Source organism: Pseudomonas sp. ACN8, assembly GCF_002303925.1.
Taxonomy (GTDB): domain Bacteria; phylum Pseudomonadota; class Gammaproteobacteria; order Pseudomonadales; family Pseudomonadaceae; genus Aquipseudomonas.
Genome location: NZ_MRCS01000019.1, coordinates 57,160 through 110,100, shown reverse-complemented (window position 1 = coordinate 110,100; position 52,941 = coordinate 57,160). Strand labels below are relative to the sequence as shown.

Below are 52,941 nucleotides of genomic sequence, written 5' to 3'. Positions count from 1 at the left end.
GGTCGTTAACGATAACGCGGGTTACCGGTTAAACGTGGCGTCTTCGAATCCATCGCGAGCAAGCTCGCTCCTACAGTGGAACAGAGCTTAGTTGCCTGACTCAGTACAAAAAATGCGATGCTTGAACATAGTTTGTTTCTGAAAGCGGGCAAATCATGGATCGTCTTCAAGCAATGCGTGTGTTCGTCACGGTGGTCGACCTCGGCAGTCAGTCGGCCGCCGCCGATCATCTGGAGCTGTCGCGGCCGGTGGTGTCGCGGTATCTGGCGGAACTGGAAGACTGGGTCGGCGCGCGCCTGATGCATCGCACCACGCGCAAGTTGAGCCTGACCGCCGCCGGCAACGAGATCCTGCCCCGCTGTCGGCAGATGCTCGATTTGTCCACCGACATGCAAGCCGCCGTCAGCGAACCGGATGACGCACCGCGCGGTTTGCTGCGGATCAGCGTCAGCACTTCGTTCGGTCAGGCACAACTGGCCGATGCCATGGCCGCCTACGTCAAGCGTTACCCCGGTGTCAGCATCGATATGCAGATGCTCGACCGCACCGTGAACCTGGTGGATGAGCGCATCGACCTGGCGATCCGCACCAGCAACGACCTGGACCCGAACCTGATCGCCCGCCGCCTGACGGTTTGCCGCTCGGTGATCTGCGCCTCCCCCGCTTACCTGCGTGAGCACCCTGCGCCGCTACGGGTCGAGGACCTGAGCCTGCACAATTGCCTGACCCATTCCTACTTCGGCAAAAGCCTGTGGCACTTCGAGCAGGACGGCGAGCAGGTTTCTGTACCGGTGCAGGGCAACATCAGCGCCAACGAGGCCAGTACGCTGCTGCGCGCAACGATCGCCGGTGCCGGGGTGGCGATGCTGCCCACGTATCAGGCTGGCGTGCATATCCACAGCGGCGAGTTGATTCGCCTGCTGCCGACGGCCGAACCCCGACAAATGAACGTGTATGCGGTGTATGCCTCGCGCAAGCACATGCCGGCGGCGCTGCGCAGCTTGCTGGATTTTCTGGTGGTGAGGTTTCCGGAGGAACCGGCGTGGGATGTGGGCCTGTAACCCGATTAAAACTGTAGGAGCGAGCCTGCTCGCGATAGCGTTGGATCAGTCAACATCTTCGTCAATGAACGATTGCTATCGCGAGCAGGCTCGCTCCTACATGGGTTCATCAGCGTTTTGAATACCGCGTCAATTGCCGTACCCGCTTTGCTGGTAACTCACCCGCGCTGACCTATGCTCAAAGTAATACCGAAAGGTATTCGTTCAGAGGTCAACGCCATGAACATCAGAACAAGAAGATACCTCGCGATTTTCATCACCTGTGCGGTCACGCTCGGGCTTTATGGCGCTGCGGCCTGGCGCGTCGAGCAACTGCGCAACCTGCCCCGCGAAGCCGCGAGCTGCAACTTCGAACGCTGCATCCCCCATAACGCCACCCTCAACGCCCTCCGGTAACGAAGGGGGTCAGGCTTCATTGCCCTGATCGGCCTTCAGGCGGTCGCGGAACGCCTTGGGCGAAATTCCCACACGACGCCGGAACAGGCGCGTGAAGTTGGTCGGATCGGAAAACCCCAAAACGTCGGACATTTCATAAATGGTCATGCTGGTGTAGGTCAGCAAACGCTTGGCCTCCAGCAATTGCCGTTCGTGCATGATCTGCAACGCCGGTTGCCCCGCCAGCTCACGGCAGGTGCCGTTGAGGTGGGACACGGAAATCCCCAGCCGGTGCGCCAGATCCTCGACCTTGACGTGCTGGCGATAGGTCTCTTCCACCAACTGAATAAACCCGTTGAGGTATTCCCGGGCCCGCTGCGGTCGCGCCATGGCGGTGCGACGCTGGATCACCTGGCGGCTGACCCACACCACGATCACACTGACCAGCGAATGCATGAGCATTTCCCGCGCCGGTTGGTGGCTGGTGTATTCGTTCTGCAAGGCGCTGAACAAGCTGTTGAGGTACTCGGCGTCCTTGCCTGCCGGGTAGCTTTCGGACTGAGCCAAGGCATTGACCGATTGCCCCAACTGCATCTGCAGGTGGGCGATCAGCGGCGCGGCCAGGGTCACGACAAACCCTTCCACGTCCTCGGAAAAGCGAAAGCCGTGCACCGACAGCGGTGGCAGGATCTGGATGGCCGGTTCCACCAGTTGCGTTCGCTTGCCTTCGATTTCAAGCTCGGCCTGACCTTTGAATACGAAGAGCAACTGGCACAAATCAGCGTGGCGGTGGGGTTTGATTTCCCAATGATGTTCGCGACTGCGTTTGGAAATGGTTTCACAGTGCAGCAAGTCCGGGGTCGGCCAATCCAGGCTTTCACCGTAGAGCTTGAACACTGGAATCGAAGGCAGGTCAGGCTTGTTCATCACTTCAATCCAGGCCTCGGAGTAGATGACGGGCGATAATCGCACCGATTGGCAGAATGTACAGCTATCGGCTCAGTTTTCACCTTCAATTGACAGACCCGCAAGGGAAAAATGCAAGCACTCGATCCATAAAAATCATTCACCGGCCCTGGCCACGTGAAGCTTGCGAGTCATAAAAACAATGAAAACGCTGAAAACTCAAGTTGCCATTATCGGTGCTGGCCCTTCTGGCTTGTTGCTTGGCCAATTGCTGCACAACGCCGGCATCGACACCCTCATTCTCGAACGTCAGACCCCGGACTATGTACTCGGCCGAATCCGCGCCGGCGTGCTTGAGCAAGGCATGGTAGAGCTGTTGCGTCAGGCTGGCGTGAGTCAGCGCATGGACGCAGAAGGCCTGGTCCACGACGGCTTCGAACTGGCCCTCGACGGACGCCAGGTACACATCGATCTGCAAGCGTTAACCGGCGGCAAGACGGTGATGATCTATGGCCAGACCGAGGTCACCCGTGACCTGATGGCCGCTCGTCGGGAGGCCGGCGCGCAGACGATTTATCAAGCCGACAACGTCGTTCCCCACGGCATGAAAACCGACGAAGCGTTTGTCACTTTTGAGAAAGACGGCGAACGGTATCGTCTCGATTGCGACTACATCGCCGGTTGCGACGGCTTCCATGGAGTGGCGCGACAATCGATTCCCGCCGACAGCCTGAAAGTCTTCGAACGGATCTATCCCTTCGGCTGGCTCGGGATCCTGGCCGATACCCCGCCGGTCCACGAAGAGCTGGTCTACGCCCGCCACGAGCGCGGTTTTGCCCTGTGCAGCATGCGCTCACCGACACGCACTCGTTACTACCTGCAAGTGCCCACCAGCGATCATGTGGATAACTGGTCGGATCAACGCTTCTGGGACGAGCTCAAATCGCGACTGCCACAACAGTTGGCGGACAAACTGGTAACGGGTCCGTCCATCGAAAAAAGCATCGCGCCGCTGCGCAGCTTCGTCGTCGAACCCATGCAGTACGGGCGGATGTTCCTGGTCGGTGATGCCGCACACATTGTCCCCCCCACCGGCGCCAAGGGCCTGAACCTGGCGGCCAGTGACGTCAGTACGCTGTTCAACATCCTGCTCAAGGTTTACCGCGAAGATCGCCTTGATCTGCTGGAGAAATACTCGGAAATCTGCCTGCGCCGCGTGTGGAAGGCCGAACGGTTTTCCTGGTGGATGACCTCGATGCTGCACCGTTTCGACGACCACGATGCCTTTAGCCAGCGCATTGCCGAGTCGGAGCTGGAGTATTTTGTCGGCTCCGAAGCGGGTCGCAAAACCATTGCAGAAAACTACGTCGGGCTTCCCTACGAGGCTATCGAATAGCTTGCTATCGACTTACACTGGCGAGCATCCCCGCTCGCCTTGCAACTTGCGGGTCAATCACTGCCCGCAGGTTTTCCCGTGACCAATCTCCACCAGCCTGAAACGCCCAAACCGGCCATTCGCAGCGTGCTGATCGCCCTGATGCTGGCGATCTTTCTCGGAGCGCTGGACCAGACCATCGTCGCCGTTTCGATGCCGGCCATTTCCGCGCAATTCAAGGACGTCAGCCTTCTGGCCTGGGTGATTTCCGGCTACATGGTGGCCATGACCGTGGCGGTGCCGATCTACGGAAAACTGGGCGATTTGTACGGGCGGCGCAAGCTGATGCTGTTCGGCATGGGCCTGTTCACCCTGGCGTCGGTGTTCTGCGGCATGGCCCAGAGCATGGAGCAACTGGTGCTGGCGCGGATCCTCCAGGGCATCGGGGCCGGCGGGATGATTTCGGTGAGCCAGGCGATCATCGGTGACATCATACCGCCACGGGAGCGCGGTCGTTATCAGGGCTATTTCAGCAGCATGTACGCCGTGGCCAGCGTAGCCGGCCCGGTGCTTGGCGGCTACATGACCGAATACCTGTCCTGGCGCTGGGTGTTCCTGATCAATCTGCCACTAGGCCTGGGTGCCTGGCTGGTGGCCCATCGCACGCTGGTGGGGCTGCCGATTCCGCAACGCAAACCGATCATCGATTACCTGGGCACCGTGCTGATGATCATCGGGCTGACCGCATTGTTGCTGGGCATCACCCAGGTCGGCCAGGGCCATTCGTGGCGCAGCGCCGAAGTGTTGGCGCTGCTGGCTTGTGCGGTGCTGGTACTGGGGCTGCTCGTCGTGCATGAGCGGCGGGCGCGGGAGCCGTTGTTGCCCATGCATCTGTTCGCCAACCGCAACGCGATCCTGTGCTGGTGCACGATTTTCTTCACCAGTTTCCAGGCCATCTCGCTGATCGTATTGATGCCGCTGCGTTTCCAGAGCGTCACCGGCGCCGGTGCCGACAGCGCCGCCCTGCACCTGCTGCCCCTGGCCATGGGCTTGCCGATCGGCGCGTATTTCGCCGGCCGTCGCACCTCGGTGACCGGGCGCTACAAACCGATGATCCTTGCCGGTGCGGCGCTGATGCCTGTCTCGATTATCGGCATGGCGTTCAGCCCGCCGCAGGCGTTTCTCGTGAGCAGTCTGTTCATGCTGCTCTGCGGGATTGCCTCCGGCATGCAGTTCCCGACGTCATTGGTCGGCACGCAGAACTCGGTAGAACAGCGGGACATCGGCGTCGCCACCAGCACCACCAATCTGTTCCGTTCGCTGGGTGGAGCTGTCGGCGTGGCATTGATGTCGGCGCTGTTGTTGGCGTTGTTGCAGGATTCGAGTTTCGCGCACCTGGCCGGTTCGTCGCTGATTGCCGAAGGCAGTTCGGGGAATGTGCTGCTGGACGGTTTGAATGCCGCGCCAGGTAATACGCAGAACGCCTTGCGTGCCGAGTTGTTGTTGACGTTCCGGCACTTGCTGACGGTCAGCGCTGCCGTTTCATTGCTGGGGCTGGTGGCGGCGATCGCCATGCCGAACATGCTGTTGCGTGGGCGTGAGGACAAGGTTCGGTAGCCAGACCGAGTCGCCCGCCTTCGCGAGCAGGCTCGCTCCCACAGATGACCGCGTACTTATGGACAACCCGGTCTAATGTGGGAGCGAGCCTGCTCGCGAAGGCGGTCTAACAGTCACTACCATTCAAGGGCTGTAATACCCGACCGCCACCAGAAAATGCCCGACCTTCTTCAGGTAGGCATGTTTGTTCTCGACCTTGCCGGTCACCGGGTTTTTCCAGCGGTATTCATATTCGCCGTTATCCTGCTGGGCCATCAATGCCAGAATCGGCTCGCCCACCGGTTTGCCTTCCGGGTCCACGATCTTGCTGAAGTCGGTATTGATCAACCGCAGGTTGGTGCCGTGGGCCACGTAACGCCGGGTGTCCAGGTCGACGACAAACACATACAGGTCATCCTGCAGGTAGCCGCCCTTGAGGGAATTGATCGCCGTCAGGGTACCCTTTTCGTCCTTGGCCAGATCGGTCGCGGCTTTGTTCAGCAAGGCCATGGCCTGTTCGGCGGAAGCCCGTGGCAAGTAATAACCGACCGCCAGAATCCGCTGGCCGATGCGCTGGTAGTAGACGTGCTTGCGCTCGACCTTGCCGTCGTTCCAGTTCTGCCAGCGATATTCCGCCTGCTGAATGCCATTGCCTTCCGGTACCTTCAGGGCGTCCTTGAAGGTTTTCTGCAAATCCGGCCCGAGCACTTGCGATACGTCCCGGCCAATCAGCGCCGACGACGGCCCGCCACTGGCAAGCATCAAGCCCTTGGTATCGAGCACGAAGACATAACGGTCCTTGTCGACAAACTCACCCTGGCGACTGAACGCCGCCAGGGCCTGGTCGCCATTCTGGTGGTAGTAGGCCAGGGCTTTTTCCAGCAGGGCAATGGCCGCCTTGCTGTCGTCCTTTTCCGTCCCGGAGGCTTGCGCCTGGCCCAGGCACAACAAAAACATGCCGCACAGCAAGGTGAACCTGTACACAAACCCCATTGCGCATCCCTCGTTCCTGATGGTGTTTCAGGAGCGTAGACGGCAATGGGGGGATGTATGGATCCTTTTGATGTTCCTGTAGCGGTCAATTACTGCCGGGCGCGAAGTTGCTGCTGAAGGTTCTGGATCTGCGCCTGGAGGGTATTGATGTTACGGGTGACCTGGCTGCGGAAGGCATCGAACTCGGCGGTGTTGGCCGAACCCTGCGCGACTGCCGGACGGTTGTCCTGCACGCTCTTGAGCACGATCATGTCTTGCTCGAGACGTTCGATCGCTGCGCTCGGGTTGCCTTGTTTCTTCAGTGCGACAATATCGGCACCCAGGCTTTTCAACTGTGCATCGAGTTTTTCCGAGTCCGACGGGGCGCTTTTCAGGGCGGCCAATTCAGCGCTCAAGGCTTTGACCTGGGCCTGCAACTGCGTATTGGCCGCCTGATGTTCGGTGTCCTGGGCAGTCAATTGCGCCAGGCGTTTGTCCAGTTCGGTGGTTTGCGCGGTCATTTGCGCCAGTCGCTTGTCCAGGTCCGAGGCCTGGCCGGCAACACCCTGCTGCCGGGCATTCTGGTCCTGGAGCTTGCCTTCCAGCTGGCGGATCTGCAGCTTCAAGGCCTCGCTGTCGGTGTTGACACTGGTCTGGCCGGCGACAACCTTGCCGGAAATATCCTGCAGGCGCCCTGCCGCTTCCTCACTGATTCGCGCGAAGCTTTCCTGGGTCGCCACCAGTTGCTGTTCCATCAGGGATATCTGCTGAAAGCTCCACCAGGCCAGGCCCGCGAAGGCAAAGAACAACGCCCCGACCAGCGCCCACAAGGCACCGGTGCTCACCGCCTTGACCTTCACCACCGGCGCCGTGCGCGAGTGCACGACCGTGCGGGCGGTGGGCGCAAAGTCGTCATCGAGAACGTCTGCACGCAAGCTCGGCACATCATCAAAGTCGTCGTTGGCATCGTTTCGCATGGACATTGAATCAACCTTAGTGAATCACATAATGGCTTTATGCCGCGCAGTATAAACCCCACAGCCGCAACCATTGACCCCCAAGGCCGAATCCGGTTCAGTCAGGGGACGTTGTTCCAGCGTCAGCGAACAGCCTGGGCTTTCCACCAGCCACAGAATTCATCGAGCGCCGTCCAGAGGCTGACCTTGGGATCGTAATCCAGATAATGCCGCGCGCGGCTGATGTCCAGGGTGAAATTTTTGTTCATGACCTGCATGCCCAGGCGTGACAACGTCGGTTCGGGACGCCCCGGCCACACCTTACACACGCCTTCATTGAGCGCCGCCACGCTATAGGCCAAGCCGTAGGAACGGTAGCGGGTGACCTGTGGGACTTCCATGTTACGCATGACGTAATTGACCACGTCCCACAGGGGTATCGGCGTGCCATTGCTGATGTTGTAGGCCTTGCCCAACGCAGAACCGCTGGCCAGCAAGCTACTGAGCAATGCCTCGTTGAGGTTTTGCACGCTGGTGAAGTCAACTTTGTTCAGACCGTTGCCGATGATTGCCAGGCGTCCCTTGCGTTGCATGTTCAACAGGCGCGGGAAGATGCTCATGTCGCCGGCTCCGGTGACGAAACGCGGGCGCAAGGCCAGGGTTTCGAGACCGAACTCCTGGGCACCGAAGACTTTTTGCTCGGCCAGGTACTTGGTGGCGGCGTAAGGATGTTTGAAGCGCTTGGGCACCTGTTCTTCGGTCAGGCCCAAGTGATCGCGACCATCGAAGTAGATCGACGGCGACGACAAATGCACCAGCCGCCGAACCCGTTGCTTCAAGCAGGCTTCGACCACGTTTTCGGTGACCTGGACGTTACCCTGATGGAAGTCCTGATAACGCCCCCACAAACCGACAGCACCGGCGCAATGCACCACGGACTCGACGTCCGAGCACAGCTCGCGCGCCAGTTCCGGATCGCTCAAGTCACCCTGGATGAACTCCGCACCGCGGCGTACCAGATGCTCCACACTCTCGGCCCGGCGACCGTTGACCCGCACGTCCAGGCCCTGCTCCAGGGCAAAACGCGCAAAGCGCCCGCCGATGAAGCCGCTTGCGCCGGTAACCAGAATCTTCATGAATTGCTCCGAATATTTCGTTTTGCGTATTACGTGAGGTCTTGACGCTGCGCGTCAGTCCAAGGGCACCAGCCATTGCTTCGATGCGCTGACCAATTGATCGGTGAGCAGCCCCAGCAACTGACCGCCATTACGCCAATGATGCCAGTACAGCGGCACATCGATCGGCTTATCTGGCAGCAGCTCCTGCAATACGCCCCTTTCCAGTTGCTCGCGCACCTGCAGCTCCGGGACCAGACCCCAGCCCAGCCCGGCTTCCGTCAGACGAATGAACCCTTCGGAGGACGGGCATAAATGGTGTTCGAATCCACCCTCGACGCCGAGGGATGCAAGGTAGCGATGCTGCAGGAAGTCGTCCGGACCAAACACCAGCGCCGGGGTCCGGGCCAACTGATCGGCGCGTACGCCCTGCGGAAAATGCCGGGCAATAAAAGCGGGGCTGGCCAGCGCACGGTAACGCATGGCCCCCAGCAACACGCTGCGCGCGCCAGCCACAGGGCGCTCGCTGGCACAGACACAGGCCGCCACCTCACCGGCGCGCATGCGCTTGAGGCCGACGGTCTGGTCTTCGACCACCAGATCCATCAACAGATGTTGCTCGGCGCAAAACTCGCCCACCGCCTGCGCCCACCATGTGGCCAGGCTGTCGGCGTTCAGGGCGATCCGCAGGCGTTCCGGCAGGCCCTCTTCATCCAGCGCCGGCACCAGGCTTTGCAGATCCCGTTCAAGCAAACGCACCTGCTGCACGTGGTTGAGCAACCGCCGGCCGATTTCCGTCGGCGTTGGCGGTGTGGCCCGCACCAGCACCGGCTGGCCAACCCGCGCCTCCAGCAGCTTGATGCGTTGGGAAATCGCCGATTGCGACAAGCCCAGCACTTGGGCCGCCCGCTCAAAACCGGCCTGTTCGACCACAGCGGCCAAGGCAGAAAGCAATTTATAGTCGAACATCAGTTTTCCTAATGAGCGATCAGAAAGATTGGTTTTTCTTATACAGCTTTCACAAGGACAATGACCAGCAAGAACTCTTGAACAAGGATCACCCATATGGCTGGCGAAACTTCATTGGCAACGCTGCTGCGCAGCATGAGCCCGCAACTCAACGCCGGCGAATACGTGTTCTGCACCCTGCGAGACGGCAAGTTGCCCAGGGATCTGGAGATTGTCGGCAGCTTCCGTGAACAGGAAGGCCTGACCGTGATCCTCGAACGTTCCCACGCCGAAAAAGCCGGATTCAGCTTCGACTACATCGCCGCCTGGATCACCCTGAACGTACATTCGGCCCTCGAAGCGGTCGGCCTGACCGCCGCGTTCGCCACGGCACTGGGCAAGGCCGGAATCAGCTGCAACGTGATTGCCGGCTACTACCACGACCATTTGTTCGTCGGCCAGGCCGACGCCGACCGAGCCCTGCAAGTGCTGCGGGATCTGGCAGCCAACGCGGAGTAAAAAATCATGTGGCAAAGTTATGTGAACGGCCTGCTTGTGGCCTTCGGCCTGATCATGGCGATCGGCACTCAGAATGCGTTTGTCCTGGCGCAAAGCCTGCGGCGTGAACATCACCTGCCGGTGGCGGCGCTCTGCGTGGCCTGCGATGCCCTGTTGGTGGCCGCCGGGGTGTTTGGCCTGGCGACCGTGCTGGCGCAGAACCCGACGCTGCTGGCCATCGCCCGCTGGGGCGGCGCAGCGTTCCTGTTGTGGTACGGCAGCCAGGCGCTGCGCCGGGCTTTTTCCAGGCAGAGCCTTGAGCAGGGCGAAGGCCAGACCGTACGCTCGCTACGGGCGGTCATGCTCAGCGCGCTGGCGGTGACCTTGCTCAACCCGCACGTCTATCTGGACACCGTTTTGCTGATCGGCTCTCTGGGCGCCCAACAAACCGAGCCCGGCGCCTATGTCGTAGGTGCGGCCAGCGCCTCGCTGCTGTGGTTTTTCACCCTGGCACTCGGCGCAGCATGGCTGGCACCTTGGCTCGCTCGCCCCAGCACCTGGCGAATTCTCGATCTGTTGGTGGCGGTGATGATGTTTGCCGTAGCGCTGCAATTGATCGCGGCCATCTGATTGGCGGAACCTCTATTCCACACAGTTGTTGCGTGGTTATGCCGCCCCCCCGGTGCTATGATCCGACTCCCTGCGCCGCAAAGAGTACAAACTCCCCGGCGCTTGTCTGGCCGCCCGTGATCGGCCTTGCGCTCACCGCAACTGACCTGATTAGGAGAATCATCATGGCTTTCGAATTGCCGCCACTGCCGTACGCACACGATGCCCTGCAGCCGCACATCTCCAAGGAAACCCTGGAGTTCCACCACGACAAGCACCACAACACCTACGTCGTGAACCTGAACAACCTGGTGCCAGGCACCGAGTTCGAAGGCAAGACCCTGGAAGAAATCGTCAAGACTTCCTCGGGCGGTATCTTCAACAACGCCGCTCAGGTCTGGAACCACACTTTCTACTGGAACTGCCTGGCGCCAAACGCTGGCGGTCAACCAACCGGCGCTCTGGCTGAAGCCATCAACGCAGCTTTCGGTTCGTTCGACAAGTTCAAGGAAGAGTTCAGCAAGACTTCCATCGGCACCTTCGGTTCCGGTTGGGGCTGGCTGGTGAAGAAGGCTGACGGTTCCCTGGCCCTGGCCAGCACCATCGGCGCCGGCAACCCGCTGACCAACGGCGACACCCCGCTGCTGACCTGCGACGTCTGGGAACACGCTTACTACATCGACTACCGCAACCTGCGTCCGAAGTACGTCGAAGCGTTCTGGAACCTGGTCAACTGGAAATTCGTGGCTGAGCAGTTCGAAGGCAAAACCTTCACCGCTTAAGCTCGATGCCAGACAAAAAACCCGGCTTTTTAGCCGGGTTTTTTATTGCCCGGGATTTTCAGCGTTCGGCAGAGCCCCATCGCGAGCAGGCTCGCTCCCACATTGGATCGGTCTACACCGGACTACTGTGGGAGCGAGCTTGCTCGCGATGAACGATGACGCGGTCAGCCTGCCAGCTACCGTGGATCGACGTTATCCAACGCGCGATTCACCGCCAACTCCGCCAACATGACAATCTGCGAAATGGCCAGCGCCGTGTTGCGCTGGGGGCCAGTCAGGCAGGTGGCGAAATCACTCGCCATGACATTGGCTGAAGCCAGTGATTCACAGGCATGGGCAAGCAGGCTTTCAGTGTCCATGTCGGGGACGATCATGAACATGGTGCGAGGGCTGTAGGGTTTGGTGGTGGTGTAGGGCGGATCAGGGATTAACTTATCCAAAACATGCTCCTTATCGATTGGAGCCATCTCTCGCCGTTTCTCACGCGAGCGAAGAGGTGGCAGCTATGTGCGGAGTGAGAAACCGGCAAGAGAGCAATCCGGCCAGACCGAGGTCTGCCCGCACACAGCCGCCATAAAGCATTGCTGGCAGCGGATAAGCTGGCGGCAATTATGGTGGTACTGGCGCTGGATTAACACTCTCTTGCGGGTTCTCACACCCGATCGCTGAAGCATTTCAGCGATCACCAAAGGTTATTCAGCCCGCTTCCGACGGACAACCTGAAAACTGCGTGGGAAACTTCTGGCGCTTTCCTACACCGCGCCATCCCATGTGGGAGCGAGCCTGCTCGCGAAAAACGCCAGGACAACGCGGGCATTCAGGCAGCACGCGTTATCGTTGACGTCCATCGCGAGCAGGCTCGCTCCTACAGGGCCGGGCGCTTGTTAAAAGGGACTCGCCGTAAGGGCGAAACCATAAGCCGCCACCCCCTTGCCCCACCGCCACAGACGGCTAACATCAAACAGAAGGAAAATATCTCCACCCCGCCCCTCAAGTTGAAGGACTCGACAACCGACACAGTACGAATAGGCTAACTCGCCAGGACACCTGCAAATCGGCCAAGCTGCAGGCAAAATCCCACAAGGATGATTGTCCCTTTGACTGCCATCACGGGATTGCCAATACTCATGGCAACTTGATGCTACCCGCACGGAACAAGGAATAACCCTTTGAAGCTGGAACTCAAGAACAGCTTGTCGGTGAAGTTGCTCCGGGTCGTGCTCCTGTCGGCATTGATCGTCGGCGTGGTCTTGAGCTGCGCGCAGATTGTGTTCGATGCCTATAAAACACGCCAGGCCGTCGCCAGCGATGCCGAACGGATCCTCGACATGTTTCGCGACCCCTCGACCCAGGCCGTCTATAGCCTGGACCGGGAAATGGGCATGCAAGTGATCGAAGGCCTGTTTCAGGACGCCGCCGTGCGCAAGGCGTCCATCGGCCATCCCAACGAAGCCATGCTCGCGCAAAAAAAACGCGAATTGCAGCACTCCCACAGCCGCTGGCTGACCGACCCGATTCTTGGCAAGGAACGCACCTTCACCACCCAACTGGTCGGTCGCGGCCCTTATAGCGAGTATTACGGCGACCTGAGCATCACCCTCGATACCGCCACCTACGGCCAAGGGTTCATTGTCAGTTCGGTGATCATCTTCATCTCGGGCGTCCTGCGCGCACTCGCCATGGGGCTGGTGTTGTACCTGGTCTACCACTGGCTGCTGACCAAGCCGCTGTCGCGGATCATCGAGCACCTCACGGAAATCAATCCGGATCGTCCCAGCGAACACAAGATTCCGCTGCTCAAGGGGCACGAGAAAAACGAACTGGGTATATGGATCAACACCGCCAACCAGTTGCTCGAATCCATCGAACGCAATACCCATCTGCGTCACGAAGCGGAAAACAGCCTGTTGCGCATGTCCCAGTACGACTTCCTGACGGGACTGCCGAACCGGCAGCAATTGCAGCAGCAACTGGACAGGATTCTCATCGACGCCGGCAAATTGCAGCGCCGGGTCGCGGTGCTGTGTGTCGGCCTCGATGACTTCAAGGGCATCAACGAGCAGTTCAGCTACCAGACCGGCGACCAGTTGTTGCTGGCCCTGGCCGATCGCCTGCGCGGTCACAGCGGTCGCCTGGGCGCCCTCGCCCGCCTCGGTGGCGACCAGTTCGCCCTGGTCCAGGCCGATATCGAGCAGCCCTACGAAGCCGCCGAGCTCGCGCAAAGCATTCTCGATGACCTGGAAGCGGCGTTTGCCCTCGACCATCAGGAGATCCGCCTGCGCGCCACTATCGGCATCACCCTGTTCCCCGAGGACGGCGACAGCACCGAGAAGTTGCTGCAAAAGGCCGAGCAGACCATGACGCTGGCCAAGACCCGCTCGCGCAACCGCTATCAGTTCTACATCGCCAGCGTCGACACCGAAATGCGCCGCCGCCGCGAACTGGAAAAAGACCTGCGCGATGCGTTGATACGCAATCAGTTCTACCTCGTCTACCAGCCGCAGATCAGCTACCGCGACAACCGCGTGGTGGGCGTCGAAGCCCTGATTCGCTGGCAACACCCCGAGCACGGCATGGTGCCGCCGGACCTGTTCATCCCGCTGGCCGAGCAGAACGGCACCATTATTGCCATCGGCGAATGGGTGCTGGACCAGGCCTGCAAACAACTCCGCGAGTGGCATGACCAGGGCTTCTCCGACCTGCGCATGGCGGTGAACCTGTCTACGGTTCAATTGCACCACGCCGAACTGCCACGGGTGGTCAACAACCTGCTGCAGATGTACCGCCTGCCACCGCGCAGCCTGGAACTGGAAGTCACCGAAACCGGCCTGATGGAAGACATCAGCACCGCGGCCCAGCACTTGCTCAGCCTGCGCCGCTCCGGCGCGCTGATCGCCATCGACGATTTCGGAACCGGCTATTCGTCCTTGAGCTATCTCAAGAGCCTGCCCCTGGACAAGATCAAGATCGACAAGAGCTTCGTCCAGGACCTGCTCGATGACGACGACGATGCGACCATCGTTCGCGCCATCATCCAGCTGGGCAAGAGCCTGGGCATGCAGGTGATTGCCGAAGGCGTGGAAACCGCCGAGCAAGAGGCCTACATCATCTCCGAAGGCTGCCACGAAGGTCAGGGCTATCACTACAGCAAGCCGTTGCCGGCACGGGAACTGGCCGTTTACCTCAAGCAGGCCCAACGCAGCAACGCCGCTATTTTGTAATCCCCTGTAGGAGCGAGCCTGCTCGCGATGAACCTGAGAGCAATACGCTCATTCAGAATGAACGCGTCATCGTTCACGTCCATCGCGAGCAGGCTCGCTCCCACAGTGAATAAGAAATATTTACAGGTACAACCCTTTACACATAATGCGAAAGATTTGCATTATGTCGCAGTTTTACGTGTGCATAGCACGACTCCACCCCTATCGAAGCAGGATGTTCGCCATGATTCGTATGCCTCTGGCTACCGCCAGTCTGTTGGCCATCGCTATTTCCCTCGCCGGTTGCGGCGAAGGCAAAGACCAAGAAAAAGCTGCCGCGCCAGCTGCCAGCACTGCGGCTGCCCCGGCTGCTCCAGCCGCTGCGCCTGCTGCCGTCGGTAAAGTCGACGAAGCCGCCGCCAAAGCCGTTGTCGCCCATTACGCCGACATCGTGTTCGCCGTTTATAGCGATGCCGAATCCACCGCGAAGACCCTGCAAACCGCCGTAGACGCCTTCCTCGCCAAGCCGAACGCCGACACCCTGAAAGCCGCCAAGGCTGCCTGGGTTGCTGCTCGCGTACCTTACCTGCAGAGCGAAGTGTTCCGCTTCGGCAACACCATCGTTGACGACTGGGAAGGTCAGTTGAACTCCTGGCCGCTGGACGAAGGCCTGATCGACTACGTCGACAAGTCCTACGAACACGCCCTGGGCAACCCGGGTGCCACTGCCAACATCATCGCCAACACTCAAGTGCAGATCGGCGAAGACAAGGTCGATGTCAAAGACATCACCCCGGCAAAACTCGCCAGCCTGAACGAGCTGGGCGGTTCCGAGGCCAACGTCGCCACCGGCTACCACGCCATCGAATTCCTGCTCTGGGGCCAGGACCTGAACGGCACCGGCCCTGGCGCCGGCAACCGTCCGGCTTCGGACTACCTGGAAGGCAAAGGCGCTACCGGCGGTCACAACGATCGTCGTCGTGCCTACCTGAAGTCCGTGACTCAGCTGCTGGTCAGCGACCTGGAAGAAATGGTCGGTAACTGGAAGCCGAACGTGGCCGACAACTACCGCGCCACCCTGGAAGCAGAACCGGCCGAAACCGGCCTGCGCAAAATGCTGTTCGGCATGGGCAGCCTGTCCCTGGGTGAACTGGCGGGCGAGCGCATGAAGGTTTCCCTGGAAGCCAACTCCCCGGAAGACGAACAGGATTGCTTCAGCGACAACACCCACAACTCGCACTTCTACGATGCCAAAGGCATTCGTAACGTGTACCTGGGCGAATACACTCGCGTCGACGGCACCAAAATGACCGGCGCCAGCCTGTCGTCCCTGGTGGCCAAAGCCGATCCGGCTGCCGACACCGCGCTGAAAGACGACCTGGCCGCCACCGAAGCCAAGCTTCAGATCATGGTCGACCACGCCAACAAGGGTGAGCACTACGACCAGTTGATCGCAGCCGGCAACACCGCTGGCAACCAGATCGTCCGTGACGCCATCGCTTCCCTGGTCAAGCAGACCGGTTCGATCGAAGCCGCCGCTGGCAAACTGGGCATCAACGACCTGAACCCGGACAACGCTGATCACGAATTCTGATCAACGCTGGCTGAGTGAGTAATAAGGCGACCTTCGGGTCGCCTTTTTTGTCGGCCATAACACAAACAACTGTAGGAGCGAGCCTGCTCGCGATAGGGCCATGTCAGTCGACATCAGTTTTGGATGACACATTGCAATCGCGAGCAGGCTCGCTCCTACAGGGGGTTATGGGCAAGCCAAATTACCTGTCCCACATCAAGCAAACGATAATTCCTCTTATTCAAATTCCCATCCCCTGTTAGACTTTGCGCCCTTGTTTTGCTCGTCTTGCAGGATGTCTGATGCCCTCGCTGCCTCTTCGCTTGTCCGCACTGTTTCTGGCTCTGGGCCTGAGTGCCTGCGATGACGCCCCGAAATTCACCCGGGCCGAACCCGGTGAAGCCCGCTCCGGCGGCAGTGCGACGGTGCGCAAGACCGATCAGAACGCGTTTTCCATGCCCTCGGCGAACCTGCCGCCGTCACGGCGCGTGGATTTCAGCGTCGGCAACAGCTTCTTCCGCAGCCCCTGGGTGATCGCTCCATCGACGACGACCGCTCGCGATGGCCTCGGCCCACTGTTCAACACCAATGCCTGCCAGGGCTGCCACATCAAGGACGGCCGCGGCCATCCGCCGACTCCCGACGATGTGAACGCCGTGTCGATGCTGGTACGCCTGTCGATTCCCGACGCCCCGGCATATGCCAAGGTCATCGAACAGTTGGGAGTGGTGCCGGAGCCCGTCTACGGCGGCCAGTTCCAGGACATGGCTGTCCCCGGTGTGGCCCCCGAAGGCAAAGTACGGGTCGATTACACCGCCGTGCCGGTTCGCTTCAAGGACGGCACCGAAGTCGAGTTGCGCAAACCGAACCTGAACATCACCCAGTTGGGCTACGGCCCGATGCACCCCGACACCCGCTTCTCGGCCCGCGTGGCGCCGCCGATGATTGGCCTGGGCCTGCTCGAAGCGATCCCCGAGGAAGCAATCCTGGCCAACGCCGAGGCACAGGCCAAGGCGAACAAGGGCGTCAGCGGACAACCGAACCGGGTCTGGGATGACGCCCAGCAAAAGACCGTTCTGGGGCGATTTGGCTGGAAAGCCGGACAACCGAACCTCAACCAGCAGAATGTCCACGCGTTTTCGGGTGATATGGGGCTCACGACCAGCCTCAGACCCATTGATGACTGCACGGACGCGCAAACGGCCTGCAAACAGGCACCCAGTGGCAACGGCCCCAATGGCGAGCCGGAAGTCAGCGACAACATCCTGCGCCTGGTGCTGTTCTACAGCCGTAACCTCGCCGTGCCGGCCCGCCGTAATGTCAACGCGCCAGAAGTGCTGGCCGGCAAGACCCTGTTTTATCAGGCTGGTTGCCAAACCTGTCACACACCGAAATACACCACCGCCGCCAATGCCGCCGAACCTGAACTGGCCAATCAAGAGATTCGTCCGTACAGCGATCTGCTGCTGCATGACATGGGCGATGGCCTGGCCGACAACCGTAGCGAATTCCAGGCCAGCGGTCGCCAATGGCGTACCCCGCCGTTGTGGGGCATCGGCCTGACACAGGCGGTCAGCGGCCACACCCAGTTCCTGCACGACGGCCGTGCCCGCAACCTGCTCGAAGCCGTGCTCTGGCATGGTGGCGAGGCACAAGCGGCGCAGCAACAGGTTTTGTCTTTCAATGCCGAGCAACGCGCTGCGTTGCTGGCGTTCCTGAATTCCCTTTAACACGCATTCCACTCGCGGGAGCCCGACATGTTCCGTCCCAAACTGTTGTTCACCAGCCTTGCCGCCCTCGCTCTGGGCGCCTGCTCGCCCCAGGACCCGCAAGCGGTCACGTCGGCGGCCATCGCCAAGTCGGTGATCCTGCCGACCTACACCCGTTGGGTTGAAGCCGACCGTCAATTGGCGGTCAGCGCCCTCGCCTACTGCGAAGGCAAGGAAACCCTGGAAACCGCCCGTGCCGACTTCCTGCATGCGCAAAAAGCCTGGGCCGAATTGCAACCGCTGCTGATCGGGCCATTGGCCGAAGGCAACCGTTCGTGGCAAGTGCAGTTCTGGCCGGACAAGAAAAACCTGGTCGGCCGTCAGGTCGAGCAACTGGTCACCGCCCAGCCGCAAATCGATGCCGCCGCCCTGGCCAAGTCCAGCGTTGTGGTACAGGGGCTCTCGGCCTACGAATACATTCTGTTCGACAGCAAGCCTGACGTGGCCAACGCTGAGCAGAAGAGCAAATATTGCCCGCTGCTGATCGCCATCGGCGAACGCCAGAAGCAATTGGCTGAAGATATTCTGCAAACCTGGAACAACACCGACGGCATGCTCGCGCAAATGAGCAAATTCCCGAACCAGCGTTATGCGGACTCCCACGAAGCGATCGCCGATCTGCTGCGCGTACAAGTCACGGCCATCGACACCCTGAAGAAAAAACTCGGCACGCCGATGGGCCGCCAGAGCAAGGGCGTGCCGCAACCATTCCAGGCCGATGCATGGCGCAGCCAGGCATCCCTGACCAGCCTCGAAGCCAGCCTCGCGGCCGCCAAAACGGTCTGGGAAGGCGTGGACAACAAAGGCCTGCGCGGCCTGTTGCCGAGCGAGCAGAAGCCGTTGGCCGACAAGATCGATGCGGCCTATGCCGCCTCGTTGAAACTGTTTGCCGGCAACCAGCGTTCGCTGACCGACATGCTCAATGACGAAGCCGGCCGCCAGCAACTCAACGAGCTGTATGACAGCCTCAACGTTGTCCATCGCCTGCACGAGGCCGATCTGGCCAAGGCACTGGGCATCCAACTGGGCTTCAACGCCAACGACGGTGACTGATGAGGGCCGGTTCCATGCTGCGACGCCAGGTTCTGACATTAGGTAGTTTGCTGCTGGGTGCAGTGACGCTGGGCGGCTGGAAGCTGTTCAGGCAAAAAGACAAGAGTCCGTTGTTGCTTTCGGCACGGGACGACACCGACGGCCAGCATTACGCCGTCGGTTATCGTCTGGATGGTACCCAGGTGTTCGCCACCCGGGTCGGCCAGCGTTGTCACGACATCGTCAACCACCCGACACTGCCGATTGCGCTGTTCGTCGCTCGCCGTCCGGGCACCGAGAGCTACCTGATCGATCTGCGCGACGGCACGCTCCTGCAAACCGTGGCGTCGCAGCCGAACCGGCACTTCTACGGGCACGCGGTCATTCACCACAGCGGCGACTGGCTGTACGCCACCGAAAACGACACCACCGATCCGGGTCGCGGCCTGCTCGGCGTGTACAGATTCGAAGGCGAACGGCTGGTGCACAGCGGCGAGATTTCCACCCACGGCCTCGGTCCGCACCAGGTGTCGTGGATGCCCGATGGCGAAACCCTGGTGGTGGCCAACGGCGGAATTCGCACCGAGGCCGAAAGCCGGGTGGAGATGAACCTCAACGCCATGGAACCGAGCCTGGTCCTGATGCACCGCGACGGCACCCTGCTGAGCAAGGAAACCCTCGCCCAGCAGATGAACAGCGTGCGCCATCTGGCCATCGCCAGCGACGGTACCATCGTCGCCAGCCAGCAGTTCATGGGCGCGGCCCACGAGTCGTCGGAGCTGTTGGCGATCAAGCGGCCCGGCCAGCCCTTCGTCGCGTTCCCGGTACCCGAGCATCAGTTGCAGGCCATGGGACACTACACCGCCAGCGTCGCGGTACACAGCGACTTGCGCCTGGTGGCATTGACTGCGCCGCGGGGCAACCGCTTTTTCATCTGGGACCTGGACAGCGGCGAGGTACGCCTGGACGCGCCACTGCCCGATTGCGCCGGGGTCGGCGCCGTGGCCGATGGTTTTGTCGTGACCTCGGGCCAGGGGCGCTGCCGCTACTACGACTGCCGCCAGACAAACCTGGTCGCAAAACCACTGGAGCTACCCGCAGGGCTCTGGGACAACCATCTGCATCTGATGGCCTGAATCATTAAAAGATCGCCGCCCTCGGCCGCGCCAGTATCGGGATGACATACACCCCGCAGACGCGACCCGAGGCGGCGAATCTTTTCAGGCTTTCACCCCTCTAATACCTCACAACCTGTAAAAACGGCAGTTGGATTACCCTCTACACTCCCGGTAGTGTGCCCCACTGTCTCACCTGATTTTCTCCAAGGAACTGGATATGCTGCGTCGCCGCATGCTGATCATGTTGGGTGTTGTTCTACTGATTGTGCTGGTCCTGGCTGCGTACAAAGCCTTCTCGATCTACACGATGGTTCAAGGCTTCTCTGCGCCCAGGCCGGCCATCAGCGTTGCCGTGGCCACCGCCACCGAACGCCCATGGCAAGTCCGCCTGCCTACTGTTGGTACGCTCAAGGCATTGCAGGGCGTGGACCTGAGCCTGGAGACCGATGGCACCGTCATCGATGTCCAGTTCGAGTCAGGGCAGAAGGTCAAGGCCGGTCAGCCCATCGTCCGGCTCGACAGCGCCGTGGAAAGCGCCTTGCTCGAAACCGCCCTGGCCGACCTCGGGCTGGCCCAGCTGGACTACAACCGTGGCAGCCAGCTGGTGGGCAGCCAGGCGATTTCCAAAGGCGAATTCGACCGACTCTCGGCGGTCCTGAAAAAGAGCAGGGCCACGGTCAATCAGCTCAAGGCCGCGCTCGAGAAAAAACGCATCATCGCGCCGTTCAGCGGCACCATCGGCATTCGTCAGGTGGACGTCGGCGACTATGTGGCCAGCGGCACCATGATCGCCACCCTGCAAGACCTCAGTAGCCTGTATGTCGACTTTTTCGTGCCTGAGCAGTCGGTGCCGAAGATTGCGCTCGGCCAGCCAGTGCAGGTCATTGTCGCGGCGTATCCGACCCAGGAGTACCCCGGCACCATCAGTGCAATCAACCCCAAGGTCGAGAACAGCACCCGTAACGTGCAGGTCCGCGCCACCCTGGCCAACCCCGATGGCAAGTTGATGCCAGGCATGTTCGCCAGCCTCCAGGTGCTCCTGCCCGACCCGCAGCCGCGCATCGTGGTGCCGGAAAGCGCGATTACCTACACGCTCTACGGCAACTCGGTGTATGTGGCCGTACCCAGGAAGGCCGAGGATGGCAGCCTGGTAAAGGACGACAAGGGCCAACCGGTGCTGATCGCCGAACGGCGTTTTGTCGAGACCGGCGAACGCCGCGACGGGCAAGTGATGATCACCAAAGGCGTGCAGAGCGGCGAAAAAGTGGTGACCGCCGGCCAGCTCAAACTGGATAACGGCTCACGCGTTGCCATCAGCGACGACAAGACCCTGGCCGGGCAGAACAGCCCGCCACGCGCGAACTGATCAAGGAATCCCCATGGCTTTTACCGATCCGTTCATCCGTCGCCCGGTTCTTGCAACAGTGGTCAGCCTGCTGATTGTGCTGTTGGGTTTCCAGGCCTGGGGCAAGTTGCCGCTGCGCCAGTACCCGCAAATGGAAAACGCCCTGATCACGGTGACCACCGCCTACCCCGGGGCCAACGCCGAAACCATCCAGGGCTATATCACCCAACCGATGCAGCAAAGCCTGGCCAGCGCCGAGGGCATCGACTACATGACCTCGGTCAGTCGCCAGAACTTCTCGGTGATCTCGATCTACGCGCGCATCGGCGCCAACAGCGACCGTCTGTTTACCGAACTGCTGGCCAAGGCCAACGAGGTCAAGAGCCAGCTGCCCCAGGACGCTGAAGACCCGGTGCTGAGCAAAGAATCTGCCGATGCGTCAGTGCTGATGTACATGAGCTTCTTCAGCAAGGAATTGAGCAACCCGCAGATTACCGATTACCTGTCGCGAGTGATCCAGCCGAAACTGGCGACCTTGCCCGGCATGGCCGAAGCCGAGATCCTCGGCAACCAGGTCTTTGCCATGCGCCTGTGGCTGGACCCGATGAAGCTGGCGGGTTTCGGCCTCAGTGCCAGTGATGTGACCAACGCGGTGCGCCAGTACAACTTCCTCTCGGCTGCCGGCGAGGTGAAAGGCGAATACGTGGTCACCAGCATCAACGCCAATACCGAACTCAAGTCCGCCGAAGCCTTCGGGGCAATTCCGCTCAAGGTCGATGGCGACAGCCGGGTGCTGCTGCGGGATGTGGCGCGCGTGGAAATGGGTGCGGAAAACTACGACACCATCAGCTCGTTCGGTGGCACCCCTTCGGTGTACATCGGCATCAAGGGGACTCCCGGTGCCAACCCGCTGGAAGTGATCAAGGAAGTGCGCAAGATCATGCCGGACCTTGAGGCCCAGCTACCGCCGAACCTGAAAGGTGAAATCGCCTACGACGCCACCCTGTTCATCCAGGCCTCGATCGACGAAGTGGTGAAAACCCTGTTCGAAGCGGTGCTGATCGTGATCGTGGTGGTGTTCCTGTTCCTTGGTGCCCTGCGCTCGGTGGTGATCCCGGTGGTGACCATCCCGCTGTCGATGATCGGCGTGATGTTCTTCATGCAGATGATGGGGTACTCGATCAACCTGCTCACCCTGCTGGCGATGGTATTGGCCATTGGCCTGGTAGTGGACGACGCCATCGTGGTGGTGGAAAACATTCACCGTCACATCGAGGAAGGCAAGACACCGCTCGAAGCCGCCATTGAAGGCGCCCGGGAAATCGCCATGCCGGTGGTCTCGATGACCATCACCCTGGCGGCGGTGTACGCCCCGATCGGTTTCCTGACCGGCCTGACCGGGGCGTTATTCAAGGAGTTCGCCCTGACCCTGGCCGGCGCGGTGGTGATTTCCGGTATCGTCGCCCTGACCCTGTCGCCGATGATGTGTGCGTTTCTGCTGCGTCACGACGAGAACCCCAGTGGCCTGGCCCATCGCCTGGACATGATTTTCGAACGCCTCAAGCGCCGCTACCAGAGCCTGCTTCACGGCACCCTCAACACCCGGCCGGTGGTGCTGGTGTTCGCCGTGATCGTGTTGTGCCTGATTCCGGTCCTTCTCAAATTCACCAAATCGGAACTGGCGCCGGATGAGGACCAGGGCATCATTTTCATGATTGCCAACGCCCCGCAACCGACCAACCTTGACTACCTGAACACCTACACCGACGAGTTCGTCTCGATCTTCAAGGCGTTTCCCGAGTACTACTCGTCGTTCCAGATCAACGGCTTCAACGGCGTGCAATCGGGCATCGGCGGTTTCCTGCTCAAACCATGGGACGATCGCAGTCGCACGCAAATGGCGATCCTGCCCGAGGTGCAGGCCAAACTGGAAAAGATCCCGGGGCTGCAGATTTTCGGCTTCAACCTGCCGTCACTGCCGGGCACCGGCGAAGGCGTGCCGTTCCAGTTCGTCATCAACTCCGCCAATGATTACGAATTGCTGCTGCAAGTGATCGACCGGGTAAAAAAACGTGCAAAGGAATCCGGCAAGTTTGCCTTTGTCCACGTTGACCTGGCCTTCGACAAGCCGGAGGTGGTGGTGGATATCGACCGCGCCAAGGCCGCGCAGATGGGGGTTTCCATGCAGGATCTGGGGGGAACCCTGGCGACCCTGCTGGGTGAAGGCGAGATCAACCGATTCACCATTGAAGGTCGCAGTTACAAGGTCATTGCCCAGGTCGAGCGGCCGTTCCGTGACAATCCGGACTGGCTGAACAATTACTACGTGAAAAACACCAAGGGCGAACTGTTGGCGTTGTCGACCCTGATCACCGTCACCGACCGCGCTCGACCGAGACAGCTGAACCAGTTCCAGCAACTCAATTCGGCCATCCTGTCCGGCGTGCCACTGGTGAGCATGGGGGAAGCCATCGACCTCGTGCGCCAGATCGCCCGGGAAGAGGCACCCCCCGGCTTTGCCTTCGACTACGCCGGCGCATCGAGGCAGTACGTTCAGGAAGGCAGTGCCCTGTGGGTCACCTTTGCCCTGGCACTGGCGATCATTTTCCTTGTGCTGGCGGCCCAGTTCGAAAGCTTCCGCGACCCGCTGGTGATCCTGGTCACCGTGCCCCTGTCTATCTGCGGCGCATTGATTCCGCTGTTCCTGGGCTGGTCGAGCATGAACATCTATACCCAGGTCGGGCTGGTGACCTTGATCGGGCTGATCAGCAAGCACGGCATTCTGATCGTCGAGTTCGCCAACCAGCTACGCAAGGCCAAGGGCCTGACCGCACGGGAAGCGGTGGAAGAAGCGGCGGCGATCCGGCTGCGTCCGGTGTTGATGACCACCGCGGCGATGGTGTTCGGCATGGTGCCATTGATCATCGCCAGCGGTGCTGGTGCGGTCAGCCGGTTCGACATCGGAACGGTCATCGCGACGGGCATGTCAATCGGGACGTTGTTCACCCTGTTTGTGTTGCCTTGCGTCTACACCTTGCTGGCTAAACCCGATAAGCGCTGACGCAGAACAACCTGTAGGAGATGAATCTGTGGGAGCGAGCCTGCTCGCGAAGATGGCTTACCATTCAACAGGGATGTTGACTGATACATCGCTTTCGCGAGCAGGCTCGCTCCCACAAAGGCCCTATGCACTCCGGTAGATTTCCAAAGACAAAAAAAAGGCCTCGCATCAACGAGGCCTTTCATTTTGGCTTCAATCGTTTCAACTCTGCGGCCTCAATCCCTGAGAAAGTCCGAACATGAACAGCAACAAGTCATGATCGGGTCGAGTGGCCACGGATGCCTTGGCAACCCGTGGCAACGGACAATGTTCTTCTGCGTTTATCGAGCTGAGAACCTGGGGGCGTGGTTGCTCCCAGGTTGCCATCGCGATCGATGCAACTGCCAAGGCTCCTACCAGAAACAAACCTCGTGCAATTTCGAGTTTCATCGCTATAAACCCTTGATAGCGCTGCCAAACGCCGTCTCATAAAAGTAGATGAGCTTTTTCCAGTCTGCGTCGTTGAACGACGAGTGGCGGCGCAACTGTTTCAAGTCATGGACAGCTGCGCGATAGGCCGTCAAACGCTTTCGGCACTTCTCCAGATCGATCAGGGCCACTTCGACCTTGGCCGTCTCGCCCTCACCGGTCACACGAACGAAAACATGCTTGTCGTAAAGGCAACCGTGCTGCCAGCGGCCCTTGTGCATGCGAGCCAGGTTTTCAGCCAGGTCATTGAGCACTCGGTCGTTTATGGCTGCACCATGACGCTCGCGACCGCCACCGTCGTACCAGCGATCGATTTCCTCGTAGCCGTCCAGCGACTTGGTGACCAACAAGGCACGCCACTTGTGAACAGGATCGGGCTGTGCGCCACAGAAAACGATTTCCGGAACCCGTACGCCAAGCGCGGTCACGCCTATGAGCGCAGCATGCTCACGCATTACCGTAGGCCGCCCGAAAGGGTGCTGCAAGCTACGATGGATATGCCCGGTCTGGCGCTTGACGTAGAGCAGTTGACCATCACTGCCCATCAGGCGTTGAACGCCGCTTTCCCCGCCGCGACGGACGTTGGGTTCTTCTACCCACTCACCACGCTGACTCCAGAAGTAATCGAAGCGGTCCTGGGGAACGACTTCCGTTTCTGCTGCACACTGCACTGCCATCCTGTTACCTCTTGCGTAATACGTAAACTCGCCACATGGCATAGAGCGGCAAAAAGTCCAGTTGTTCCTGGATGCGGAAACCCGCCTGCTCAAATTCCTTTTCTACGGTAGCGGCCGGTAACACAAACCTGTTTTGGTAACCTTCCTGCCCACGGGTTTTCTCCGAACGCTTGCGTTTCCACGCCTTGAAGTTGCCATCGACCCACAGCGAAAGGATCACGCTATCACGGGTAACCCGCTCGAACTCACGCAAAATAACCATGCGATGCTCGGCTTCACCGATGTGGTGGAGCAAGCGCATGCAAAAAATGCTGTCGACGGCGTTGTCCGGCAAGGCGATGTCGAATGCGGATGTGTGCAAGGGTTGTACCCGTTTCACCACATCGGCAGGTTGCGCCTGGGTTGCGATCTTCAGCATGGACTCCGAATTATCGGCACCGATGATCACGCGGTTGGATTTTTCCGCCAACAAGGGCCAGAAACGCCCTGCACCACAAGGCAAATCGAGGACCAGACCAGGCTCGCCAACCAGAGCCAGCGCCTTACGCGCCAGTTGCTCGTCACGCCAATGGGACAATCGACGGCCGAGACCTTCCTGGTGTTTGCGCAAATAGCGTTTCGCGTGTTGATCGTCGTATTTTTCCGAAAAATCGAGCTTGATCGGGCCGTCCATCATCAGGTCTCCTGAACTTCTGATAGCAGCTACCTTAGATTTTGAAGTGTCGGCGACTGGTCATCCATTTGTGAAAATATCGTTAGGGGAACCCGGAAGTATTACAGGGTTTTTCAGAATTGACAGGGTTTGCTGGACACCTGACTCAATAGATCAAGTTCGGGACAGCTCCACCTGAAAACGGCAGCCACTGGGCTCCATCGTAGTCAGGCTGACGCTCCAGCCCTGGTTTTCACAGATCCGTTGCACCAGTGAAAGCCCCAGGCCCAGACCTTCCCCGCGTTTTTCAGTGCCCCGAACGAAGGGTTCGAACATCGCCTCGCGTTTTTCCTCGGGAATGCCCACACCGCTGTCTTCGACCAGAAATCCCGTGCCCGACAGGCTCAGGCGAATGAAGCCCCGTTCGGTGTAGTGCAAGGCGTTGCGCAGCAAGTTACCCATCACTGCGTGCAGGAGCGTCGCATTGTAGCTATTGGCCTCGGGGTTGCCCGGTTCGAAGATCAGCTTCAGCCCTTTGCTTTCAATGGGCTCGCGCCACAAACCGACCAGGCCCTCGGCTACCTGGCCCAGGGACTGCTGCGGCGACATGCTGGCGTCGTCGCGCTGGGTACGGGCCAGCATCAGGAAGGTTTGCACCAGTTCACGCATTTCTTCACAGGCCCTGGCGATGCGCTCGACCTGGGCGCGACCACGCTGATCCAGACCAGGGTTTTCCAGCAACAACTCGCAGGAACTGGCCAGGATCATCAGGGGCGTGCGCAATTCGTGGCTGACGTCGCTGGTGAACAATCGCTCACGGCTCAGGGCCTGACGCAAACGCCCGAGGGTGGCGTCGAAGGCCACGGCCAGTTCGCCCACTTCGTCGGCGGCATAATCCGGCGCCAAGGGGGGAGCCAAACCCAGCAGTTGATCACGATGGCGTACCTGACGGGCCAGCCGAACCACCGGCGCCATGACCCTGCGTGCCAGGACCCAGCCAAGAAACACCGCCAGTGCCAGGCTCAGTACGAAACCCACCAGCACCACGGCAAACAGCACCCGTTCACGCTCTTCGAAGTCGCTCTGGTCCTGCAACAGCACGTAACGTCGGCCGTCGACGATTTCGACCATGGCGTGGTACGACAGGTTTTCACGGAACACTTCGTGGAAACCCGGCTCCAGGTGCCGCAAGTCCTTGGGCAACCTGAAATCGCCTGGCCCATTGCTGAAGTAGAACAATTGATCCGGTTCGGGGCGGTGGCTCCAGTCCGTGACATTGTCCATCAGCAGCAGGCGCTGCAAATCGCCGCCCAGGCCGGCGGAAATCAGCTTTTCCTCCACCAGGTGCACGGTCGCCACGATGCCCATGGCAAAAGCGCCCGCCACCAGTGCGCTCATCAGCGCAAAGGCAATGATGATGCGTTGAGCAAGGCTCTGCTTAAACTCCATCACGGCCCTCGGCCAGGCGATACCCCACACCGTGCACGGTTTGCAGCAATGGCTTGGCGAACGGCTTGTCGATCACCTGGCGAAGTTGGTGGACATGACTGCGCAGGCTGTCGCTGTCCGGGCAGTCGTCGCCCCAGAGCGCTTCTTCAAGAATTTCACGGCGCAGCACATGAGGGCTTTTCTGCATCAACACCGCCAGCAACTTCAGGCCGACCGGGTTGAGTTTCAGCAAGCGGCCTTCGCGAGTGACTTCCAGGGTGTCGAGGTCGTAGCTCAGGTCGCCGACCTGCAAGGTCCGCCGCCCACCGCCTTGGGTACGGCGCATGACCGCTTCGATACGCGCTGCCAGTTCCGACAGGGCGAACGGTTTGATCAGGTAGTCATCGGCGCCGGACTTGAAGCCTTGCAGACGATCATCCAGCTGATCGCGGGCCGTGAGCATGATCACCGGCGTTTCGCGGCGAGCATCCTCGCGCAGGCGCTTGCACAGGGTGTAGCCATCGATGCCGGGCAACATGATATCGAGCACGATCAAATCGTAGTGCTCGGTGGCCGCCAGATGCAGGCCCGACAAACCATCCTGCGCGCAATCCACGGTATAGCCTTTGAGCCCCAGGTAATCGGCCAGGTTGGCCAGGATATCGCGGTTGTCTTCAACCAATAGAATTCGCATGGGTATCTCTCCGTCCACAGTAACGGCCGTCGTGGCCCGCGCAGCTTAAGGCGAAGTTCAGCGCACGGCTAGGGCTGAGTAAAGTGCAAAAGCGTGGAAATTGACCGATTGCAGCCTTAACAAGTTTTTCACCCGGGATTCACACACAAGCGACAGATTCGGGTCCAGACTCTGCGCGGCTGCGCATTTGAGAACATTTCACTGATCAAGGAACTAGCATGGTTTCGACCCTTGCCCGCCCTGCCCCTCGTCCGCTCAACTTCTGGGTGTGCCTTGGGGTTCCCGCCGTAGCTGCGATCATTCTGGTATTGCTCGAATTGACCAGTCTGGACATGGACCTGGCCAAGCTGTTTTACGACCCGGTCGCCGGGGAATTCATCGGTCGCCACAGTTACTTCCTCGAGGACATCCTGCACGATCGCGCCAAGCAAGTGGTGATCGCCTTCTCGGTGTTTGCCATCCTCGGCTTCATTGCTTCGTTCTTCTCGACCAGGCTCAAACCGCTCAAACGGGAATTGGGTTGCCTGGTGCTGTCCCTCGGGCTGGCAACTTCCTTTGTCACGCCCATGAAAGCGGTGACCGCGGTGCAATGCCCATGGAGCCTCGAGCAATTCGGCGGTCACGAGACCTACAGCGAACTGCTGAGCCCTCGCCCGCCCACCGAAAAACCGGGGCGTTGCTGGCCCGGCGGCCATGCGGCCACCGGTTTCACCCTGTTTGCGCTGTTTTTCGTACTGCGTGACCGTCGCCCGCGCATGGCTCGCGCAGCGTTTGTCTTCGCCTTTGCCCTCGGCTCGGTGTTCTCCATCGGCCGGATGATGCAGGGCGCGCATTTCTTCTCGCACAACGTGTGGACGGCGGTGTTCTGCTGGCTGATTTGTCTGGGGTCGTATTACTTCGTTCTGTATCGACCGGCCTTGAGGGCTGAACGCGGGGCCAGTGCAGTACCTGTAGCCGTCTGATATGCAGATCAAATGTGGGAGCGAGCCTGCTCGCGAAGCAGTTCAACATTCAATGATGATGTTGACTGATACATGGCTTTCGCGAGCAGGCTCGCTCCCACAATGAACTGATACAGGCTTCAAAGTCCGGGCAATAAAAAACCCCGCCTGCTTTCGCAGGCGGGGTTTTTTCGTACAGGGGGTAAGGCTGGCTTACATCATGCCGCCCATGCCGCCCATACCGCCCATGTCTGGCATACCGCCGCCAGATGCACCTTCTTTCTTCGGTGCGTCAGCAACAGCAGCTTCGGTGGTCAGGATCAGACCGCCGATCGACGATGCAGCTTGCAGCGCGGAACGGGTGACCTTGGTTGGGTCCAGGATACCCATTTCGATCATGTCGCCGTATTCGCCAGTCGCAGCGTTGTAACCGAAGTTGCCTTTGCCGTTCTTGACTTCGTTGACCACAACGCTTGGCTCGTCACCGCTGTTGGCAGCGATCTGACGCAGCGGTGCTTCAACGGCACGGCGCAGAACAGCGATACCCACGTCCTGATCAGCGTTGTCGCCTTTCAGATCGTTCAGGGTTTGCAGAGCGCGGATCAGCGCAACGCCACCGCCAGGTACCACGCCTTCTTCAACGGCTGCACGGGTTGCGTGCAGGGCGTCTTCAACGCGAGCTTTCTTCTCTTTCATTTCTACTTCGGAGCCAGCGCCAACCTTGATCACCGCAACGCCGCCGGACAGCTTGGCCAGACGCTCTTGCAGTTTTTCACGGTCGTAGTCCGAGGAAGTTTCGGCAACCTGAGCACGGATCTGAGCGATACGGGACTCGATGTCGCCTGCTACGCCAGCACCGTCAACGATGATGGTGTTTTCCTTGGAGATGGTCACGCGCTTGGCGCTGCCCAGGTTTTCCAGGGTGGCTGCTTCCAGGCTCAGGCCGATCTCTTCGGAGATAACGGTACCGCCGGTCAGAACGGCGATGTCCTGCAGCATGGCCTTGCGACGGTCGCCAAAGCCTGGAGCCTTGACGGCTGCGACTTTAACGATGCCACGCATGTTGTTCACAACCAGAGTCGCCAGGGCTTCGCCTTCAACGTCTTCGGAAACGATCAGCAGTGGACGGCCGGCTTTGGCAACGGCTTCCAGAACTGGCAGCATTTCGCGGATGTTCGAGATCTTTTTGTCGACCAGCAGCACCAGCGGGTTGTCCAGCTCGGCAACCATGGTTTCCGGCTTGTTGACGAAGTACGGGGACAGGTAGCCACGGTCGAACTGCATGCCTTCTACAACCGACAGTTCGTTTTCCAGGCCAGTGCCTTCTTCAACGGTGATCACGCCTTCTTTACCGACTTTTTCCATGGCTTCGGCAATGATGTCGCCGATGGAGTTGTCGGAGTTGGCCGAAATGGTACCAACCTGAGCGATTGCCTTGGTGTCAGCGCATGGCTTGGACAGGTTTTTCAGCTCTTTGACGATGGCGATGGTCGCCTTGTCGATGCCGCGCTTCAGATCCATCGGGTTCATGCCGGCAGCGACGGCTTTCAGGCCTTCGTTGACAATCGACTGAGCCAGAACGGTAGCGGTGGTAGTACCGTCACCAGCGTCATCGTTGGCACGGGAGGCAACGTCTTTGACCAGCTGCGCGCCCATGTTTTCGAAACGGTCTTCGAGTTCGATTTCTTTGGCGACGGAAACGCCGTCCTTGGTGATGGTCGGAGCGCCGAAGCTCTTCTCGATGATCACGTTACGGCCTTTCGGGCCCAGGGTCGCTTTTACCGCGTCAGCCAGGACGTTGACGCCTTTGAGCATTTTCTTGCGGGCGGAATCGCCAAACAGAACTTCTTTAGCAGCCATGATCGATATTCCTTAAATACTTTGTAGTAGCGGAAAATGAACGGGGGTATCAGCCTTCGATAACAGCGAGGATTTCGTTCTCGCTCATTACCAGCAGGTCTTCGCCGTCGACTTTCACAGTGTTGCTGCCGGAGTAAGGACCGAACACAACCTTGTCGCCCACTTTCACGGACAGTGCACGCACTTCACCGCTTTCCAGTGCTTTGCCTGGACCTACAGCGAGGATTTCGCCGCTGTTGGCTTTTTCAGCAGCCGAACCTGGCAGGACGATACCGCCAGCGGTTTTCTTTTCTTCTTCGCTGCGACGGATGACGACGCGGTCATGCAGAGGACGAAGCTTCATTGTCGATCTCTCCTAATTGTGGTTTTCATCGGCCGGTGTAGTCCCGGCGGGTTTAACAAAGTCCGGCGGTGCCGGGTGCGGTTCGTCAACGAACCGCGGAAGTCTGTCTGGCGTGTTCGCCAGAAACCTTGCGGTGACCGTTACATAAGGGCGCACAAGCTGATTACAAGGGCGGGCATCGAAAAATTTTCATGTCGATACCCCGCAAACGAACACGGCACCCGAAGGTGCCGTGTCGATGTGCGTATTACTTGGTATCGCGGTGTTCGAACTCGCCTTCGATCACGTTGGGCTCACGGCCCAGCGGCTCGCGAGGCGCCGGGCCACCACGGGCCTGGAGGTCGTCGGCGAACGCTCGCTGACGCATCGCCTGCTCTTCGGTGCGCTGGCGCATTTTATTGGCCAGCAGGCGACGACTGAACGGCAGCAGCAAGAACAGGCCGATCACATCGCTGATGAAACCGGGAAGAATCAGCAGGCCACCGGCCAATGCCAGCATCAGGCCTTCGAGCATGGTCTGGGCCGGCAGTTCGCCGCGGCTCAGGCTTTCACGGGCACGCAGGGCCGTCGCCAGGCCGGCGATGCGCAGCACAAACACGCCGAACATCGAGCCGAGAATGATCAGCAGCAGAGCCGGGAAAAACCCGATGGACCCTGCCACCTTGACGAATACGAACAGCTCCAACACCGGGAACAGCAGAAAGAGCAACAAAAAAGGGCGCATCAAATGGTTCCTCAACGCAAGAATGCCTTGCCAGTTCACCTTAGATGACGTCGCCGTTTCGTGAATTCAAGCGTCGGTCACTTCATTTTGAGGCCAATGATCGGCGTGGGCCAGAGAAACCAAGGCTTCACGAACTTGTGTCGGCGTATTACAAGACCCTTGAAACGGCAACCAGTACAGACTTTGACCGATACGCAGGTGCATGCCTTCGGTATCGATACCGACCATTTGTGCCGGCACGTTTTTCGGCAGCCCGGCCAGGTCGACGTAATGGGCGATGGCCTTGGCGTGATCGGCGTTCATGTGCTCGACCATGCTCACTTCGGCCTTGCCCGCGAACGGGTTGGCCAGGGTCAGGTCGTTGACCCAATGAATTGCGCCAAAACCGCCGATGTAACGGTGGCGTACAGGCTCAAGCACCCAGAAATCAAAATCGTGGGCCTTGTGATAACCCTGCGACTCCGGGAAATAGCGGTAGTAACGCTCGGAGGCGGCTTCGATGGCAGATTCGTCTTCGAGCTGCCGGGCCTCGGCCAGGTAAGTCAGTCGACCAACGGCCTGGACATCTTCGGCGCCACGTTCGCCGACAAACAGCGAGCATTTCCGATCTTTTTGCAGATTATGCGTGTGCTGGGCGATGCGGCTGATCAGGATCAGCGGCCGGCCCTTCTCGTCCAGGCAGTACGGAACCACGGAGCCAAACGGAAAGCCGGGCATCGATTTGGAGTGCGTGGAGAGCACTCCGCGGTATTCCTTGAGAAGCAATTCTCGTGCATGCTTAGCCGCTTCTACGCTCAATTTATGACTCCTTATATAGAATCCGTCAGAAAAACGGACGGGCTGCTGGTGGAAAGTTCCAGCACGCCATCGGGGCAGTTCTCATGTGCAGCCAAGCCAGGTCAGGCGCAGATCGAGAGGCTCTCTAAAGGAAACCACTCAGACCTGCTACCGGGGCATGCGAATGCAACTCACTGACAAAGTAATCATTATCACTGGCGGTTGCCAGGGCTTAGGCCGTTCCATGGCCGAGTATTTCGCAGGCCTGGGCGCGAAGCTCGCGCTGGTGGACCTGAACCAGGAAAAACTCGACGACGCCGTCGCGGCCTGCAAGGCCCGGGGTGTCGAGGCCCGCGCCTACCTGTGCAACGTGGCCAACGAAGAGCAAGTGACCCACATGGTTGCCCAGGTCGCTGAAGACTTCGGCGCGATCCATGGCTTGATCAACAACGCCGGGATCCTGCGCGACGGCCTGTTGCTCAAGGTCAAGGATGGCGAAATGACCAAGATGAGCCTGGCCCAGTGGCAGGCCGTCATCGACGTAAACCTGACTGGTGTGTTCCTTTGCACTCGCGAAGTCGCAGCGAAAATGGTCGAGCTGAACAACAGCGGCGCGATCATCAATATCTCGTCGATTTCCCGCGCCGGCAACGTCGGTCAGACCAACTACTCCGCGGCCAAGGCCGGTGTTGCCGCGGCGACCGTGACCTGGGCCAAGGAACTGGCACGCTACGGCATTCGCGTGGCCGGCATTGCACCGGGTTTCATCGAAACCGAAATGACCCTGGGCATGAAGCCTGAGGCGCTGGAGAAGATGACCGCCGGGATTCCGCTCAAGCGCATGGGCAAGCCTGAGGAAATCGCCCATTCGGCGGCTTACATCTTCGAGAACGACTATTACACCGGTCGGATCCTGGAGATGGATGGCGGGTTGCGGATCTAAGACGCGACAAAGAACAACTGTAGGAGCGAGCCTGCTCGCGATGGTGTGTCAGGCACCGCGGTGTCGACTGATACACCTTCGCGAGCAGGCTCGCTCCTACAGGGATTCGTATTTCAGTTTATTTAGTCGTCGCTGACGCTGATGTTCGGCATCGCCGGCGTCAACGCTTCCTGCAACACGATCCGCGCGCCAACGTGACGGGCCAGTTCCTGGTAAACCATCGCAATCTGGCTATCAGGCTCGGCGATCACCGTTGGCTTGCCGCCATCGGCCTGTTCGCGGATGACCATCGACAGCGGCAGCGAAGCCAGCAGTTCGACGCCATATTGGTTGGCCAGCTTCACGCCCCCGCCTTCACCGAACAGATGCTCGGCATGTCCGCAGTTGGAGCAGATGTGCACGGCCATGTTTTCCACCACGCCCAGCACCGGAATGTTGACCTTGCGGAACATTTCCACGCCCTTGCGTGCGTCCAGCAATGCCAGGTCCTGCGGGGTGGTCACGATGACCGCACCGGCCACCGGGACTTTCTGCGCCAGGGTCAACTGGATGTCACCGGTGCCTGGTGGCATGTCGATGACCAGGTAATCCAGGTCACCCCATGCGGTTTGCGTCACCAGTTGCAGCAGGGCGCCGGAGACCATCGGCCCGCGCCAGACCATCGGCGTGTTGTCATCGGTCAGGAAGGCCATGGACATCACCTCGACGCCATGGGACTTGAGCGGAACGAACCACTTCTGGTCCTTGACCTCGGGGCGGGTGCGCTCGGGGATGCCGAACATGATGCCCTGGCTCGGGCCGTAGATGTCCGCATCGAGGATCCCGACCTTGGCGCCTTCGCGGGCCAGGGCCAGGGCCAGGTTGGCCGCCGTGGTGGATTTGCCCACGCCGCCCTTGCCGGAGGCCACGGCCACCACGTTTTTCACGTTCGCCAGGCCCGGAATCTGTGCCTGGGCCTTGTGTGCGGCGATCACACTGGTGATTTCGACCTTGGCACTCGCCACGCCATCCAGACCCTGAATGGCCATTTCCAGCATCTGCGCCCAGCCACTCTTGAACAGACCGGCGGCGTAACCCAGTTCAAGCTGAACGCTGACGCGCTCGCCCTGGATCTCGATGTTGCGCACGCACCCGGCGCTGACCGGGTCCTGGTTCAGGTAAGGGTCGGTGTATTGGCGAAGGACGGCTTCCACCGCTGCGCGATTGACGGCGCTCATGGGCAACTCCGAAAACAGGACTGGAAAAGATAGAGGGTATCGTACCTGTTCCAGACGTTTGGCGGGATGTTGAAAAGATCGCAGCCTTCACCTGTTACTCATCCAATGAAACAGGCTCACAGGGTGAAAAATATGCGCCGGCGCTTTATAGTGGCCGACCTCCGTTTCATCAAGTAGCCGAGCCCCATGTCCGAGCCACGCAAGATCCTCGTCACCAGCGCCCTGCCCTATGCCAATGGTTCGATCCACCTTGGCCATATGCTGGAGTACATCCAGACCGATATGTGGGTGCGCTTCCAGAAGCACCGCGGCAATCAATGCATTTATGTCTGCGCCGACGACGCCCACGGATCGGCGATCATGCTGCGCGCGGAAAAGGAAGGCATCACCCCGGAACAACTGATCGCCAACGTCCAGGCTGAACACAGCGCCGACTTTGCCGAGTTCCTGGTGGACTTCGATAACTTCCACTCCACTCACGCCGAAGAAAACCGTGAGCTGTCGAGCCAGATCTACCTGAAGCTGCGTGACGCCGGGCACATCGCCACGCGCTCGATCACCCAGTACTTCGACCCGGAAAAGAAAATGTTCCTGGCCGACCGCTTCATCAAGGGCACCTGCCCGAAATGCGGCACCGAAGACCAGTACGGCGACAACTGCGAAAAATGCGGCGCGACCTACGCACCGACCGACCTGAAGGATCCGAAGTCGGCAATCTCCGGCGCCACCCCGGTGCTCAAGGATTCCCAGCACTTCTTCTTCAAGCTGCCAGACTTCCAGCAAATGCTGCAAACCTGGACCCGCAGCGGCACCCTGCAAGACGCCGTGGCCAACAAGATCGCCGAATGGCTGGATGCCGGCCTGCAACAGTGGGACATCTCCCGCGATGCGCCGTACTTCGGTTTTGAAATCCCCGACGAGCCGGGCAAATACTTCTACGTGTGGCTGGATGCGCCGATCGGCTACATGGCCAGCTTCAAGAACCTGTGCAACCGCACGCCGGAGCTGGACTTCGACGCGTTCTGGGGCAAGGACTCCACCGCCGAGCTGTACCACTTCATCGGCAAGGACATCGTCAACTTCCACGCCCTGTTCTGGCCAGCCATGCTCGAAGGCGCAGGGTACCGCAAGCCGACCGGGATCAACGTGCACGGCTACCTGACCGTCAACGGCCAGAAGATGTCCAAGTCCCGCGGCACCTTCATCAAGGCCCGGACCTACCTGGACCACCTGTCGCCGGAATACCTGCGCTATTACTACGCGGCCAAGCTGGGCCGCGGCGTCGACGACCTCGACCTGAACCTCGAAGACTTCGTGCAGAAGGTCAACTCCGATCTGGTGGGCAAGGTCGTCAACATCGCCAGCCGTTGTGCCGGCTTCATCAACAAGGGCAATGCCGGCGTGATGGTCGACACCAACGCCGCGCCTGAGCTGACCGAAGCCTTCCTGGCCGCCGCGCCAAGCATCGCCGACGCCTATGAAGCTCGCGACTTCGCCCGCGCCATGCGCGAAATCATGGGCCTGGCCGATCGCGCCAACGCCTGGATCGCCGACAAGGCACCGTGGTCGCTGAACAAGCAGGAAGGCAAACAGGATGAAGTCCAGGCCATCTGCGCCACCGGCGTCAATCTGTTCCGCCAACTGGTGATCTTCCTCAAGCCAGTGCTGCCGCTGCTGGCCGCCGACGCCGAGGCGTTCCTGAACGTCGCGCCGCTGACCTGGAACGACCACGCGACCTTGCTCGGCAACCACCAACTGAACGAGTTCAAGCCGTTGATGACCCGGATCGACCCGGTCAAGGTGCAAGCCATGACCGACGCCTCGAAAGAAGACCTGACCGCCAGCCAGACCGACACCGGCGCAGCCGCGCCTGCCGGCAATGGCGAACTGGCCAAGGATCCGTTGTCGCCGGAAATCGAGTTCGACACCTTTGCCGCCGTCGACCTGCGTGTCGCCCTGATCGTCAAGGCCGAACACGTGGAAGGCGCCGACAAGCTGCTGCGCCTGACCCTGGACATCGGTGACGAGCAGCGCAACGTGTTCTCCGGGATCAAGAGCGCTTACCCGGATCCGTCGAAGCTCGATGGTCGCCTGACCATGATGATCGCCAACCTCAAGCCACGGAAAATGAAGTTCGGCATCTCCGAAGGCATGGTGATGGCGGCCGGCCCTGGCGGTGAAGAGATCTACCTGCTCAGCCCTGACAGCGGCGCCAAACCGGGCCAGCGCATCAAGTAAGGTCTGCGGCAAATCGATCCCACAGTCGTGCCTGGCGCGGCTGTGGGATTTTCATGTCTGGCCCACCCTCCGTCCTTGCCGGATAATGCCTAAGCTCCTGTAGGAGCGAGCTTGCTCGCGATGGTCGTCAACGATAATGCGTGCCCACAGGTTGAACGCGGCGCTCCTGAGTCCATCGCGAGCTCGCTCCTACAAAAACTACCGTTCTTGCCGGCACGATCATGACCGAAGCACTTCTTACGCTTATCAGCGCCGCCCTGATCAACAACATCGTGTTGCATTGGCCGTTGGCCGTCGATCCGCTGTTGGCCGGTCAGCGCCGTCAGGTCCATGCCTTGGGCATTGCGACGACCTGCCTGATGCTGGTCGTGGGCATGCTCGGCTACGCGCTCTATCAATGGCTGCTGGTGCCACTGCAGTTGACGCCGCTGCGTCTGTTTGTATTTCTGCCTTTGAGCGTGTTGCTGATCAGCCCGCTGCTGAAGTTGCTGGCACGGGTGTTTTCGACACTGCCGTTCGAAGGCCTCTGGCCGTTGCTGCTGGGCAATGCCGGCGTGCTCGGCGTGGCCTTGCTCAATGCTCAGCAAGACAAGGGCTTCTTTCACGCCACAGCCCTGAGCCTCGGTGCAGGGTTGGGCTTCTGGCTGGTGTTGAGCCTGTTCACCGATTTGCGTGAACGCACGGTCGACAACGATGTTCCCCTGCCCTTTCGCGGCTTGCCGATCGACCTGATCGGCGCCGGCCTGATCGCAGTGGCCTTTCTCGGATTCAGCGGACTGATCAAAACATGAGTCTGATTCAAAGCATCGACGCACTCTTGCCGCAAACCCAATGCGGCAAGTGCGGCCACCCCGGGTGCAAGCCGTACGCCGAAGGCATCGCCAATGGCGAGCCGATCAACAAATGTCCGCCCGGCGGCAACGAAACCATTAATGCCCTGGCCGAACTGCTGAAGGTGCCGGTGCTGGAGCTGGATGTCAGCCGTGGCTCGGCCCCGGCGCAGATCGCCTACATCCGCGAGGCCGAGTGCATTGGTTGCACCAAGTGCATTCAGGCCTGCCCGGTCGATGCCATCGTCGGCGCGGCCAAACTGATGCACACGGTGATCATCGATGAGTGCACCGGTTGCGACCTCTGCGTGGCACCCTGTCCGGTGGACTGTATCGAAATGCGCCCGTTGCTGCCGAACACGGTACTGCCCGTTGTCGGGGGCCTGGCCCTCACACCGCAGGCGCGGCAGGCCCGTACCCTCAAGCGCGATCATGCACGGCGCCGCTTCGAACAACGCAATGCTCGCTTGCAGCGTGAGGAGCAACAGAAAATCGCCGAGCGCCAGGCAAGGCAACGAGCCGCGCAACCTGCGGCGGCGGCAGCCGACCCGGTGCAGGCGGCTCTCGAGCGCGTCCGCGCACAGAAAACCGCCAATGCCGATGCCGCGCTGAAAAAGGCCAAGATCGATGTAGCGATGAGTCGGGCGCAGTTGCACAAATCGCTGAAGGCCTTTGGGCATCCGCCGACCTTTGAACAGCAATCGCAGTTGATCGTCCTGCAACAGCAGTTCGAAGCCGCCGAACAAAACCTGGCGCAACTGGAAAGCGTCGCCCCAGCTGCCCCGGCGCCGACGGCCGCAGTTGTGTCGTCAAATGATGCCGATCTGAAACGGGCCAAGATCCAGTTGGCCATGCGCCGCGCCGAACTCAAGAAGGCTCGGGCCAACGAAGCACCGGCGGAGCAAATCGAAGCCCTGGAGCGCGCACTCGGTGAAGCCGAACGCCTGGTGGACGCCCATGCCAGCCCTTGATGCCGTGGATGATCGCCTGCAACAGGCGATGAAACTGGTGCTGTTGGCCACGCTGCCGGGAGTTCTGGCGGCGTTCTGGCTGTATGGCTGGGGCGTGTTGATCAATCTGGTTCTGGCGGCCACTGCCGCGTTGGCCGTCGAGGCCGCCGTCGTGCATTTGCGCCAGCGACCGCCGGGGCCAACCTTGAGTGACGGTAGCGCGCTGGTCAGTGCCACATTGCTGGCTCTGGCGCTGCCGCCTTACTGCCCATGGTGGCTGACCCTCAGTGCTGCCACTTTTGCGATGGTGTTCGGCAAGCACTTGTATGGCGGCGTCGCTTCGAATCCCTTCAACCCGGCGATGCTCGGTTTTGCCTTGGTACTGGTGACCTTTCCCCAACCAATGACCCTTTGGCCATCGCCCCATGGCATGGATCTGCTGAGCGGTTTACAGCACGTGTTCGGCGTCGGCCACGCGCCGGATGCGTGGGTGCAGGCCACGGCACTGGACAGTCTGCGGATCAACAAAAGCCTGACCATGGATGAACTGTTTGCCGGCAACCCGGCATTCGGCCACTTAGGCGGTCGGGGAGTGGAATGGGTGAACCTGGCCTTTGTGGCGGGTGGAATGTTTCTGCTGCAGCGAAGGGTGATCAGTTGGCATGCACCGGTCGGCATGCTGGCCAGCCTGTTCATCATCAGCCTGCTGTGCTGGAACGGTTCGGGCTCCGACTCCCATGGCTCGCCGTTGTTTCATTTGCTGACCGGCGCGACCATGCTGGGGGCGTTCTTCATCATTACCGAACCGGTGTCCGGCGCCAGAAGCCCTCGCGCGAAGTTACTGTTCGGCGTCGGCGTCGGGCTTCTGACTTATCTGATTCGTACCTGGGGTGGCTACCCGGACGGCATCGCCTTCGCCGTGCTGTTGATGAACCTGTGCGTGCCGGCGCTGGAGCGGTTCGTGGCGGCCAGGCAACAACCGGAGGCGCCATGAGCCGGACATCAAGCTTCGCGCTTGTGGTGCTTTTGGCCGCTCTGGGCCCTGGCATGACCTACTTCGTGCAACTCGGCAGCGCTCCACGCATTGCAGCCGAACAGCACCTGATCGACAGCCGTCATCTGCTGGACCTGATCGCGCCGGACAGCTACGACAATCAACCACTCGAACACCCGATAAAAATTGAAGCAGCCGCACTGACCAACAGCACCTTGCTGGGTGGTTATCTGGCGACCCGGGGCGATCAACCCGTCGCGGTGTTGCTGCGCAGTCAAACCCTTGGCTACGCCGGTGCCATCGAGCTGTTGATCGCTGTCGATGCCAACGGCAGGTTGCTGGGCGTCAAAACCCTCAAACAGTCGGAAACACCAGGACTGGGCGCGCGGATCGCCGACTGGCCCAATGCCTGGCTCCAGGTTTTTTCCGGCAAGTCTCGAACAGAACCCGGTGACAGCGGCTGGGCGCTGAAAAAGGATCAGGGGCAATTCGATCAGATCGCAGGCGCAACCATCACCTCAAGAGCGGTGATCAATGCCGTCCACGACGCCTTGCGCTACTTCGATGAACACCGGCAACATCTGCTTGGAATCCCTGCCCATGGATAATTCATCGACTCTGCGCAACGCCTTGATGCTGACGCCACTGATCGGCGCCACTCACTCGCTGATGGCCGCGGTTGGTCTGTGCCTGATGTTCATGGTGGTGACTCAGCTGTTCAGTCTGGCCATGGGCGCCCTGCGATCCCGACTGGTCCCGGCGACCCGCTTGCTGGCCAGCATCCTGTTGGCGGCCACGCTCACCAGTTGCGCGGAACTCATGGCACAAGCCTGGTCGCTGCAATGGCAGCAGCATCTGGGGTTTTACAGCGCCTTGATCGCCTTGCAATGCGTCGTACTGGAACACACCGGGTTCTTTCAGAACGATTGGCGTCAACGTCTGCGACTCAACGGCCTGTTTGCCGCGCTAATGATCGCGCTGGGCCTGCTGCGCGAACTCATCGGCAACGGAACACTTGGAAACCATCTATCGTGGCTGTTCGACGCAACACAAACTGACTGGCAAGGCTGGGTGCTGGCGGCTGATGGTGGCCTGCGCCTGGCCACATTGGTCCCCGGCGGGTTCATTCTGCTCGGACTGCTGATCGCCGCCTGGCAGGCCTCGCGCCCAGCGCCCACACATTGATTGCCTTCGAGGAAACGTACTGCCCATGAATGCCGCAAAACGTCTGGAAATTTTCCGCAGACTGCACGAGGACAACCCGGAACCGAAGACCGAGCTGGCCTATTCCTCAGCGTTCGAATTGCTGATTGCCGTGATTCTCTCGGCGCAGTCGACCGATGTCGGCGTCAACAAAGCCACAGCCAGGCTGTTCCCGGTCGCCAATACCCCGGCAGCGATCCATGCCCTGGGTGTAGAGGGGTTGTCGGAGTACATCAAGACCATCGGTCTGTACAACAGCAAAGCGAAAAACGTGATCGAAACCTGCCGCTTGCTGGTCGAGCGTCACGCCGGTGAAGTGCCACAAACCCGCGAAGAGCTGGAAGCACTGCCCGGCGTCGGCCGCAAGACCGCCAATGTGGTGCTCAATACGGCATTCCGTCAGCTGACCATGGCCGTCGACACGCATATCTTCAGGGTCAGCAACCGGACGGGTATTGCTCCCGGCAAGAATGTGGTGGAAGTCGAGAAGAAACTGATGAAATTCGTGCCCAAGGAGTACCTGCTCGACTCCCATCACTGGCTGATCCTTCATGGCCGCTATGTTTGCCTGGCCCGCAAGCCCCGTTGCGGAAGCTGCCGGATCGAGGACTTGTGCGAATACAAGCACAAAACCTCCGACGATTGAGGCGCTATTAGGTTTATTGATTTGTCGATTGAAAAAATCTTTTTTACCCGCCGGGAGATTGTCGATATAAGGAGCGCCAAAGGCCTTCTTAGCCTGGAGCAACTAAATGAGTACTGGCAAAGAGCAATTGGACGTAGAAGACGATTTCACCACCGCCGAAACCGATGACGCTGAGCCGGTGGTTGAAGTTGCGAAAACTAATCTGAGCAAACGCCGCACCATCGACAACCTGCTGGAGGAGCGCCGACTGCAAAAGCAATTGGCCGATTACGATTTTGACTTATGACACCTGAAAGCCTCCCGAAACGGAGGCTTTTTTCTAAGTGCCATACCCCGCCAGGCGCTCCTTGTCGCGCCGTTACGCCATCACACCAGACCATTGCGCTGTGCCAGCTCGATCAGATCGACCAGAGACCGCGCATTCAGCTTGAGCAACAGGCGAGTCTTGTAAGTACTGACTGTTTTATTACTGAGAAACATCCCATCGGCAATCTCTTTATTGGTCTTTCCTCGGGCCAACTGTTGCAGGACCATCATTTCCCGTCCCGACAAGCGATCAACCATATCGGCCTCACTGGCATTCCCCAAACTGCAACGCACGGTATGCAAGGCTTGATTAGGAAAGTAACTGTAACCTGACAACACGGCCTTTATTGCACTGAGCAACTCCGTGAGGTCTTGTTGTTTGCAGACATAACCGGCTGCACCGGATTGCATGCAACGCATCGAAAAATGTCCCGGCGCCTGGGAAGTCAAAATCAGCACTTTCATCGGCATTGAAGTCGAAGACAAACGCGCGATGACTTCCAACCCGTCCAGCTTCGGAATCCCGATATCCAGAATGACAATGTCCGGCATAAGTTCACGGGCTAGTTGCAGTGCATCCACACCATTATCGGTTTCTGCAATAACTTCGTAGCCATGACGCTCCATTAGCATACGTACCGCAAGACGAATGACGGGGTGATCATCCACGATCAGCACTTTATTCATGGGCAAGTCCAATTTTCGCTGTTCGAATTTTTAGAGCCCGCACAATAGCCTAGTCGTTTCACCCATGGCATGTCGCCCCTCCCGGCCACCCACACCAAGAGACATACCCTACAAACAACACGGATTTCTCCTACAAAAATCCCTCGAACAGAGTGAATTGAAAACTGTATCAGCGTCAGTGTGTCGCACTTTCCAGCAGCCATCCCTGTCGATTTACGACCAAAATTTTCCGAGTGCCAGTTTGATCGGTCGTGCCCCGACAAACACTAGCCGCTATCTCCCCGTTAAAACGTAACTGATATTTTCGTGTTCAACACTCACACCAGAAATATCACACACCCAGCATCCAATTACTCTTACAGAAAATAATATTTTTTGAGCAATCATTAAAACACCCCCCATTCAAGAATTCGAAGAGCAATACAGAAAACAAATAAAACCAGTCAAAAACCAACAAGCAATAAAAATCACTACAATAACCACCACATCAGACCAACCCCATAAACCACTCGAGAACAGACAATCCGGCATGAGTACAGAACATGATAAAAAAACGAATCACCAACCCAATGACAATTATCGCGATATTCGCAGCGCTCTCTGAGACTTCGGCAGCCGTCTCTCTACCCTTCCTTGATCAGGAAGAAAGAGAACTCTACGTCTGGTTCCTGATCAGTTTTCCGTTCTATCTGCTTTTACTTTTTTTCGCGACACTCAACTTCAACTATAAATCACTTTATGCGCCCTCGGACTTTGAAAAGGGCAAGCACTTCATGAAGGTTATGGATGATGTTGGGCGCTCGGAAAAAAAAGCGTGCGCAAAGCCGTCTGAAAACCCCGGTCTGGAAACGTCGACGAATGACTGGCAGTCAGCTCGCATGCCCTGTGGCGCGCAGGACCCGCCAACCGGGATCGGTCTGCAAACCACTGTCTCCGTTCAGCATCACCTTCAGTTACCGGAACCGGTAAAAGACCTGTACATCGTTGATGTACGCTGGATGAGCGAAGAGGTCGAGTTTGGAGCGCTGCTGGAGAAAATCCAGAGGCCACGGGAAAAGACGGCGTACGTGATTCTGTTTGTCACTTGTGCCGTTTCGGAGAAATTACTGAAAGCCAGTGCGCTTGTACATTCAAAGCAGGCCAGCAAGCGCAGTGCCGACTTTCATGTGGCCTACAATCCGGACTCGCACAGGTTGTCGGTCATTGATCAGGCCGGGCAACCGGCAAACAACAACCCATAGAACAGGCTATTGGAAGGATAAAAACAGGAAATCATCAGCGCAAACGAAAACACCCGACCACGCAGTAACTGGTGTCATACCCCGTTTTCAGGTACCTGACCCCGTCGAGGACGAGGTCAGGTATCCATCACGATTTCAAAGGTCTCAGAACAGCTTCCGGCCTTTGTTCGCCGCAATGCGCATGCGCAGGGCATTGAGCTTGATGAAGCCCGCTGCATCCGCCTGGTTGTACGCGCCGCCATCTTCTTCGAAGGTAGCGATGTTGGCATCGAACAGCGAGTCGTCGGACTTGCGGCCAGTGACGATCACATTGCCCTTGTACAGCTTCAGGCGCACAACGCCGTTCACATTGACCTGGGACGCATCGATCATCTGTTGCAGCATCAGACGCTCAGGGCTCCACCAGTAGCCGGTGTAGATCAGGCTGGCGTACTTGGGCATCAACTCGTCTTTGAGGTGAGCCACTTCGCGGTCCAGGGTGATCGATTCGATCGCACGGTGGGCACGCAACATGATGGTGCCGCCAGGCGTTTCGTAGCAGCCACGGGACTTCATGCCCACGTAACGGTTTTCGACGATGTCGAGACGGCCGATACCGTGCTCACCACCGATACGGTTCAGGGTCGCCAGTACGGTGGCCGGAGTCATTTCGACGCCGTCCAGCGCGACGATGTCGCCGTTGCGGTAGGTCAGTTCCAGGTACTGCGGTTTGTCTGGAGCGTTTTCCGGGGAAACGGTCCAGCGCCACATGTCTTCTTCGTGCTCGGTCCAGGTGTCTTCCAGCACGCCGCCTTCATAGGAGATGTGCAGCAGGTTGGCATCCATGGAGTACGGGGACTTCTTCTTGCCGTGGCGCTCGATCGGGATCGCGTGCTTATCGGCGTAGTCCATCAGCTTTTCACGGGACAGCAGGTCCCATTCGCGCCAAGGGGCAATCACTTTCACACCAGGCTTCAAGGCGTATGCACCGAGCTCGAAACGAACCTGGTCGTTACCCTTGCCGGTGGCGCCATGGGAAATGGCGTCAGCGCCGGTTTCGTTGGCAATTTCGATCAGGCGCTTGGCGATCAGCGGACGAGCGATGGAAGTACCCAGCAGGTACTCGCCTTCGTAAACGGTGTTGGCGCGGAACATCGGGAAAACGAAATCGCGCACGAACTCTTCGCGCAAATCGTCGATGTAGATCTCTTTGACGCCCATGGCCTGAGCCTTGGCGCGTGCAGGTTCGACCTCTTCGCCCTGACCCAGGTCAGCGGTGAAGGTCACCACTTCACAGTTATAAGTATCCTGCAGCCACTTGAGGATCACCGAAGTGTCCAGGCCGCCGGAATACGCCAGAACGACCTTGTTTACGTCCGCCATGCCATCACTCCACGGGGTTCTACGGAAAGCCGTGAAGTCTACCGCTCATGCAGAATAATTTACAGTGGCGCGACAGCTTATGACGACGAAGCGACAGATTATGTCGAGGGCGCGACGATGACCAAATAGTCAGGAAGTTGCCGAAACGGCCGCTTTCGTCGCTTGCGGGGCGACTTGTTCCACTGGTGCTCCGCGCTCCAGGCGCACCGCCACTCGACGGTTCTTCGCGCGGTTGGTGTTGTTGGTGTTAGGCGCCACCGGATAACGCTCGCCATGGAAACGCATAGTGATTTGCGATTCCTGGATGCCGTTGGCCTTGAAGAATTCCATCACTGCCAGGGCTCGGCGCCGCGACAGGTCGCGGTTGGTCAGGCGGTTGCCGCTGTTGTCGGAGTGACCGTCGAGCTCGATATGATTGACCGTCGGATCGGCCTTCATGTACTCCAGCATCACCTGCAATTTGGCTTTTGCGGCGCTGTCGAGTTCGATTCCGCCGCCGGGGAAGCCTATTTCGGATTGTTTCACCTGTTCGAAATTCTGTGGCAACAGTTTCGCGACACACCCCTGATAGTCGGCAAACGCTTTCGTGAACCTGACCGGCAACAAGCGTACTTCCGACACCCGCCCATCCCCCGAGGAATGTCGAACCACCGGGCTGCGACCGTCCATCAGGCCACTGATCAGGCGCCCGGCCTGAACCTTAGAGCTGTTGAACAATACGTTGCCACTACCAATCCTCACGGTGCCCAGGTTGATGTCTTCACGCCCCGGTTGCCACGGCGCCGCAGCGGCCAGCAGCGTCGCCGAGCCACCGCCAATCATCGGGTTGTAGGCCTTCAGACGAAACGTCGCCTGCTCGCCGGCACGACGCACGAACTCGCCCGAACCGAAATCGGTGATCGGCTGAGTCAGGCGGCATTCGAACTTGTCACCTTCTACCGTCCACTCAATGTTCTCCAGACGGGTCTGGAAAGTGAGCGCCATCGCCGGAAGGCTGGCAAACACACTGAGCAAGGCTAAATAACGCTGGCGCACGGGAGGCTCCACTGGCTTCTACAACAAAAAGACTGACACACACATGTTTACGGCATACCTGTTGGATATCGGAAGCTTCCTGCAAAACTTGATAGCGAGTGCCTGCAAGAGTCTTTTCCGGTAGCATTCCCTTGAGTTTGACCCGCCTGGAATCCCCTCATGTCCGACCGCCTGACCCTGCTGCGTCCCGACGACTGGCATATTCATCTTCGCGATGGTGCCGTGTTGACCAATACCGTCGCGGATGTCGCGCGCACCTTTGGCCGCGCCATCATCATGCCCAACCTGGTTCCACCAGTGCGCAACGCGGCCGAAGCCGACGGCTATCGCCAGCGGATTCTCGCTGCCCGCCCGGCCGGCAGCCTGTTCGAGCCACTGATGGTCCTGTACCTGACCGACCGCACCCAGCCTGAAGAAATTCGCGAGGCCAAGGCCAGCGGATTCATTCACGCCGCCAAGCTGTACCCGGCCGGCGCGACCACCAACTCGGATTCTGGCGTCACCAGCATCGACAAGATCTTCCCTGCACTCGAGGCCATGGCCGAAGTCGGGATGCCATTGTTGGTCCACGGTGAAGTCACCCGGGGCGATGTCGACGTGTTCGACCGCGAAAAAATCTTCATCGACGAGCACATGCGTCGTGTGGTCGAGCGTTTCCCGACCCTCAAAGTGGTCTTCGAACACATCACCACCGCGGACGCCGTGCAGTTCGTCAACTCGGCCTCGGCCAACGTGGGCGCGACCATCACCGCGCATCACCTGCTGTACAACCGCAACCACATGCTGGTGGGCGGGATTCGGCCGCACTTCTATTGCCTGCCGATCCTCAAGCGCAATACCCACCAGGAAGCCCTGCTCGACGCCGCCACCAGCGGCAGCGAGAAGTTCTTCCTCGGCACCGACTCGGCCCCCCACGCCCAGCACGCCAAGGAAGCGGCCTGCGGTTGCGCCGGTTGCTACACCGCCTATGCGGCCATCGAGATGTATGCCGAGGCCTTCGAACAGCGCAATGCGCTGGACAAGCTCGAGGCCTTCGCCAGCCTCAACGGCCCGCGCTTCTATGGCCTGCCGGCCAACACCGATCGCATCACCCTGGTCCGCGAAGAGTGGACCGCCCCGACCAGCCTGCCATTTGGCGAGCTGACCGTTATCCCGCTGCGCGCCGGTGAAAAACTGCGCTGGCGCCTGCTGGAGGAACACGCGTGAGTGAAGACCATTTCGACGACGAACTGGAAGGCAATGGCGGCGGAGGCGGCCCTCGTCATCCAATGGCGGCAAGGTTCCGTGGTTACCTGCCGGTTGTCGTCGATGTAGAGACCGGTGGCTTCAATTCGGCCACCGACGCCCTGCTGGAGATCGCCGCGACCACCATCGCCATGGATGAAAAGGGTTTTGTTTACCCGGATCACACCTACTTCTTCCGTGTCGAGCCGTTCGAAGGCGCGAACATCGAAGCGGCGGCCCTGGAGTTTACCGGGATCAAGCTCGATCACCCGCTGCGCATGGCGGTGAGCGAAGAGTCAGCCCTGAACGATATCTTCCGTGGCGTGCGCAAGGCCCTCAAGGCCAATGGCTGCAAACGGGCGATTCTGGTCGGGCATAACAGCAGCTTCGACCTGGGCTTCCTCAATGCAGCGGTTGCGCGGCTGGACATGAAGCGCAACCCGTTCCATCCGTTCTCCAGTTTCGATACCGCAACGCTCGCCGGCCTCGCTTACGGCCAGACCGTACTGGCCAAGGCTTGCCAGGCAGCGGACATCGACTTCGACGGTCGCGAGGCTCACTCGGCTCGCTATGACACCGAGAAGACGGCAGAGCTGTTCTGCGGCATCGTCAATCGCTGGAAACAGATGGGTGGCTGGGAAGACTTCAACGATTGATGTTGCTGGCTCTTTGTAGGAGCGAGCCTGCTCGCGATGGTCTTCAACGATGACGCTGGGAGCCTGACACCCCGCGGTGTTCTCAAGTCCATCGCGAGCAAGCTCGCTCCTACAGAGAGCAAAAAACGCCCATAAAAAAACCGGCCTCGACGGCCGGTTTTTTTATACCTGCTTTTTACAGCGGGAGCGTACGCCTTACAGAGCGGCAGCGTGCTCGGTCAGGTAAGCGGCAACGCCTTCTGGCGAAGCGTTCATGCCTTTGTCGCCTTTTTTCCAGTTGGCAGGGCAGACTTCGCCGTGCTCTTCGTGGAATTGCAGAGCGTCGACCAGACGGATCAGCTCTTCCATGTTACGACCCAGCGGCAGGTCGTTGATGATCTGCGAACGGACAACGCCTTTGTCGTCGATCAGGAACGCGCCACGGAATGCCACGCCGTCAGCGGACTGAACGTCGTAGGCCTTCATGATGTCCTGCTTGATGTCGGCAGCCATGGTGTAGCGAACCTGGCCGATACCGCCGCTGTTCACTGGAGTGTTGCGCCATGCGTTGTGGGTGAAGTGCGAGTCGATCGAAACAGCGATCACTTCAACGTTGCGTGCCTTGAACTCAGACATGCGGTTGTCCAGAGCGATCAGCTCGGACGGGCAAACGAAGGTGAAGTCCAGCGGGTAGAAGAACACCAGGCCGTATTTGCCTTTGATCGCCGAGGACAGGGTGAAGCTGTCAACGATCTCGCCATTGCCGAGTACGGCCGGTACGGTGAAGTCAGGGGCTTGTTTGCCTACGAGTACGCTCATTGGATATCTCCTGGTGTAATAGCGTGAGAAACAGGGTTCGCATCAGCCTGCCACCCTGAGGCGACAGCCCTGTGACACGATCCCCGGTCGCAAAAGACCGACCATCATACACCGCGTGTTTGAGCTGGCTTAGCTGTTTTTTTCCCCGTCCGATGAAATCCCCGACGGTTTTGGATCACCGATTTGCCAGGCCGACCGTTCGTCAGCCATACCCGCTTATGGCGAAAAGTGCTCTGAAACCACTTTGACAATCATTCTCGTTAACATTAAGATCCATCGCAATTGAGTCACAATCAGCGACGGACCTTCCTTATGTATGTTTGCCTCTGCACTGGCGTCACCGACGGTCAAATCCGCGATGCGATCTATGAAGGATGCTGCAGCTACAAGGAAGTCCGTGTGGCTACCGGCGTTGCCAGTCAGTGCGGCAAATGTGCCTGCCTCGCCAAGGAAGTGGTCCGCGAGACCTTGACCAAACTGCAATCGGCCCAGGCTGCAATTCCTTTTCCAGCAGAATTTACAGCCGCTTAAATATCGAATTTCAAAGAACCGGACATATGTCCGGTTTTTTTATGCCTCAAAATCAACTAGTTATGCTCCAGACGCGGAACACAAACATTCTTATTCCGATTAATTTTCATTTAAGTTTCAATAACTTAGGTTTGACACTATTAAATACCCGGCTCAAACTCTGCTCTATTGACAGCTAATACAGGGCAGGACCCCATCATGAAAGGCGACGTTACAGTCATCCAGCATCTCAACAAGATCCTTGCCAATGAGCTGGTCGCGATCAATCAATATTTCCTGCATGCGCGCATGTATGAAGATTGGGGCCTGAACAAGCTCGGCAAGCACGAATACCACGAATCCATCGACGAGATGAAGCACGCGGACAAGCTGATCAAGCGCATCCTGTTCCTTGAAGGCCTGCCGAACGTCCAGGACCTGGGCAAGCTGCACATCGGCGAGCACACCAAGGAAATGCTGGAGTGCGACCTGCGTATCGAAAAAACCGGCCATGCCGATCTGAAAGTAGCCATCGCGCATTGCGAAACAGTTGGCGATTTCGGTAGCCGTGAACTGCTTGAAGATATCCTCGAGTCCGAAGAAGAACATATCGACTGGCTGGAAACCCAGTTAGGGCTGATCGATAAAGTGGGTCTTGAAAACTACCTGCAATCGCAGATGGGCGAAGACGAGTAACTTCGTTCCGTTAATCTCGATGCTATAAAAAGCCCCGCTCTCTTTTAAGAGGCGGGGCTTTTTTGTGCCTGCTGCTTTTATTGTAGGAGCGAGCATGCTCGCGATGGACTAGAGAGCGCTGCGGGGAACCAGGCTCCCAGCGTTATCGTTAACGACCATCGCGAGCATGCTCGCTCCTACAGGAAGCAGGAAGCGAATCAGGCTTCGGACTTGTTGGCAGCAGCGGCTTCGACAGCAGCCTTGATGGTGGCTTGCAGCGAACCGTCAGCCGCCATTTCAGTCATGATGTCGCTGCCGCCGACCAGCTCACCACCGACCCACAGTTGCGGGAAGGTTGGCCAGTTGGCGTATTTTGGCAGGTTGGCGCGGATTTCCGGGTTCTGCAGGATGTCCACGTACGCAAACTTTTCGCCACACGCCATCACGGCCTGCGCGGCTTTCGCGGAGAAGCCGCACTGCGGGGCATTCGGCGAGCCTTTCATGTAAAGCAGAATGGTGTTGTTGGCAATCTGCTCTTTAATCGTTTCGATGATATCCATGGAGCACCTCGGCTGAACTTTCCGACTCATGGGTCGGCACGGTGGCGCATTGTAACGGAAAGCCGAGCGCCCTGCTCGGTCTCTCCGTCAGACTGACTCAAGCCGCCGCCACGGTCACCGGCACACCATTAAGTGCAGCATTTCCCGACAACTCGTCAAGCTGGCAGTCGTCGGTCAGGTCGTTGGCGCTGGAGCCTGGCTGGCTGCTGGCAATCGTCATTTGCACGCCCGGCCGCGCGTGACCCCAGCCGTGAGGCAGGCTGACCACACCTTTCATCATGTCCAGACTGCCAAGCACTTCGACTTCGATCACACCCACCCGCGAGCTGACCCGAACGCGCTGCCCGTCACTGAGCCCGCGACTGGCCAGGTCGTCCGGATGCATCAGCAACTGGTGGCGTGGCTTGCCTTTCACCAGCCGATGATAGTTATGCATCCATGAGTTGTTGCTGCGTACATGCCGGCGGCCAATCATCAACAACTCGTCGGCGGCCGGTGCCTGCAAGGCTGCGAAGCGCACCAGATCAGCGAGAATCGCGGCCGGTGCGGCCTGGATGCGTTGACTGGCAGTCTTCAGGCGGGGCGTCAGGTTAGGCTTGAGCGCGCCCAGATCGACGCCATGGGGATAATCGAACAAAGTCGCCAGCGACAGTTTGTGCTCTGAATTGTCGCCGTACATCCCCATGCGCAGGCCGCGATCGATCATTTGCGCTGGGGCGATGGTGGGCTTCAACTCTTTGCCGGTTCTGGCGGCAAACGCCTTGGCCAGCCCGACGAAAATTTCCCAGTCGTGCAATGCACCTTGGGGTTTGGCGAGGATCGCGCGGTTGAAACGGCTGACATTGCGCACCGCGAACAGGTTGAACGTGGTGTCGTAATGGTCGTTTTCCAGCGCCGATGTGGATGGCAGGATCAAGTCGGCGTAACGCGTGGTTTCATTGATGTACAGGTCGATACTGACCATGAACTCCAGCCCGTCCAGCGCCTGCTCGAGCTTTCGGCCATTGGGTGTGGACAGCACCGGATTGCCCGCCACCGTGATCAGCGCGCGGACTTGCCCTTCCCCTTCGGTGAGCATCTCCTCCGCCAGCGCCGACACCGGCAACTCTCCGGCGTACTCCGGGCGCCCGGAAACCCGGCTCTGCCACAGATTGAAATGCCCGCCCGAAGTCGTCGCCACCAGGTCCACCGCAGGCTCGGTGCACAAGGCGCCACCCACACGATCGAGATTGCCGGTGACCAGGTTGATCAACTGCACCACCCAGTGGCACAGCGTACCGAAGGCCTGGGTCGAAACGCCCATGCGGCCATAGCAGACTGCACTCGGTGCCGCGGCGAAGTCTCGCGCCAATTGGCGGATCTGTTCGGCCGGTACGGCGCACAACGGACTCATGGCCTCGGCGGTGAACGGCGCGACGGCCTCCCGTACGTCCTCCAGGCCATCCACCGGCAGATGGCTGTCGCGGGTCAGACCTTCAGCGAACAAGGTATTGAGCAGGCCGAACAACAGCGCTGCATCGCCACCCGGGCGAACGAACAGATGCTGGTCGGCAATCGCCGCCGTCTCGCTACGGCGCGGATCGACCACCACCACCTTGCCGCCCCGGGCCTGTATCGCCTTCAAGCGTTTTTCCACATCGGGCACGGTCATGATGCTGCCGTTCGAAGCCAGCGGGTTGCCGCCCAGGATCAGCATGAAATCGGTGTGATCGATGTCCGGGATCGGCAGCAACAAACCGTGGCCGTACATCAAATGACTGGTCAGGTGATGGGGCAATTGATCGACCGACGTCGCGGAAAACCGGTTGCGGGTTTTCAACAGGCCGAGAAAGTAATTGCTGTGGGTCATCAGCCCGTAATTGTGCACGCTCGGATTGCCCTGATAGACCGCCACGGCGTTTTGCCCATGACGCTCCTGAATGGCCGCGAGGCGCTCGGCAACCAGATTGAATGCCGCTTCCCACTCGATGGGCTGCCACTCATTGCCCACCCGCTGCATTGGCTGATGCAG

51 protein-coding genes (1 of these 51 only partly in view) are annotated in these 52,941 nt (G+C 59.4%); 29 read left to right on the top strand and 22 right to left on the bottom strand.

Translation table 11 applies throughout. The features are described from left to right. Window positions 1-155 precede the first annotated feature (155 nt). The gene (locus BSF44_RS13120; protein ID WP_218194551.1) at window positions 156-1,061 is read left to right on the top strand and encodes a LysR family transcriptional regulator; all 906 of its coding nucleotides are present in this window, start codon (window positions 156-158) and stop codon (window positions 1,059-1,061) included. Window positions 1,062-1,280: 219 nt separating this feature from the next. Then, window positions 1,281-1,457 carry a hypothetical protein gene (locus BSF44_RS30330; RefSeq protein WP_007978514.1) on the top strand — a complete coding sequence of 59 codons (177 nt, stop codon included), beginning with the start codon at window positions 1,281-1,283 and terminating at the stop codon, window positions 1,455-1,457. A 9-nt stretch (window positions 1,458-1,466) separates the two neighbouring features. On the opposite strand, the gene BSF44_RS13115 is transcribed toward BSF44_RS30330, so the two are convergent. Continuing rightward, window positions 1,467-2,363 carry a helix-turn-helix domain-containing protein gene (locus BSF44_RS13115; RefSeq protein WP_095943864.1) on the bottom strand — a complete coding sequence of 299 codons (897 nt, stop codon included), beginning with the start codon at window positions 2,361-2,363 and terminating at the stop codon, window positions 1,467-1,469. A gap of 190 nt (window positions 2,364-2,553) precedes the next feature. On the opposite strand from BSF44_RS13115, the gene pobA reads away from it, so the two are divergent. Beyond that, the gene (gene pobA / locus BSF44_RS13110; RefSeq protein ID WP_172435345.1) at window positions 2,554-3,738 is read left to right on the top strand and encodes a 4-hydroxybenzoate 3-monooxygenase; all 1,185 of its coding nucleotides are present in this window, start codon (window positions 2,554-2,556) and stop codon (window positions 3,736-3,738) included. Between the two features lie 78 nt (window positions 3,739-3,816). Then, the gene (locus BSF44_RS13105) at window positions 3,817-5,334 is read left to right on the top strand and encodes an MDR family MFS transporter (protein ID WP_095943862.1); all 1,518 of its coding nucleotides are present in this window, start codon (window positions 3,817-3,819) and stop codon (window positions 5,332-5,334) included. A 123-nt stretch (window positions 5,335-5,457) separates the two neighbouring features. On the opposite strand, the gene BSF44_RS13100 is transcribed toward BSF44_RS13105, so the two are convergent. The 4 genes from BSF44_RS13100 to BSF44_RS13085 form a co-directional block, all read right to left on the bottom strand. Beyond that, a complete protein-coding gene (locus BSF44_RS13100) occupies window positions 5,458-6,306 on the bottom strand; it encodes a cache domain-containing protein (RefSeq protein ID WP_095943861.1) in 849 nt (282 codons plus the stop codon). An 89-nt stretch (window positions 6,307-6,395) separates the two neighbouring features. Continuing rightward, on the bottom strand, window positions 6,396-7,268 hold the full coding sequence (locus BSF44_RS13095; protein WP_095943860.1) for an ATPase: 873 nt from the start codon (window positions 7,266-7,268) through the stop codon (window positions 6,396-6,398). A 116-nt stretch (window positions 7,269-7,384) separates the two neighbouring features. Beyond that, window positions 7,385-8,377, bottom strand: a complete 993-nt coding sequence (locus tag BSF44_RS13090; RefSeq protein ID WP_095943859.1) for an NAD(P)-dependent oxidoreductase — start codon at window positions 8,375-8,377, stop codon at window positions 7,385-7,387. Window positions 8,378-8,431: 54 nt separating this feature from the next. Further along, entirely contained in the window at window positions 8,432-9,325 is an 894-nt protein-coding gene (locus BSF44_RS13085) for a LysR family transcriptional regulator ArgP (RefSeq protein ID WP_056726114.1), read from the bottom strand. 96 nt (window positions 9,326-9,421) lie between these two features. Here BSF44_RS13085 and BSF44_RS13080 point away from each other — a divergent pair, with 96 nt between their 5' ends. The 3 genes from BSF44_RS13080 (at window position 9,422) to BSF44_RS13070 (ending at window position 11,193) form a co-directional block, all read left to right on the top strand. Then, entirely contained in the window at window positions 9,422-9,823 is a 402-nt protein-coding gene (locus BSF44_RS13080; RefSeq protein ID WP_095943858.1) for an ACT domain-containing protein, read from the top strand. Between the two features lie 6 nt (window positions 9,824-9,829). Continuing rightward, complete coding sequence (locus BSF44_RS13075) at window positions 9,830-10,432, top strand: LysE/ArgO family amino acid transporter (protein ID WP_095943857.1); 603 nt, start codon at window positions 9,830-9,832, stop codon at window positions 10,430-10,432. A 164-nt stretch (window positions 10,433-10,596) separates the two neighbouring features. Then, entirely contained in the window at window positions 10,597-11,193 is a 597-nt protein-coding gene (locus tag BSF44_RS13070; protein WP_008022038.1) for a superoxide dismutase, read from the top strand. A 176-nt stretch (window positions 11,194-11,369) separates the two neighbouring features. Here the strand turns inward: BSF44_RS13070 and BSF44_RS13065 are convergent, their stop codons facing one another. Next, window positions 11,370-11,633, bottom strand: coding sequence for a DUF6124 family protein (locus tag BSF44_RS13065; protein WP_095943856.1), 264 nt, complete (start codon window positions 11,631-11,633; stop codon window positions 11,370-11,372). Between the two features lie 729 nt (window positions 11,634-12,362). Between BSF44_RS13065 and BSF44_RS13060 the strand changes: the two genes are divergently transcribed. The 7 genes from BSF44_RS13060 to BSF44_RS13030 all read left to right on the top strand — a co-directional run bounded on the left by BSF44_RS13060 (window position 12,363) and on the right by BSF44_RS13030 (window position 24,291). Next, window positions 12,363-14,414 carry a bifunctional diguanylate cyclase/phosphodiesterase gene (locus BSF44_RS13060; protein ID WP_095943855.1) on the top strand — a complete coding sequence of 684 codons (2,052 nt, stop codon included), beginning with the start codon at window positions 12,363-12,365 and terminating at the stop codon, window positions 14,412-14,414. A gap of 223 nt (window positions 14,415-14,637) precedes the next feature. Continuing rightward, window positions 14,638-15,987, top strand: coding sequence for an imelysin family protein (locus BSF44_RS13055; protein ID WP_095943854.1), 1,350 nt, complete (start codon window positions 14,638-14,640; stop codon window positions 15,985-15,987). Window positions 15,988-16,268: 281 nt separating this feature from the next. Next, window positions 16,269-17,696: a di-heme oxidoredictase family protein gene (locus tag BSF44_RS13050; RefSeq protein WP_095943853.1), complete on the top strand. Its 1,428-nt coding sequence runs from the start codon at window positions 16,269-16,271 to the stop codon at window positions 17,694-17,696. A gap of 27 nt (window positions 17,697-17,723) precedes the next feature. Further along, window positions 17,724-18,788: an imelysin family protein gene (locus BSF44_RS13045; RefSeq protein WP_095943852.1), complete on the top strand. Its 1,065-nt coding sequence runs from the start codon at window positions 17,724-17,726 to the stop codon at window positions 18,786-18,788. Window positions 18,789-18,802: 14 nt separating this feature from the next. After that, a complete protein-coding gene (locus BSF44_RS13040; protein WP_095943851.1) occupies window positions 18,803-19,903 on the top strand; it encodes a DUF1513 domain-containing protein in 1,101 nt (366 codons plus the stop codon). A gap of 199 nt (window positions 19,904-20,102) precedes the next feature. Further along, entirely contained in the window at window positions 20,103-21,251 is a 1,149-nt protein-coding gene (locus tag BSF44_RS13035) for an efflux RND transporter periplasmic adaptor subunit (RefSeq protein WP_095943850.1), read from the top strand. Between the two features lie 13 nt (window positions 21,252-21,264). Continuing rightward, window positions 21,265-24,291, top strand: coding sequence for a multidrug efflux RND transporter permease subunit (locus BSF44_RS13030; RefSeq protein ID WP_095943849.1), 3,027 nt, complete (start codon window positions 21,265-21,267; stop codon window positions 24,289-24,291). Between the two features lie 201 nt (window positions 24,292-24,492). Here the strand turns inward: BSF44_RS13030 and BSF44_RS13025 are convergent, their stop codons facing one another. The 5 genes from BSF44_RS13025 to colR all read right to left on the bottom strand — a co-directional run bounded on the left by BSF44_RS13025 (window position 24,493) and on the right by colR (window position 28,210). Next, on the bottom strand, window positions 24,493-24,720 hold the full coding sequence (locus BSF44_RS13025) for a hypothetical protein (RefSeq protein WP_080925402.1): 228 nt from the start codon (window positions 24,718-24,720) through the stop codon (window positions 24,493-24,495). A gap of 2 nt (window positions 24,721-24,722) precedes the next feature. Continuing rightward, the gene (locus BSF44_RS13020) at window positions 24,723-25,436 is read right to left on the bottom strand and encodes a lipopolysaccharide kinase InaA family protein (RefSeq protein ID WP_095943848.1); all 714 of its coding nucleotides are present in this window, start codon (window positions 25,434-25,436) and stop codon (window positions 24,723-24,725) included. Window positions 25,437-25,440: 4 nt separating this feature from the next. Next, window positions 25,441-26,109 carry a class I SAM-dependent methyltransferase gene (locus tag BSF44_RS13015; protein WP_095943867.1) on the bottom strand — a complete coding sequence of 223 codons (669 nt, stop codon included), beginning with the start codon at window positions 26,107-26,109 and terminating at the stop codon, window positions 25,441-25,443. Between the two features lie 153 nt (window positions 26,110-26,262). Further along, a complete protein-coding gene (locus BSF44_RS13010; RefSeq protein WP_095943847.1) occupies window positions 26,263-27,537 on the bottom strand; it encodes a HAMP domain-containing sensor histidine kinase in 1,275 nt (424 codons plus the stop codon). Then, the gene (colR, locus tag BSF44_RS13005; protein ID WP_007985839.1) at window positions 27,527-28,210 is read right to left on the bottom strand and encodes a two-component system response regulator ColR; all 684 of its coding nucleotides are present in this window, start codon (window positions 28,208-28,210) and stop codon (window positions 27,527-27,529) included. Before colR ends, BSF44_RS13010 begins: the two co-directional genes overlap by 11 nt. 218 nt (window positions 28,211-28,428) lie before the next feature. Between colR and BSF44_RS13000 the strand changes: the two genes are divergently transcribed. After that, complete coding sequence (locus BSF44_RS13000; protein ID WP_095943846.1) at window positions 28,429-29,172, top strand: phosphatase PAP2 family protein; 744 nt, start codon at window positions 28,429-28,431, stop codon at window positions 29,170-29,172. Window positions 29,173-29,364: 192 nt separating this feature from the next. Here the strand turns inward: BSF44_RS13000 and groL are convergent, their stop codons facing one another. From groL to BSF44_RS12980, 4 genes are all read right to left on the bottom strand, one after another. Then, window positions 29,365-31,011, bottom strand: a complete 1,647-nt coding sequence (gene groL / locus BSF44_RS12995) for a chaperonin GroEL (RefSeq protein ID WP_095943845.1) — start codon at window positions 31,009-31,011, stop codon at window positions 29,365-29,367. A gap of 49 nt (window positions 31,012-31,060) precedes the next feature. Then, the gene (locus BSF44_RS12990) at window positions 31,061-31,354 is read right to left on the bottom strand and encodes a co-chaperone GroES (protein ID WP_095057064.1); all 294 of its coding nucleotides are present in this window, start codon (window positions 31,352-31,354) and stop codon (window positions 31,061-31,063) included. Between the two features lie 247 nt (window positions 31,355-31,601). Beyond that, window positions 31,602-32,078, bottom strand: coding sequence for an FxsA family protein (locus BSF44_RS12985; RefSeq protein WP_095943844.1), 477 nt, complete (start codon window positions 32,076-32,078; stop codon window positions 31,602-31,604). Window positions 32,079-32,144: 66 nt separating this feature from the next. Then, window positions 32,145-32,876, bottom strand: coding sequence for a HugZ family protein (locus BSF44_RS12980; RefSeq protein ID WP_095943843.1), 732 nt, complete (start codon window positions 32,874-32,876; stop codon window positions 32,145-32,147). 163 nt (window positions 32,877-33,039) lie between these two features. Here BSF44_RS12980 and BSF44_RS12975 point away from each other — a divergent pair, with 163 nt between their 5' ends. Continuing rightward, a complete protein-coding gene (locus BSF44_RS12975) occupies window positions 33,040-33,798 on the top strand; it encodes an SDR family oxidoreductase (RefSeq protein WP_095943842.1) in 759 nt (252 codons plus the stop codon). A 122-nt stretch (window positions 33,799-33,920) separates the two neighbouring features. On the opposite strand, the gene apbC is transcribed toward BSF44_RS12975, so the two are convergent. After that, window positions 33,921-35,015: an iron-sulfur cluster carrier protein ApbC gene (apbC, locus tag BSF44_RS12970; protein ID WP_095943841.1), complete on the bottom strand. Its 1,095-nt coding sequence runs from the start codon at window positions 35,013-35,015 to the stop codon at window positions 33,921-33,923. A 186-nt stretch (window positions 35,016-35,201) separates the two neighbouring features. Here apbC and metG point away from each other — a divergent pair, with 186 nt between their 5' ends. The 8 genes from metG (at window position 35,202) to BSF44_RS12930 (ending at window position 42,162) form a co-directional block, all read left to right on the top strand. Further along, on the top strand, window positions 35,202-37,253 hold the full coding sequence (metG, locus tag BSF44_RS12965) for a methionine--tRNA ligase (protein ID WP_095943840.1): 2,052 nt from the start codon (window positions 35,202-35,204) through the stop codon (window positions 37,251-37,253). A 221-nt stretch (window positions 37,254-37,474) separates the two neighbouring features. After that, entirely contained in the window at window positions 37,475-38,044 is a 570-nt protein-coding gene (locus BSF44_RS12960; RefSeq protein WP_095943839.1) for an electron transport complex protein RnfA, read from the top strand. After that, window positions 38,041-39,054, top strand: a complete 1,014-nt coding sequence (gene rsxB, locus BSF44_RS12955; protein ID WP_095943838.1) for an electron transport complex subunit RsxB — start codon at window positions 38,041-38,043, stop codon at window positions 39,052-39,054. The genes BSF44_RS12960 and rsxB overlap by 4 nt, the downstream gene beginning before the upstream one ends. Continuing rightward, window positions 39,041-40,027: an RnfABCDGE type electron transport complex subunit D gene (locus BSF44_RS12950; RefSeq protein WP_095943837.1), complete on the top strand. Its 987-nt coding sequence runs from the start codon at window positions 39,041-39,043 to the stop codon at window positions 40,025-40,027. Before rsxB ends, BSF44_RS12950 begins: the two co-directional genes overlap by 14 nt. Then, entirely contained in the window at window positions 40,024-40,635 is a 612-nt protein-coding gene (locus BSF44_RS12945) for an RnfABCDGE type electron transport complex subunit G (protein WP_095943836.1), read from the top strand. Before BSF44_RS12950 ends, BSF44_RS12945 begins: the two co-directional genes overlap by 4 nt. Then, entirely contained in the window at window positions 40,628-41,212 is a 585-nt protein-coding gene (locus BSF44_RS12940) for an Rnf-Nqr domain containing protein (protein ID WP_095943835.1), read from the top strand. Before BSF44_RS12945 ends, BSF44_RS12940 begins: the two co-directional genes overlap by 8 nt. Before the next feature lie 25 nt (window positions 41,213-41,237). Continuing rightward, window positions 41,238-41,876 carry an endonuclease III gene (gene nth / locus BSF44_RS12935; RefSeq protein ID WP_095943834.1) on the top strand — a complete coding sequence of 213 codons (639 nt, stop codon included), beginning with the start codon at window positions 41,238-41,240 and terminating at the stop codon, window positions 41,874-41,876. 106 nt (window positions 41,877-41,982) lie between these two features. Then, on the top strand, window positions 41,983-42,162 hold the full coding sequence (locus tag BSF44_RS12930) for a PA3496 family putative envelope integrity protein (protein WP_007972325.1): 180 nt from the start codon (window positions 41,983-41,985) through the stop codon (window positions 42,160-42,162). An 80-nt stretch (window positions 42,163-42,242) separates the two neighbouring features. Here BSF44_RS12930 and BSF44_RS12925 read toward each other — a convergent pair whose 3' ends face one another. Continuing rightward, window positions 42,243-42,869: a response regulator transcription factor gene (locus tag BSF44_RS12925; RefSeq protein ID WP_008053528.1), complete on the bottom strand. Its 627-nt coding sequence runs from the start codon at window positions 42,867-42,869 to the stop codon at window positions 42,243-42,245. A 542-nt stretch (window positions 42,870-43,411) separates the two neighbouring features. On the opposite strand from BSF44_RS12925, the gene BSF44_RS12920 reads away from it, so the two are divergent. Then, window positions 43,412-44,110 carry a hypothetical protein gene (locus BSF44_RS12920; RefSeq protein ID WP_095943833.1) on the top strand — a complete coding sequence of 233 codons (699 nt, stop codon included), beginning with the start codon at window positions 43,412-43,414 and terminating at the stop codon, window positions 44,108-44,110. Between the two features lie 144 nt (window positions 44,111-44,254). Here BSF44_RS12920 and BSF44_RS12915 read toward each other — a convergent pair whose 3' ends face one another. Together BSF44_RS12915 and BSF44_RS12910 are read right to left on the bottom strand one after the other, a co-directional pair. After that, complete coding sequence (locus tag BSF44_RS12915) at window positions 44,255-45,472, bottom strand: argininosuccinate synthase (RefSeq protein WP_007985864.1); 1,218 nt, start codon at window positions 45,470-45,472, stop codon at window positions 44,255-44,257. A gap of 129 nt (window positions 45,473-45,601) precedes the next feature. Next, window positions 45,602-46,507, bottom strand: coding sequence for an OmpA family protein (locus BSF44_RS12910; RefSeq protein WP_095943832.1), 906 nt, complete (start codon window positions 46,505-46,507; stop codon window positions 45,602-45,604). A 159-nt stretch (window positions 46,508-46,666) separates the two neighbouring features. Here BSF44_RS12910 and pyrC point away from each other — a divergent pair, with 159 nt between their 5' ends. After that, the gene (gene pyrC, locus BSF44_RS12905) at window positions 46,667-47,713 is read left to right on the top strand and encodes a dihydroorotase (RefSeq protein ID WP_008053524.1); all 1,047 of its coding nucleotides are present in this window, start codon (window positions 46,667-46,669) and stop codon (window positions 47,711-47,713) included. Then, window positions 47,710-48,387, top strand: coding sequence for a ribonuclease T (gene rnt / locus BSF44_RS12900; RefSeq protein ID WP_007997489.1), 678 nt, complete (start codon window positions 47,710-47,712; stop codon window positions 48,385-48,387). The genes pyrC and rnt overlap by 4 nt, the downstream gene beginning before the upstream one ends. Before the next feature lie 195 nt (window positions 48,388-48,582). On the opposite strand, the gene BSF44_RS12895 is transcribed toward rnt, so the two are convergent. Then, the gene (locus BSF44_RS12895; RefSeq protein WP_095943831.1) at window positions 48,583-49,185 is read right to left on the bottom strand and encodes a peroxiredoxin; all 603 of its coding nucleotides are present in this window, start codon (window positions 49,183-49,185) and stop codon (window positions 48,583-48,585) included. 312 nt (window positions 49,186-49,497) lie between these two features. On the opposite strand from BSF44_RS12895, the gene BSF44_RS12890 reads away from it, so the two are divergent. Next, entirely contained in the window at window positions 49,498-49,716 is a 219-nt protein-coding gene (locus tag BSF44_RS12890) for a bacterioferritin-associated ferredoxin (protein WP_095943830.1), read from the top strand. 198 nt (window positions 49,717-49,914) lie between these two features. Beyond that, window positions 49,915-50,391 (top strand): bacterioferritin, encoded by a 477-nt coding sequence (bfr, locus tag BSF44_RS12885; protein WP_008053519.1) that lies wholly within the window; start codon window positions 49,915-49,917, stop codon window positions 50,389-50,391. Window positions 50,392-50,588: 197 nt separating this feature from the next. Here the strand turns inward: bfr and grxD are convergent, their stop codons facing one another. Together grxD and BSF44_RS12875 are read right to left on the bottom strand one after the other, a co-directional pair. Then, window positions 50,589-50,930, bottom strand: a complete 342-nt coding sequence (gene grxD, locus BSF44_RS12880) for a Grx4 family monothiol glutaredoxin (RefSeq protein WP_064679482.1) — start codon at window positions 50,928-50,930, stop codon at window positions 50,589-50,591. A gap of 97 nt (window positions 50,931-51,027) precedes the next feature. Beyond that, a protein-coding gene (locus tag BSF44_RS12875; protein WP_095943829.1) for a molybdopterin oxidoreductase family protein crosses the window boundary here: on the bottom strand, window positions 51,028-52,941 show its 3' portion. It continues 195 nt past the right edge of the window; 1,914 of the gene's 2,109 nt are visible here — the last part of the coding sequence; its start codon lies beyond the right edge, outside the window — the gene reads right to left on this strand; it ends in the stop codon at window positions 51,028-51,030.

Bases quoted from the DNA above. Each gene is read 5' to 3' on its own strand.
- BSF44_RS13120 (WP_218194551.1), top strand. From the start codon at position 156: ATGGATCGTCTTCAAGCAATGCGTGTGTTCGTCACGGTGGTCGACCTC.
- BSF44_RS30330 (WP_007978514.1), top strand. From the start codon at position 1,281: ATGAACATCAGAACAAGAAGATACCTCGCGATTTTCATCACCTGTGCG.
- BSF44_RS13115 (WP_095943864.1), bottom strand. From the start codon at position 2,363: ATGAACAAGCCTGACCTGCCTTCGATTCCAGTGTTCAAGCTCTACGGT.
- BSF44_RS13100 (WP_095943861.1), bottom strand. From the start codon at position 6,306: ATGGGGTTTGTGTACAGGTTCACCTTGCTGTGCGGCATGTTTTTGTTG.
- BSF44_RS13095 (WP_095943860.1), bottom strand. From the start codon at position 7,268: ATGTCCATGCGAAACGATGCCAACGACGACTTTGATGATGTGCCGAGC.
- BSF44_RS13090 (WP_095943859.1), bottom strand. From the start codon at position 8,377: ATGAAGATTCTGGTTACCGGCGCAAGCGGCTTCATCGGCGGGCGCTTT.
- BSF44_RS13085 (WP_056726114.1), bottom strand. From the start codon at position 9,325: ATGTTCGACTATAAATTGCTTTCTGCCTTGGCCGCTGTGGTCGAACAG.
- BSF44_RS13080 (WP_095943858.1), top strand. From the start codon at position 9,422: ATGGCTGGCGAAACTTCATTGGCAACGCTGCTGCGCAGCATGAGCCCG.
- BSF44_RS13075 (WP_095943857.1), top strand. From the start codon at position 9,830: ATGTGGCAAAGTTATGTGAACGGCCTGCTTGTGGCCTTCGGCCTGATC.
- BSF44_RS13070 (WP_008022038.1), top strand. From the start codon at position 10,597: ATGGCTTTCGAATTGCCGCCACTGCCGTACGCACACGATGCCCTGCAG.
- BSF44_RS13055 (WP_095943854.1), top strand. From the start codon at position 14,638: ATGATTCGTATGCCTCTGGCTACCGCCAGTCTGTTGGCCATCGCTATT.
- BSF44_RS13050 (WP_095943853.1), top strand. From the start codon at position 16,269: ATGCCCTCGCTGCCTCTTCGCTTGTCCGCACTGTTTCTGGCTCTGGGC.
- BSF44_RS13045 (WP_095943852.1), top strand. From the start codon at position 17,724: ATGTTCCGTCCCAAACTGTTGTTCACCAGCCTTGCCGCCCTCGCTCTG.
- BSF44_RS13040 (WP_095943851.1), top strand. From the start codon at position 18,803: ATGCTGCGACGCCAGGTTCTGACATTAGGTAGTTTGCTGCTGGGTGCA.
- BSF44_RS13035 (WP_095943850.1), top strand. From the start codon at position 20,103: ATGCTGCGTCGCCGCATGCTGATCATGTTGGGTGTTGTTCTACTGATT.
- BSF44_RS13030 (WP_095943849.1), top strand. From the start codon at position 21,265: ATGGCTTTTACCGATCCGTTCATCCGTCGCCCGGTTCTTGCAACAGTG.
- BSF44_RS13025 (WP_080925402.1), bottom strand. From the start codon at position 24,720: ATGAAACTCGAAATTGCACGAGGTTTGTTTCTGGTAGGAGCCTTGGCA.
- BSF44_RS13020 (WP_095943848.1), bottom strand. From the start codon at position 25,436: ATGGCAGTGCAGTGTGCAGCAGAAACGGAAGTCGTTCCCCAGGACCGC.
- BSF44_RS13015 (WP_095943867.1), bottom strand. From the start codon at position 26,109: ATGGACGGCCCGATCAAGCTCGATTTTTCGGAAAAATACGACGATCAA.
- BSF44_RS13010 (WP_095943847.1), bottom strand. From the start codon at position 27,537: ATGGAGTTTAAGCAGAGCCTTGCTCAACGCATCATCATTGCCTTTGCG.
- colR (WP_007985839.1), bottom strand. From the start codon at position 28,210: ATGCGAATTCTATTGGTTGAAGACAACCGCGATATCCTGGCCAACCTG.
- BSF44_RS13000 (WP_095943846.1), top strand. From the start codon at position 28,429: ATGGTTTCGACCCTTGCCCGCCCTGCCCCTCGTCCGCTCAACTTCTGG.
- groL (WP_095943845.1), bottom strand. From the start codon at position 31,011: ATGGCTGCTAAAGAAGTTCTGTTTGGCGATTCCGCCCGCAAGAAAATG.
- BSF44_RS12990 (WP_095057064.1), bottom strand. From the start codon at position 31,354: ATGAAGCTTCGTCCTCTGCATGACCGCGTCGTCATCCGTCGCAGCGAA.
- BSF44_RS12985 (WP_095943844.1), bottom strand. From the start codon at position 32,078: ATGCGCCCTTTTTTGTTGCTCTTTCTGCTGTTCCCGGTGTTGGAGCTG.
- BSF44_RS12975 (WP_095943842.1), top strand. From the start codon at position 33,040: ATGCAACTCACTGACAAAGTAATCATTATCACTGGCGGTTGCCAGGGC.
- apbC (WP_095943841.1), bottom strand. From the start codon at position 35,015: ATGAGCGCCGTCAATCGCGCAGCGGTGGAAGCCGTCCTTCGCCAATAC.
- metG (WP_095943840.1), top strand. From the start codon at position 35,202: ATGTCCGAGCCACGCAAGATCCTCGTCACCAGCGCCCTGCCCTATGCC.
- BSF44_RS12960 (WP_095943839.1), top strand. From the start codon at position 37,475: ATGACCGAAGCACTTCTTACGCTTATCAGCGCCGCCCTGATCAACAAC.
- rsxB (WP_095943838.1), top strand. From the start codon at position 38,041: ATGAGTCTGATTCAAAGCATCGACGCACTCTTGCCGCAAACCCAATGC.
- BSF44_RS12950 (WP_095943837.1), top strand. From the start codon at position 39,041: ATGCCAGCCCTTGATGCCGTGGATGATCGCCTGCAACAGGCGATGAAA.
- BSF44_RS12945 (WP_095943836.1), top strand. From the start codon at position 40,024: ATGAGCCGGACATCAAGCTTCGCGCTTGTGGTGCTTTTGGCCGCTCTG.
- BSF44_RS12940 (WP_095943835.1), top strand. From the start codon at position 40,628: ATGGATAATTCATCGACTCTGCGCAACGCCTTGATGCTGACGCCACTG.
- nth (WP_095943834.1), top strand. From the start codon at position 41,238: ATGAATGCCGCAAAACGTCTGGAAATTTTCCGCAGACTGCACGAGGAC.
- BSF44_RS12930 (WP_007972325.1), top strand. From the start codon at position 41,983: ATGAGTACTGGCAAAGAGCAATTGGACGTAGAAGACGATTTCACCACC.
- BSF44_RS12925 (WP_008053528.1), bottom strand. From the start codon at position 42,869: ATGAATAAAGTGCTGATCGTGGATGATCACCCCGTCATTCGTCTTGCG.
- BSF44_RS12920 (WP_095943833.1), top strand. From the start codon at position 43,412: ATGATAAAAAAACGAATCACCAACCCAATGACAATTATCGCGATATTC.
- BSF44_RS12915 (WP_007985864.1), bottom strand. From the start codon at position 45,472: ATGGCGGACGTAAACAAGGTCGTTCTGGCGTATTCCGGCGGCCTGGAC.
- pyrC (WP_008053524.1), top strand. From the start codon at position 46,667: ATGTCCGACCGCCTGACCCTGCTGCGTCCCGACGACTGGCATATTCAT.
- BSF44_RS12895 (WP_095943831.1), bottom strand. From the start codon at position 49,185: ATGAGCGTACTCGTAGGCAAACAAGCCCCTGACTTCACCGTACCGGCC.
- BSF44_RS12890 (WP_095943830.1), top strand. From the start codon at position 49,498: ATGTATGTTTGCCTCTGCACTGGCGTCACCGACGGTCAAATCCGCGAT.
- bfr (WP_008053519.1), top strand. From the start codon at position 49,915: ATGAAAGGCGACGTTACAGTCATCCAGCATCTCAACAAGATCCTTGCC.
- grxD (WP_064679482.1), bottom strand. From the start codon at position 50,930: ATGGATATCATCGAAACGATTAAAGAGCAGATTGCCAACAACACCATT.